Source organism: Wujia sp., assembly GCF_056872695.1.
The window spans coordinates 115,344-173,014 of the sequence record NZ_DBMFCD010000005.1; the positions used below are offsets into that span (position 1 = coordinate 115,344).

General features: G+C 44.3%; 44 protein-coding genes and 1 riboswitch (2 of these 45 cut by a window edge). Of the genes, 6 read left to right on the forward strand and 38 right to left on the reverse strand.

Annotated elements, in window-relative coordinates:
- Positions 1-147, reverse strand: the 5' portion of a protein-coding gene (locus ACZQK9_RS06620) for a helix-turn-helix domain-containing protein (protein ID WP_483270054.1). It extends 579 nt beyond the left edge of the window; the window shows 147 of its 726 coding nt (coding positions 1-147); its start codon is at positions 145-147; its stop codon lies beyond the left edge, outside the window.
- A gap of 261 nt (positions 148-408) precedes the next feature.
- Here ACZQK9_RS06620 and ACZQK9_RS06625 point away from each other — a divergent pair, with 261 nt between their 5' ends.
- Entirely contained in the window at positions 409-2,328 is a 1,920-nt protein-coding gene (locus tag ACZQK9_RS06625; RefSeq protein ID WP_483270055.1) for a DUF885 domain-containing protein, read from the forward strand.
- A 66-nt stretch (positions 2,329-2,394) separates the two neighbouring features.
- On the opposite strand, the gene pckA is transcribed toward ACZQK9_RS06625, so the two are convergent.
- From pckA to hisA, 5 genes are all read right to left on the reverse strand, one after another.
- A complete protein-coding gene (gene pckA / locus ACZQK9_RS06630) occupies positions 2,395-4,011 on the reverse strand; it encodes a phosphoenolpyruvate carboxykinase (ATP) (protein ID WP_178017816.1) in 1,617 nt (538 codons plus the stop codon).
- Positions 4,012-4,146: 135 nt separating this feature from the next.
- Complete coding sequence (locus tag ACZQK9_RS06635; protein ID WP_178017817.1) at positions 4,147-5,913, reverse strand: ATP-binding protein; 1,767 nt, start codon at positions 5,911-5,913, stop codon at positions 4,147-4,149.
- Between the two features lie 32 nt (positions 5,914-5,945).
- Positions 5,946-9,014 (reverse strand): YfhO family protein, encoded by a 3,069-nt coding sequence (locus tag ACZQK9_RS06640; protein WP_483270056.1) that lies wholly within the window; start codon positions 9,012-9,014, stop codon positions 5,946-5,948.
- A 23-nt stretch (positions 9,015-9,037) separates the two neighbouring features.
- The gene (locus ACZQK9_RS06645; protein ID WP_483270057.1) at positions 9,038-11,332 is read right to left on the reverse strand and encodes a glycoside hydrolase family 9 protein; all 2,295 of its coding nucleotides are present in this window, start codon (positions 11,330-11,332) and stop codon (positions 9,038-9,040) included.
- 57 nt (positions 11,333-11,389) lie between these two features.
- Positions 11,390-12,163 carry a phosphoribosylformimino-5-aminoimidazole carboxamide ribotide isomerase gene (gene hisA, locus ACZQK9_RS06650; protein ID WP_483270058.1) on the reverse strand — a complete coding sequence of 258 codons (774 nt, stop codon included), beginning with the start codon at positions 12,161-12,163 and terminating at the stop codon, positions 11,390-11,392.
- 458 nt (positions 12,164-12,621) lie between these two features.
- Between hisA and ACZQK9_RS06655 the strand changes: the two genes are divergently transcribed.
- Positions 12,622-14,088, forward strand: coding sequence for an AAA family ATPase (locus ACZQK9_RS06655; RefSeq protein WP_483270059.1), 1,467 nt, complete (start codon positions 12,622-12,624; stop codon positions 14,086-14,088).
- Here ACZQK9_RS06655 and ACZQK9_RS06660 read toward each other — a convergent pair.
- The 9 genes from ACZQK9_RS06660 to ACZQK9_RS06700 form a co-directional block, all read right to left on the reverse strand.
- The gene (locus ACZQK9_RS06660; protein ID WP_483270060.1) at positions 14,074-16,002 is read right to left on the reverse strand and encodes a glycosyltransferase; all 1,929 of its coding nucleotides are present in this window, start codon (positions 16,000-16,002) and stop codon (positions 14,074-14,076) included. The genes ACZQK9_RS06655 and ACZQK9_RS06660 overlap by 15 nt on opposite strands.
- Before the next feature lie 23 nt (positions 16,003-16,025).
- Complete coding sequence (locus ACZQK9_RS06665; protein ID WP_483270061.1) at positions 16,026-17,816, reverse strand: glycosyltransferase family 2 protein; 1,791 nt, start codon at positions 17,814-17,816, stop codon at positions 16,026-16,028.
- Between the two features lie 334 nt (positions 17,817-18,150).
- Positions 18,151-19,599, reverse strand: a complete 1,449-nt coding sequence (locus tag ACZQK9_RS06670) for a TrkH family potassium uptake protein (protein ID WP_178017824.1) — start codon at positions 19,597-19,599, stop codon at positions 18,151-18,153.
- 31 nt (positions 19,600-19,630) lie between these two features.
- Positions 19,631-21,022, reverse strand: a complete 1,392-nt coding sequence (trkA, locus tag ACZQK9_RS06675; protein ID WP_483270062.1) for a Trk system potassium transporter TrkA — start codon at positions 21,020-21,022, stop codon at positions 19,631-19,633.
- A 64-nt stretch (positions 21,023-21,086) separates the two neighbouring features.
- Positions 21,087-22,358, reverse strand: coding sequence for a sensor histidine kinase (locus ACZQK9_RS06680; RefSeq protein ID WP_483270063.1), 1,272 nt, complete (start codon positions 22,356-22,358; stop codon positions 21,087-21,089).
- Between the two features lie 10 nt (positions 22,359-22,368).
- A complete protein-coding gene (locus tag ACZQK9_RS06685) occupies positions 22,369-23,049 on the reverse strand; it encodes a response regulator transcription factor (protein ID WP_178017827.1) in 681 nt (226 codons plus the stop codon).
- Positions 23,050-23,316: 267 nt separating this feature from the next.
- Complete coding sequence (locus tag ACZQK9_RS06690) at positions 23,317-23,850, reverse strand: DUF4342 domain-containing protein (protein WP_483270064.1); 534 nt, start codon at positions 23,848-23,850, stop codon at positions 23,317-23,319.
- A 115-nt stretch (positions 23,851-23,965) separates the two neighbouring features.
- Positions 23,966-24,370 (reverse strand): hypothetical protein, encoded by a 405-nt coding sequence (locus ACZQK9_RS06695; RefSeq protein WP_178017829.1) that lies wholly within the window; start codon positions 24,368-24,370, stop codon positions 23,966-23,968.
- The gene (locus ACZQK9_RS06700; protein ID WP_216507635.1) at positions 24,367-25,881 is read right to left on the reverse strand and encodes a Y-family DNA polymerase; all 1,515 of its coding nucleotides are present in this window, start codon (positions 25,879-25,881) and stop codon (positions 24,367-24,369) included. Before ACZQK9_RS06700 ends, ACZQK9_RS06695 begins: the two co-directional genes overlap by 4 nt.
- A 273-nt stretch (positions 25,882-26,154) precedes the next feature.
- On the opposite strand from ACZQK9_RS06700, the gene ACZQK9_RS06705 reads away from it, so the two are divergent.
- Entirely contained in the window at positions 26,155-27,564 is a 1,410-nt protein-coding gene (locus tag ACZQK9_RS06705; protein ID WP_216507636.1) for a UDP-N-acetylmuramoyl-L-alanyl-D-glutamate--2,6-diaminopimelate ligase, read from the forward strand.
- A gap of 88 nt (positions 27,565-27,652) precedes the next feature.
- On the opposite strand, the gene ACZQK9_RS06710 is transcribed toward ACZQK9_RS06705, so the two are convergent.
- Entirely contained in the window at positions 27,653-28,087 is a 435-nt protein-coding gene (locus tag ACZQK9_RS06710) for an Hsp20/alpha crystallin family protein (protein ID WP_177981219.1), read from the reverse strand.
- Positions 28,088-28,320: 233 nt separating this feature from the next.
- On the reverse strand, positions 28,321-29,745 hold the full coding sequence (locus tag ACZQK9_RS06715; protein ID WP_483270065.1) for an alanine/glycine:cation symporter family protein: 1,425 nt from the start codon (positions 29,743-29,745) through the stop codon (positions 28,321-28,323).
- A 195-nt stretch (positions 29,746-29,940) separates the two neighbouring features.
- Between ACZQK9_RS06715 and ACZQK9_RS06720 the strand changes: the two genes are divergently transcribed.
- Positions 29,941-30,270 (forward strand): cupin domain-containing protein, encoded by a 330-nt coding sequence (locus ACZQK9_RS06720; RefSeq protein WP_483270066.1) that lies wholly within the window; start codon positions 29,941-29,943, stop codon positions 30,268-30,270.
- Positions 30,271-30,330: 60 nt separating this feature from the next.
- On the opposite strand, the gene ACZQK9_RS06725 is transcribed toward ACZQK9_RS06720, so the two are convergent.
- The 5 genes from ACZQK9_RS06725 to ACZQK9_RS06745 are packed head-to-tail and all read right to left on the reverse strand — an operon-like array spanning position 30,331 to position 33,697.
- Positions 30,331-30,840, reverse strand: coding sequence for a hypothetical protein (locus ACZQK9_RS06725; protein ID WP_178017834.1), 510 nt, complete (start codon positions 30,838-30,840; stop codon positions 30,331-30,333).
- Between the two features lie 12 nt (positions 30,841-30,852).
- The gene (locus ACZQK9_RS06730) at positions 30,853-31,140 is read right to left on the reverse strand and encodes a hypothetical protein (RefSeq protein ID WP_178017835.1); all 288 of its coding nucleotides are present in this window, start codon (positions 31,138-31,140) and stop codon (positions 30,853-30,855) included.
- 18 nt (positions 31,141-31,158) lie between these two features.
- Positions 31,159-31,716 (reverse strand): hypothetical protein, encoded by a 558-nt coding sequence (locus tag ACZQK9_RS06735; RefSeq protein ID WP_483270067.1) that lies wholly within the window; start codon positions 31,714-31,716, stop codon positions 31,159-31,161.
- Positions 31,717-31,728: 12 nt separating this feature from the next.
- Positions 31,729-32,934, reverse strand: a complete 1,206-nt coding sequence (locus tag ACZQK9_RS06740; RefSeq protein ID WP_483270068.1) for a hypothetical protein — start codon at positions 32,932-32,934, stop codon at positions 31,729-31,731.
- A 13-nt stretch (positions 32,935-32,947) separates the two neighbouring features.
- Positions 32,948-33,697 carry a hypothetical protein gene (locus ACZQK9_RS06745; RefSeq protein ID WP_483270069.1) on the reverse strand — a complete coding sequence of 250 codons (750 nt, stop codon included), beginning with the start codon at positions 33,695-33,697 and terminating at the stop codon, positions 32,948-32,950.
- Between the two features lie 105 nt (positions 33,698-33,802).
- Between ACZQK9_RS06745 and ACZQK9_RS06750 the strand changes: the two genes are divergently transcribed.
- Positions 33,803-34,015, forward strand: coding sequence for a helix-turn-helix domain-containing protein (locus tag ACZQK9_RS06750; RefSeq protein ID WP_178017839.1), 213 nt, complete (start codon positions 33,803-33,805; stop codon positions 34,013-34,015).
- Positions 34,016-34,231: 216 nt separating this feature from the next.
- Here the strand turns inward: ACZQK9_RS06750 and ACZQK9_RS06755 are convergent, their stop codons facing one another.
- The 9 genes from ACZQK9_RS06755 to ACZQK9_RS06795 all read right to left on the reverse strand — a co-directional run bounded on the left by ACZQK9_RS06755 (position 34,232) and on the right by ACZQK9_RS06795 (position 47,116).
- Positions 34,232-35,845, reverse strand: a complete 1,614-nt coding sequence (locus tag ACZQK9_RS06755) for a DUF2142 domain-containing protein (RefSeq protein ID WP_483270070.1) — start codon at positions 35,843-35,845, stop codon at positions 34,232-34,234.
- The gene (locus ACZQK9_RS06760; protein ID WP_483270071.1) at positions 35,842-37,980 is read right to left on the reverse strand and encodes a glycosyltransferase family 2 protein; all 2,139 of its coding nucleotides are present in this window, start codon (positions 37,978-37,980) and stop codon (positions 35,842-35,844) included. The genes ACZQK9_RS06755 and ACZQK9_RS06760 overlap by 4 nt, the downstream gene beginning before the upstream one ends.
- A gap of 23 nt (positions 37,981-38,003) precedes the next feature.
- The gene (locus ACZQK9_RS06765) at positions 38,004-39,611 is read right to left on the reverse strand and encodes a DUF2142 domain-containing protein (RefSeq protein WP_483270072.1); all 1,608 of its coding nucleotides are present in this window, start codon (positions 39,609-39,611) and stop codon (positions 38,004-38,006) included.
- Positions 39,612-39,718: 107 nt separating this feature from the next.
- The gene (locus ACZQK9_RS06770; RefSeq protein ID WP_483270073.1) at positions 39,719-41,302 is read right to left on the reverse strand and encodes a glucose-6-phosphate isomerase; all 1,584 of its coding nucleotides are present in this window, start codon (positions 41,300-41,302) and stop codon (positions 39,719-39,721) included.
- Between the two features lie 238 nt (positions 41,303-41,540).
- Positions 41,541-42,035, reverse strand: coding sequence for a hypothetical protein (locus tag ACZQK9_RS06775; RefSeq protein WP_483270074.1), 495 nt, complete (start codon positions 42,033-42,035; stop codon positions 41,541-41,543).
- Positions 42,036-42,247: 212 nt separating this feature from the next.
- Positions 42,248-43,156 (reverse strand): hypothetical protein, encoded by a 909-nt coding sequence (locus tag ACZQK9_RS06780; protein WP_483270075.1) that lies wholly within the window; start codon positions 43,154-43,156, stop codon positions 42,248-42,250.
- Between the two features lie 18 nt (positions 43,157-43,174).
- Entirely contained in the window at positions 43,175-44,410 is a 1,236-nt protein-coding gene (gene rlmD, locus ACZQK9_RS06785; RefSeq protein ID WP_483270076.1) for a 23S rRNA (uracil(1939)-C(5))-methyltransferase RlmD, read from the reverse strand.
- A 3-nt stretch (positions 44,411-44,413) separates the two neighbouring features.
- Positions 44,414-45,190, reverse strand: a complete 777-nt coding sequence (locus ACZQK9_RS06790; RefSeq protein WP_216507643.1) for a carboxymuconolactone decarboxylase family protein — start codon at positions 45,188-45,190, stop codon at positions 44,414-44,416.
- Between the two features lie 180 nt (positions 45,191-45,370).
- Positions 45,371-47,116, reverse strand: coding sequence for a hybrid sensor histidine kinase/response regulator (locus ACZQK9_RS06795; RefSeq protein ID WP_483270077.1), 1,746 nt, complete (start codon positions 47,114-47,116; stop codon positions 45,371-45,373).
- Positions 47,117-47,202: 86 nt separating this feature from the next.
- Positions 47,203-47,278: riboswitch (cyclic di-GMP riboswitch) on the reverse strand.
- 426 nt (positions 47,279-47,704) lie between these two features.
- Between ACZQK9_RS06795 and ACZQK9_RS06800 the strand changes: the two genes are divergently transcribed.
- Positions 47,705-48,505 (forward strand): MerR family transcriptional regulator, encoded by an 801-nt coding sequence (locus tag ACZQK9_RS06800; protein WP_483270078.1) that lies wholly within the window; start codon positions 47,705-47,707, stop codon positions 48,503-48,505.
- A 37-nt stretch (positions 48,506-48,542) separates the two neighbouring features.
- On the opposite strand, the gene ACZQK9_RS06805 is transcribed toward ACZQK9_RS06800, so the two are convergent.
- From ACZQK9_RS06805 to ACZQK9_RS06835, 7 genes are all read right to left on the reverse strand, one after another.
- Positions 48,543-49,082 (reverse strand): cysteine hydrolase family protein, encoded by a 540-nt coding sequence (locus tag ACZQK9_RS06805; protein ID WP_483270079.1) that lies wholly within the window; start codon positions 49,080-49,082, stop codon positions 48,543-48,545.
- A gap of 17 nt (positions 49,083-49,099) precedes the next feature.
- Entirely contained in the window at positions 49,100-50,341 is a 1,242-nt protein-coding gene (locus ACZQK9_RS06810) for a phenylacetate--CoA ligase family protein (protein WP_483270080.1), read from the reverse strand.
- A 60-nt stretch (positions 50,342-50,401) separates the two neighbouring features.
- Positions 50,402-50,992, reverse strand: a complete 591-nt coding sequence (locus tag ACZQK9_RS06815) for an indolepyruvate oxidoreductase subunit beta (RefSeq protein ID WP_216507649.1) — start codon at positions 50,990-50,992, stop codon at positions 50,402-50,404.
- Positions 50,985-52,811: an indolepyruvate ferredoxin oxidoreductase subunit alpha gene (gene iorA, locus ACZQK9_RS06820; RefSeq protein ID WP_483270081.1), complete on the reverse strand. Its 1,827-nt coding sequence runs from the start codon at positions 52,809-52,811 to the stop codon at positions 50,985-50,987. Before iorA ends, ACZQK9_RS06815 begins: the two co-directional genes overlap by 8 nt.
- 205 nt (positions 52,812-53,016) lie before the next feature.
- Positions 53,017-54,609, reverse strand: coding sequence for a sucrose phosphorylase (gene gtfA, locus ACZQK9_RS06825; protein WP_483270116.1), 1,593 nt, complete (start codon positions 54,607-54,609; stop codon positions 53,017-53,019).
- Between the two features lie 69 nt (positions 54,610-54,678).
- The gene (locus tag ACZQK9_RS06830; RefSeq protein ID WP_483270082.1) at positions 54,679-55,509 is read right to left on the reverse strand and encodes a zeta toxin family protein; all 831 of its coding nucleotides are present in this window, start codon (positions 55,507-55,509) and stop codon (positions 54,679-54,681) included.
- Positions 55,510-55,613: 104 nt separating this feature from the next.
- Positions 55,614-57,671 carry the 3' portion of an alpha-galactosidase gene (locus tag ACZQK9_RS06835; protein WP_483270083.1) on the reverse strand. The gene runs 120 nt beyond the window's last position, so only the last 2,058 of its 2,178 coding nucleotides appear in the window; the start codon falls outside the window, past its right edge — the gene reads right to left on this strand; the stop codon is at positions 55,614-55,616.

Here is a 57,671-nt window from a genome sequence, read left to right on the forward strand (position 1 = left end):
CACGCTCTCAAACAACCGGATATCACGGTCTTCATAATATCGATGCCCTTGCGCATTCCGCTTAATGTCGAGTTCTAATTCATCCTCCCAATATCGAAGCACATGTGTCTCCACATGCAGTTTTTTTGCAGCTTCCTTAATTGTCATAATCCCCATCTCTCCTTTATATGTAAACGTTTTTTCCCGTTCTTACCTTACCATAAATATGCTTTTCTGAAACCTCCTTTCGTATCCTTTCTCTCGTGTTTTTTCCTGTCCGTTCGACACACACACTTCCGTGCATTTTATGTGAAATATGCATTGGATGATTGCAGATTTTAATTATTTCGAGTATGATTATTTTGTATGTCTATCTAATTAAAGCAGATACTATACTGTAAGATATTAAAATGGAGGTTCTATATTTATATGTGGAAAAAATTTTACAAGAAAGCGACGGCTTTTGCACTTGTCTGTGCAATGTCCGTCATGCTGACCGCATGTGGTGGTAGCAACAGCAGTAACTGGGACACGGCATCTTTATCCTTGGAAGATTCTGTGGAAAACGTGATTGCCGAAGGGACTGCTGAACCTGAAGCATCTCCGATTGATGCTTCCACTTTGGAGGATTGTGCCTATGCCCTGCCAGATCCAACCGGTGAAGAAGCCGAAGCTGAACAGGCACGGTTTCACACTTACCTTATGGATAACTTTAAGGAGAGTGTCACAAGCGATACTGTAACACTTCACTATACCGTTGCAAATCCTGCCGACTATGATCTGGATGTTCCAACCGCAACCTTTGGCGACGCAGAGATTTCTGACGAGGCCATTGCAAGCGACAAAAAAGAAACCGAAGACGAAATCACCGAACTGCAATCCTTTGATTATGATCTGCTGACCAGTTCCCAGAAATACACTTATGATGTCATCAAGGATTATTTGGACCTGAACCTGGAATCCTATGAATACACATATCTATATGAGCCATTTGCGTATACAAGCGGTTTGCAGACAAACATGCCAATCAATATGTCTGAGTACAAGTTTTATAATGAGGGAGACGTGCAGGATTATCTGGCATTGCTTGGGCAATTGTCCGATTACTATGGAAAATATCTGGACTTTGAGCAGGCAAAGATTGACAAGGGACTCTTCATGAACGAGCATTCCGCTAGCGAAGTTATCCGCCAGTGTGAAGAATTCATCGCGAACCCGGAGGAAAACCTTCTGATTGCTACTTTTGAAGATAAGGTTCACGGTGTTAATGGTTTGAGTGAAGAACAGATTCAGAACTACATTACCCAGAATCACGACACCGTTATCAATTCTGTTATCCCTTGCTACAAAAACGTAATTAACTTCTTTAACGCACACAAAGATGATGGGCAAAACGATCTGGGACTTGCTGGTTTTGAACACGGAAAAGAATATTATGCATATCTGTTAAAGGATAAGGTTGGCACCGATAAAACGCCAGAAGAAGTCTGCGACTGGCTCGACAATGCAATTAGCGATGTCCTGTATGAATATCAGACAGCTGCTCTAGCCAACTATTCCGCCTATGAACAATACTTTAATGATTCAGGAGATGGTTTGTACGATGACAACGATCCATTGGAGACGATCAATTACTTTAAGGATGCATTTGCTGACACATTTCCTGCCATGCCGGATGTCAATTACACCGTGGAAAATGTCCATGAATCTCTGGAGGATATTGTAAGTCCGGCCTTTTACGTTACCACGCCGATTGATGCATACGACAACAACTCCATCTACCTGAACATGGGCAGTGATGGTGCCGGAAACCTGTGGTCAACCCTTGCACACGAAGGGATTCCAGGGCATATGTACCAGTTTACCTACTACTTAAACACACACCCGGAGCCAATCCGTGCCTTGCTTAACTTTAACGGCTATACTGAAGGCTGGGCAACCTATGTCGAGATGATGAGCTATTCCAAATACGAAGATTATCCGGAAGACTGCTACGCGGACTTCGAGCGCATTAATTCGGAATTAAACCTGCTTGTCAGCGCCCGTGTCGAGATCGGTGTCAACTATGAAGGCTGGGATCTCGAAGCCACACAGAAGTACCTCTCCGACAACGGCTTCAATTCCGACGGTGCGGAAAGTATCATGGACTATGTCATTGCCGAACCGGTCAACTACCAGATGTACGTCATGGGCTGGCAGTCTTTCCAGGAGCTTCGCGACTACGCTGAATCCGCATTAGGCGATAAATTCGACGAACAGACATTTCACAAGGTACTGCTTGATGCAGGTCCTTCCCAGTTCTATCTGATTGAGAAGCTGGTCAAACAGTATGTAAAAGATAATTTATAATTTTTTATATAGCAAAAAATAACCCGCGTCATCGACGCGGGTTACCTTTATTTATAAGCGATTCAATTACTCAGCCTTAGGACCAGCAGCAACCAATGCCTTACCAGCATCGTTTGTTGTGTACTTCTGGAAGTTCTTCTCGAATCTTGCAGCAAGATCCTTAGCCTTTGTCTCCCACTCAGTAGGATCAGCATATGTGTCTCTTGGATCAAGGATTGCTGGATCTACACCAGGAAGCTCTGTTGGAACCTCAAAGTCGAACATAGGGATCTTCTTTGTAGGAGCTGTCTTGATATCACCGGAAAGGATTGCATCGATGATTCCACGAGTATCCTTGATTGTGATACGCTTGCCTGTTCCGTTCCATCCTGTATTTACGAGATAAGCCTTAGCTCCGCTCTTCTCCATCTTCTTAACAAGCTCCTCTGCATACTTTGTAGGATGCAGTTCAAGGAATGCCTGTCCAAAGCAAGCTGAGAATGTAGGTGTAGGCTCTGTGATACCACGCTCTGTACCAGCAAGCTTTGCTGTAAATCCTGAAAGGAAGTAGTACTTTGTCTGCTCTGGTGTCAGAATAGATACTGGAGGAAGTACTCCAAATGCATCTGCGGAAAGGAAGATTACGTTCTCTGCAGCAGGACCTGCGGAAACGCCATTTACCTTAGATGCAATCTTCTCAATATGATCAATTGGATAAGATACACGCGTATTCTCTGTTACACTCTTATCATCGAAATCAATCTTACCTGCTGCATCAACTGTCACGTTCTCAAGAAGAGCGTCACGTCTGATTGCGTTGTAGATATCTGGCTCAGACTCCTTGTCAAGTCCGATAACCTTTGCATAACATCCACCCTCGAAGTTGAAGACACCGTTGTCATCCCAACCGTGCTCATCATCACCGATCAGAAGTCTCTTAGGATCTGTAGAAAGTGTTGTCTTACCTGTACCTGAAAGACCGAAGAATACAGCTGTGTGCTTACCTTCCATATCACAGTTAGCAGAACAGTGCATAGAAGCAATACCCTTAAGTGGGAGGTAGTAGTTCATCATAGAGAACATACCCTTCTTCATCTCTCCGCCGTACCATGTATTGATGATAACCTGCTCCTTAGATGTGATGTTGAATGCTACACATGTCTCAGAGTTAAGACCAAGCTCTGCATAGTTCTCAACCTTAGCCTTAGATGCGTTGTAAACAACGAAATCCGGCTCGAAATCCTTAAGCTCTTCCTCGGAAGGCTTGATGAACATATTTGTTACAAAGTGAGCCTGCCAAGCAACCTCAACGATGAAACGAACTGCCATACGTGTATCCTTGTTTGCACCACAGAATGCATCTACAACATAAAGCTTCTTGTTGCAAAGCTCCTTCTTAGCAAGATCCTTAACAACTGCCCATGTCTCTTCTGACATTGGATGGTTGTCGTTCTTGTATGCGTCTGTTGTCCACCATACTGTGTCCTTAGAATTCTCATCCATAACAATGTACTTATCTTTAGGAGAACGTCCTGTAAATACACCTGTCATAACGTTAACTGTATCTAATTCTGTGTTCTGTCCAACCTCATAACCCTCGTTTGAAGCCTTTGTCTCTTCCTCAAACAAAACTTCATATGAAGGATTGTGAACGATTTCTGTTGTTCCGGTAATTCCATACTTAGTTAAATCAATGTTTGCCATCTTAAAATTTCCTTCCTTTGCTTTTTATTAATTAAGGGCAGTTATCCACCCAAAACCATCGAAATTGTATCACTAAAAAGATATCCAGTCAACCAACATATATGAAAAATCGTTTAATTTTTCGTGAATTAAATGTTAATCCTCTTTTTTATCAATATATCGGTTGAGTGTCTCAACTACAGTGTTCAGATTATACGGTTTGGCAATATAGTCATCCAGCTTGTTCTCTAAGATACGTTCCTTATCTCCAAACATGGCTCTGGCTGTAACAGCAATAATTGGGAGTCTCTTTCTGTGCTCCTTCTGCTCAATCTCACGGATCTGCTGTGTTGCTGCGATACCATCCATAACCGGCATCTGTACATCAAAGAGTGCTGCATCATATTCTTTCTGTTTAAACAGTTCAATTGCCTTTTCACCGTTTTCTGCAATATCATAAGAGAAACCTGCCATGCCAAGCAGCTTACCGATAACCTGCTGGTTCACCGGCTCATCCTCTGCAACAAGGATACGTGCCTTGCTATGTGCATTGATGGAGAATACTGCGGCATCTTCTTTTTCTTCCATGTTCTTCGCTGCTTCCACTTCGGCTGCCTTTACAACCTTCAGAGGAATCTCAGCGATAAACGTCGATCCAATGCCTTCCTTACTCTGGACACTGATATTGCCACCCATCAACTCTGCAATCTGCTTGGAGATAACCAAACCTAATCCGGAACCGCCATACTTTCTTGTATCCGAACCATCGACCTGTGAGAAACGGATAAACAGCTTATCCATGTTCTTCTCAGAGATACCGATACCTGTATCTGCAACTGCGATACGCAGGTTAATATTTTCTTTCTCTGCATCAATCGCTGCAATCTTTACTCTTACACTTCCCTCAGATGTAAATTTTAATGCATTGGAAAGCAGACAATTCAAAATCTGCTGAATTCTCTGTCCATCGCCCTTTACAAGCTTTGGAATGTTATTACCAAATGTACAGTCAAGGGCAAGTCCCTTATTTGTTGCTGTTGGTACCTGCGCTGCCACCGTCTCCTCAATGGCCGCGCGTACATCGAAGATTTCTTCCTTCAGGTTATATTTACCAGCTTCCAGCTTACTGATATCCAGAATATCGTTGATCAGTCGAAGCAGGTTATCTGCACAGCCCTTTGCAGTAAGCAGGTTATCACGGTAATCTGCCTGCAGATCATCTGCCATCAGAGTAAGCTGCAACATTCCAAGAATTCCGTTGATCGGTGTACGGATCTCGTGGCTCATATTCGCAAGGAACTCTGCCTGTGTCTTGTAGGCTGCATTTGCATCCTCGATTGCCGCAGACAGCTTGTTCTCCGTCTCTTTCTGATCCGTAATATCGATAACAACCATATTGATGTAATCCGCTTCGGATTTATACATGACTGTGTTAAATACTTTTCCAAGCTTCTCCATCGTAATCTCTACATCCATGAAGTCGCCCTCTTTAGTTCCAGATGTATTATACGCAGTAAACCATGCGTTAATATCCTGTAACACTTCAATCTTGCTCTCGCCAAGAATCTTGTCCTGGTAATCCGATGCATCCAGATTAAAGTAGCTTCCGAACCGTTCGTTTGCTTCCTGAATGCAATACCCGATACTGTTTCCAAGTGAATCTGTGATGATCTTTGCCTGTGCAAATCCAATCGGAAGATTCATAAACAATTTCTTGTACTTGTCACCTTTTGTGCGACCTGCCGTAGCACCGCCACCAAGTGCAAATACAATCACTCCCGTGACAGCCGCTGCCAGCACACCGACAATAATTCCTGCCGGAACCGCCTTAAAAATCGCTCCAAATACGATTCCGAGCACAACATCCAGTGCCGCCGCAATAATGATTAGTTTCTGCCACCCTAATTTTGCTAGTTTTTCCATATGCATAACACCCCCTATTTATCAACATTCTACTATAGATTTTCGAGATTTTCAATATCTGTCTCGACCTCTTCTGTAAGTTTTTCGTCTGCATTTTCGTTCTCTTCGCACGCATTCGATTTCTCGATTCTCCGTACCTCCAGTTTCTTCTCCACCTGCAGTGCAAGCATCAATAAAACCATACAGATGATGGATATAAGAATTCCCGGCAGCATGCCCTGTGGCATATATGAAAATTCAACGGTATGCGTACCGGCATCCATATCCACACCGATAAATGCGCCTGCCACCTTATAGTAATCCACCTTTTTGCCATCAACCTTCACTGTCCATCCCTCATCATAAGGAATGCTTGTGAACAGCGTCTTATCCTCCGGCATTTCAATCGTGCCATAGATATATCCATCTTTCACGGTTTCCACATCCAGCATATGGTTCGTCAGCTCCCGGTACACATTTTCAAATGCCTCCGGATGGAACGTTGCAACATAAAATGGCGCAACTTCTGATCCACTGACATTGCTGTATTCATATTCAATAGAGACATAATCACCTGCTTCGAGCTGTCCCAGATGGAAAATCTGAATCTGATAACGGTCATAAGCGATTTCCTGTCCATTCTTATAAAACCGAATCTTTGTCACATAATTGCCCCGGCAGTTCACATAGTAATCACCGGCATGATCGGCAGTAAAGCTCAACATAAAATACATTGCTCCGGAAGCATTTGGCGTGAAGCTGACCTGATTATTCTCATAGCTTACCTTTGCTGTATCACTGGTCACACTGATCACTGGATACTCATCCTGGAAGAATCCTCCATATCCTGTCATATCATATGCCAGTGTATTCTGTGCAACCATCGCCGTATACCGGCTCTGATCCCATTCCTTCACATTGTTGCTTACCGCAAATCCGATTGAAGTCGGATATGGATTTTCATAGATCGATACGTTATCAACCGTCTCCTTATAATCATAGTCAAAATTATTCAGATCTCCCGGACGCTCAAGCAGATAACGGATATTGAATATTGCATTCGTAAACGGCGTGTAGCCGCGATACAAAAATTCGTTCGCACCCGTATAAAATCCAAGCTTACCCATCGTAGTGACAACCGGTCCCATAACGGTTGAATTAAACGTACTGACACTCGGCATATTATGCCAGCTTGCTTCATCCAACACCTTGTAATTCATCAGTTCGGACCGATAAAAGCCTGCCTGTTCCTCCTCTGCCAGCTCTCGTACCCGCACATTGGCCGCGGTTACCGCCGGACTCGTCTCATAATACTGCATATAATGACAATATCCGTTGTCCATAAATCCATAAGCCGCATTTGCCACAAGTTCCACCAGGCAGACACTTCCAATGACTGAAATATATGTCGCATGTGTGATTTTTTTGGACGTTCGCAGACAACAGGTCACGCCATAGATCACCAGCATCGCAAGGCTGACCGGAACAGCGAATTTCTGAATCGTATCTCCTGCCTGCTGCTTGCATGCAAACACAAACGCCACGGCAAGTAAAACAGATGAAATCACAAAACAAATATCAATCTCTGCAACCTTCTGTACCGCGTCATACGCCATAATCAACAGCACAAATATAAACACGAATGAAAAACGATTGGGAATCCCATACTGGTCATGCATGCCATGCCAGATATAATTTAATGTCTGATGATTAAAGCTGATCACCAACAGCACAAGCAAGACATATTTCCGGAATTTCTTCCATGGATGCTCTTTCACAAACAGATACAGGAACATCGTCAGAATTGCCAGCATACCGCAGTACAGATTCACGCCACCATCATAGATCTGGTTTGTGATTGGCTTTGTAAATACAAGCAGCTGTCGCAGCATCACGAAGATATTTCCATACCAGGTTCCTTGGGGGATTGCCATGTCTCCCGCCGCCGTTGCCATAATTCCATGATATGCAGGAAGCAGGATGAACGCTGCCATGCCTCCCGACAGCAGAGAATACACTGCAAACCGGATACCATTTACAAAAAATCGCTTAACTGTCTTATGCCCGTAGGCAAAGAACCACAATACCATAAACAGACAAATAATGTAGCCAATATAATAATTACAATAGAGCGCATAGAAAAGAGAAAGCACATACAGTTTTGGATCCTGCTCCTCAAGCATACGCTGAAATCCCAGCATAATCAGCGGGAATATCATTATGCAATCCAGCCACATCGTATTCCAGTTATAGCCAATCACATAATTGCTTAATGCATAGGCTACAGAAATCGCTACAATCAGGAAATTCCTTTTCTTTTCGCCATCCTTATAGCTTAAGAAATGTACCATTGCGACCGCTGTGAGTGCAATCTTTAAACACATTAAAAAGCATGTCACCGTCGTAATCTGTTCCTTGCCAAAAAGCAGCAATACCAGATTAAACGGACTCATCAGATAGTACGCGGCAAGTGATACAAAATTCGAACCGAGCGCTACATTCCATGTATAAAGAAGACTTCCTTCATTCAAAAGCTTGTTTCTGAGTTCCGAGAAAAATGGCAGATACTGGTGCACACTGTCCACCAGTGTCAACGAATTTTCACCAAACGGTGTAATCTTCTCCGCAATACATACAACCAGCATAACAACCGCCACAATCGCAAACGACAGGTAATAACACCAGTTATCCTGTATATTTTCCTGAAAACTTTTCTTCTCCTTAAACACGATCAGCTTGCTGAAAACATAATTTAACACAAGCACGATGACCTGCACAAAAAGCTTCGAAAACAGCTCATGCATCCGGAATGTGTCACACAGGATTGCAAACCCAAGAATCTCCACAACCATTGATACGAGACGCGCACCAACGAACTGGATTGCTTCCACAACTGTTGCATAAAATCCTTTTTTCTTGCTCTGAAATACAAAAAACTTATTTGCAAAATAGGCAAAAGCAATAGCCATAGCGATTGCTATGGCATTGCATGTGTTTCTTGAAATTGAAGTTGTCAGCCGCAACAGGAAGAAGGATACCAGATTGACTCCCGTCGTACAGCCTCCGGCAATCAAATATCGCATTTTCTCATTTGCAAGTATCTTCTTTATTAAACGAATCAATTTCCTATCCTAACCTTTTCCTTTTAATTTAATCCTGTGAGCAGGTAAATCAGTGGAGAGTTCCAATAAATCGTAACCTCATTGCATGAATAGCACTGCTCATTATCCACATATGCACGTCCCGGTGCAATACCGTAAAGAACTGCATTTGCATACGGATCATTCAGATTGTTATTGGCACCGCCGACCAACATACCCGGCATCGTTTCTTTCAATACCTGTGATGGTCTGTGGTGTGTTGCATTTGGTGTAAGAGAGCCATACCCGGTTACATAACAGTATCCAGTTGGATTCACACCAAAGATATAGTCACGCATCTTCTGCGCATACTCTATATACTTGGCATCGCCCGTCAGGTTTGCAGCAGCCAAAAGCTCCATACCCTTGTTTGCGATTGTCATATTGCTTCCCCATGGATATGTCACTCCCATGCCGGTGAAAAATCCCTCTGACTCTGCCTTGGATAATGCCCCGTCTGCATCTGCAAGCAATTTCTCCTTTGCTGTCTTTGCCACATCTGCCTCTACAGAATCCGTCTTTGCAAGATCATACAATGCATAACTTCCGATATCAGCCCAGCCAAAGCCTGTCAGATAATTGCTTTCAAGCGCTGCCTTCGTTGCACTTAAATATTTTCCATCCTTTGTTGCAATATACATCTCCGCAGAAGCCCAGAGTGTCTCGTCTGCCAGATGTTTATCATCATATGCACCCGTTACAAGATCTTCCGGATTTTCATATCCCTTCATATCCGGGTTTGCTTTCAGGAATGCATACGCATTCGTTGCCGCATCCAGACAGCTCTTTGCAAAATCTGCATCGTATTCTGCATAGAGTATAGATGCCTTTGCCATAACAGCTGCAAAATCTGCTGTTGCTGCATAGGAAATCGGTGCAAGCACCATATCATCTGTCTCATCAACTGCAAGTACTGTCTCTGGGAATACAAGTGCTGTTACCTTATGATAGACACCACCACTCGCTGCATCCTGCATCTTCAGCATCCAGTCAAGCTCATATTTTGCTTCATCCAGAAGATCTGGTATCTTGTTTCCACTCTCAGGAATTCCCAGATCATCCGCAGTCTGTCCATAATCTTCGTAAGCGAGGAAGAGATCCTGTATCGTCTTAGCGCCAGACACAACATATCGTCCATAGTCTCCTGCATCATGCCAGCCGCCGGATACATCAATCTTTTTTCCGGATGTATCGCCATAAACAGTTGCCTCCTGCATATGGCATGCTTCATGTGCGAAATCTCCGGCGATATCCTTGGACACCTCTGTTCCGCAACGCTGCTTATATAACATCAGAACAACATCCTTATATACATCATCATACAGATCGTCTCCGATCGAGAACTCATACGAAGCACCGGACGGGCTGGAAATAACCTTATATGTACCCGGCGTATTAAATGCCGTGAAATCACCGTGTCTTACATTCGACTCGGCAGACTTATCATACGAAAGCTCTCCGTATGCACCGACGAACATTGTCTCCTCGGTCTTTGCATCTACGATCTTAAATTTCTCATCCTCCTTGGATGTCACGATTACGGTCTTCGTATCGTCCGGCTTATAACCGATCTGATTTACCTTTACCTGAATTGGCTGTGGTGCACCAACGATTTTCTCCGCATTGGAGCTATCCGTTACAAACAGGGAAATGTTATCGAAGTAAATCTTATGTGCTTCCGTAACTTCCGTCTGTCCTTCCTGGGTTCCCATATTGACAACAAATCGTGGAGCCGGATCAGAATTTTCTTCCATCGAAAACTCCTTTGTGATCGTCTGTGTCTCAGGTCCGACTGTGATGAAATCACTCGCATATGCATGATAATCACCACCATTTATCTGTACACGCCACTGGATTACACGCTCAATATCACTTCTGACATCAAAACTCATCGTATAAACACAGCCCTTTGCCATCGTGAATCCATCGTAATAAATCTGACAGCTATGCTCCAGCGGTCCACTCTTTGTAATGTCACAGACCAGCTCACCATTTTCCGCAGACATCGTAAAGTTACCGTTGTTCATGTAGCTCGTGAAACCGTCTGTACCATCATCAAATGTTACTCCGATTGCATCTGCACCCTCCACAGTCGTGAATCGGTCATCCTCCACAACCTCCTGTTCTGTTGTTGTCCAGTTGCCATCATCCTCGATGGTTGACGCTGTTGCATCTGTCACCGTTGCACTGCCGCCTGCCTGCTCAGTCGTTGTCGTGTCTGCCTTGCCGCCACATGCACAAAGCGAAAGCGCAAGGGCAGTCGCTGCAATCGCAGCCGCCGTCTTCTTAAATTTTCTCATAAACCCTCCTGTTTTGTTCCCTCTTTATAGTTTTATCACAATCAGTGTCCCTGACTGCTACGAACAAAATCCCACAACTTCTTCATATGGCAGCACACCACCGAATATATCGAGTGCGCTTCCAACCGTCACATCGATTCGGTCTCTGCCACATTGCTTTAACTGTTCCAGATCCGCAAAGCTTCCAACCCCTCCGGCATAAGTCATCGGTTGTTTTCCCCATGTACCCAGCATCGTTGCAAGCCCTGTCTCAATACCGGCTGCCTTGCCTTCCACATCTACCGCATGGATCAGATATTCGCTGCAATATTCCGCCAGCTTATCCAACGTCTCCGGCGTAACCAGTTCCTCTGTGAACTTCTGCCAGCGGTCTGTCACAATATAGTACTTATCATCTTTCTTCCTACAGGACAAATCCAGCACCAGATGTTCCGCACCGATCAGACCCGACAGCCGTTTCAGATTCTCATAATTGATCCTCCCATCCTTAAATACATAGGATGTCACAATCACCTGCCGTGCGCCCATATCCAGAAACTGCTCTGCATTGTCCGCGTTGATGCCTCCGCCAATCTGCAACCCCTGTGGATATGCTGCAAGCGCAAGCTTCGCCTGTTCCAGATCTTCCTCATAATAGGTGCTGCCAGCCGGATTCAGCAGAATGATATGTCCACCAACCAGTCCGCTTCGCCGATACAGATCCGCATAGAAATCCGCCTTCAGCTCCGAAACAAAGTTATCCATAGCAAAATCCGCTTCATCCTTAAGGCTGCCACCAACAATCTGCTTGACTGCGCCGTTATGTATGTCAATGCATGGTCGAAACCGCATACTACGCTCCTTCTACATCGACAAATTTGAAGTGGGGAAACATCTCCTCCGCAATCATACATGGAACACACGCTACCCAACCACTTCAAATTGCCGATTGTCTTCCTTTTCCTTAATATCTCCTCAGACTACATTTGGTTTCTATCGTACCATATTTCCCTACCTTGTTCAATATATTTTACTTTACGGGCAAGGGTTTTTGCGGTATCATTTACCCAAGGTAAATTGAACGAACACCTGTAAAACTCTTATGAATGTAGATGGAATTACACATAATCACAAATTCATAAGCAGACCGTTGAAACACGTCAGCACTTAACGAACAGTGCCATGAAATGGTGCTGTGAGTTTAGTGTCTGCTACGTGTTGAACCGAGCGGGAGCGCGTCTGCGAGGAATTGTGTATTATGTGTAATTCCAAGGTCAATACCTAAATCTTTACAAGAGCAAGGAGAAATTATGTTAAACGATTTAAAGAAGGAAATCACGGATTGTTACATGTATGGTGAAATCATCTGCCAACAGGGCTTTGGTCCAAAGACGGATATCTCCATGCACGACATGATCCGTTTCGATCTGTTGCAGTTTCTGGTGTATCTAACAGACAGTTCCGATGGCAGTCTGTACCCGGAGACACGCTTTTTACATGAATATCTTGGTCAGTATTTCACATTGGAATCTCTCATGCGTTTCAAGCAGGACCGCACGGCAGCACCGGAATTTGCCACAACGATTCCCCGTTCCCTGACATATTTTGTGGAAGCAGACCAGTCGGGACTTTCCGCCTGCACAACAAAGGGGTTCTCAAAGTCAAGAAATCTGTATAACCTATATGTTGAGCTTGGACAGGCATATATTTCGTGCAACAACCACGCAACCGACGCAGAGGTATCTGCACTGACAGCCTACACCGGTATGCTGGAGGAATATCTGCGCAAGCTGAAGCTGTTTGAGCCGGGGGAGAATCCGGCACTGAAGAATCCTCCAAAACCTTCCACACCGAGCAAGGCTGCCCCTGCCTCAAACGCATCTGCTAAAAATGCTTCGACCTCCCAGGCTGCTATGGTGGCTATGAAAGGCACTGTCAACAAACAGGAAGTTCCGGAGGAAGATATCAAATTAGACGATTTGTTAAACGAATTAAACGAACTGACCGGTCTCTCCGAAGTGAAGAAGGATATCCGGGCATTAATCAACCTGTTGAAAGTGAAGAAGCTGCGTGAAGAACGTGGCATGAAACAGCCGGAAATGTCATTACACATGGTATTCTCCGGAAATCCGGGAACTGGTAAGACAACGGTTGCCCGTCTGCTTGCCAAAATCTACAAATGTCTTGGCATTCTGCCGGGCGGTCAGCTGGTCGAGGTCGACCGGTCCAACTTAGTCGAAGGCTACGTCGGTCAGACTGCAATCAAGACGAAGGAAGTGGTAGAAAGTGCTTTAGGCGGCGTTCTCTTCATTGACGAAGCTTATACTTTAACCGCCGGAAAAGATGGAAAAGATTTCGGTCAGGAAGCCGTGGATACCCTGCTTAAAATGATGGAGGATAACCGTGATAATCTGATCGTGATCGTTGCCGGTTACACGGAACTGATGCAGGAGTTTGTGGACTCCAATCCGGGGCTTCGTTCGAGATTTAACAAATATATCCATTTCGAGGATTACAGTGGAGATGAGCTTTATGAAATCTTCTTATCCATGTGCAGGAAACAGGAATACGAACCAAACGCACAGGGAAAAGCATATGTGAAAGATTTGCTGAATATCTGGGCGAAATCCCACGATGAAAATTTTGCAAACGCCAGAGAAGTCCGAAATTATCTGGAGCGTTCCATCGCCAGACAGGCAAGCCGTATCGTCGAGCTTGACTCTGTCAGCGACAAACAATTAAAAACATTAACCAAAGGGGATTTAACGGAGGGATAATACCTGTGACCACAGGATTTCAAACAGATCCCTTTCCTTTTGTTCCTCCTGTGCATCTACCATGGCAGCTTCGCGCGCCTGTCTGACAGAATCGGGCAGGTTGTGAATCTGCCATTTTGCTTTTGCAGCATTTACGATCCGATATCCATGTTCGCGCACACGCAGGCTGAAATCAAGGGCTGAAAGCTCTGTATGGAATTTATCAGAAAATCCCCCCAACAATACAAACACGTTCTTCATTACAAGCATACACTGCGCCGGTGCAATCATGTACTCCCGGTTCATACCATAGTAACGCATTGCGCCTGTCTCATCATGCCGGATCTTCCGCCACTCTTTCCACGCATCAAATTGCAGCAGCCCCCGGTATGGGTACCGATACAATGCCTTTATTTCCGTGAGATCAATAGCCCGTTCAGTTTCTGCCTGCCACTTCTGAACCGGAGACTCATACGGTCCCGCAAATTCCAGTCCCGCACAATACAATCGCTCCTGGTCGTCATAGACGGTCCCTATTACCATGCCAACATCATCCCTCATAGCAATACCAAGCATCTCCCCCAGCGCTGTTGTATCACCAATCTCCATATTGGCATCCAGAAACAACAAGAAACTACCGTTTGCATGCATGGCACCAAGATTCCGGCACTCTGTGCTGCTTTTTCCTGCTTCCGCTGCCACCACAGCAATATTGCGCCTGCGGCTTTGCGTCTGCTGATAATATTTCTGCAGCTCTTCATCCGCCCGGTCTTCATCTACAATAATAATCTCAAAATTACTGTACCGTGTTTTCTCATAAAACGGCTCCAGCATCTGCTCCATCAACACACGATTCGTATGCCCTGTTATGATCATCGACACAAGCGGATTGCCCGGCGTGTCATATTTCAGTTCATAGACGCTTCGCTGATCGGTCGTCATGACTCTTGCCAATAAATGTTCACGCACCACATGTGCTTCCAGCGCCTCTTTTCCTGCCTGATTTTCCAGTGCGTGTTTTGCATCCCTCTCCAAAGAAGTTCCGTCGTGGATTCGTTTGTGATACAACACACGTGGAATATGACAGATTTCCCGTTTTCCTTCACAACAGCGCAGGATCATATCATAGTCCTGTGCACCATCATACTGACTATGAAAACCTCCATCCGCCATCATAAGCTCTCTACGTGCAACAAACAGATGGGAAATATAATTGTAAGCACGCAGCAGATCCACATCAAACTCCGGCTTAAACCGCGGTTCCAGATAATGACTTCCATTCTCTGCCATCCGGTCTTCATCGGAATAAAGCACATCATACCGTTCGCTCTGCAGAACATCAGCCACCCAGTACAAAGCATCCTCCGTCAATACATCATCATGCGCCAGAATCGCAATATATTCTCCCTTTACCATCTGCAACGCCCGGTTACTGTTCCCGGAAATTCCGAGATTTTCCTCCATTTTTATATACCGGATTCGCGGCTCGTTCTCCATATACTGCCGGATAATGCGTTCCGTCTCCAGACTGTATACTTTCTCTAATACTGAAATTTCTCCATCTTCTGACACATGCGCATCCAATACCGGTAGTTCCCCCTTCGCCTGACTGCCATCGACCAAACACAGCTCCCAGTTTGCATATGTCTGATTCAGCACAGATTCCAGCATCGCACGCAAAGAAAGCTCCGGCGTCATGTACACCGGAACTATAATACTGATACAAGGGCAGTATGAAAACACCCGCTCCCTCTGCTTTGCAAGTGCTTCCTCATCCGCCTCTAAAGATTCTTTAAAAAACCGGTCATATGCCAGATCCAGTCCGGTCACCATCGAACGTGCTTTGGAAAGTGCTTCCGGAATCGCAGTGGAACGAATATGCTCGAACCCTTTTTTAATTGTATCCGCATTCAGATCAGAAAATCGAAACTTCATCGTCACTGCCTCCCCTCGTTCTCCTATTTCCGCACAGAAAAATCAAACACATCCAATGCCAGATTTTTGTTGTAATATGGATCTCCGGATGTCAGAATATCTGCCCATCGTGACTGGAACAGCTGCATCTCGCTATGAAACCGATTCTGTTTTTGGAGTGTATCTTCTTTCCCTCTGGATTTTGATTCATAATGATGCAGTTTTGCCTGCGGAACATACACAACCAGTTTTCCAAGCTTTCTTACTTTCAAGCAGAAATCCACATCATTAAATGCAACCTGAAACTCCGGCTCCAATCCTCCCACTGCATCAAAGGTCTCTCTGGAAATCATCAGACACGCAGCTGTAACTGCACTGTAATCACAGGCAACAGAAGTCCGGAGCTGATAGATTCCAGCCTTCTCATCCATTGCAGAAAATGCATGTCCGGCAATTCCGCCAATCCCAACGATCACACCCGCATGCTGGATCGTATCATCCTCAAAATACAACCTGGCTCCGACAATCCCAACATCCTTTCGTTGACAATAACCAAGCATCTGTGTAATAAAATCCGGAGAAATTAGTTCCGTGTCATTATTCAACAGTAAAATATACTCGCCCTTTGTATGCGAAACACCAAAGTTATTGATTCCGGAATAGTTAAATTCCTCCTGCCAGTACAACACCTGAATGTGCGGATTTTCCGCGAGTGATTTATAGTATGCAAACGTTTCTTGTTCCACACTGTTATTTTCCACTATAACAATCTCATAATTCCGATAGGTAGATCGCTGTTCCAATGCCTCAATACATTTTTTCAGGTCACTCACATGATCCTTGTTTGGAATCACGATTGACACAAGCGGTTCTCCCTGAACCAGATAGCTTACCTGATAATACCCTGGAGCAGCCCCATCTACAACCTCTGCAGCAAGTCCCTGTCGTAACAAATGTGCTTCTATGGCACGTTTTCCAGCTTCAAACGCATATCGTTTGGTCTCCGGATCTTCCGCCGTCGATGCTGCATGTGCCCGCCAATGATACAAAATCTTCGGAATATGGAAAATCCCATCCGCCTGCTCAATGCAGCGGAATATGAAATCATAATCCTGCGCACCATCATACGCCGGATCCAACATGCCAACCTGTTCTGCCAGAGTTCTCTCTGCTACAAACATATGGCAGATATAATTATTACAACGGAGCAGATCAATATTAAAATCCGGTTTAAAATTCGGAGCAAAGAAATAATCTCCGGTTTCATCCACTTTATCTTCATCAGTATAAATTACCTGTACCCTCTTCGTGTTTAATGCTTCAACACATGCATAGAGTGCATCTGCCTCAAAAAGATCATCGTGATCCCCAAATACAATATAATCTCCAGTCGCGAGTGTATACGCCTGATTTGTATTTTCGGCAATTCCAAGTGTTCCTTCTTGCAGTGCCGTATAACGGATCCGCGTATCCTTTTCCATATATGGCTGTAAGAAATCCTGTAAACGTTTCTCTTTTCTTCCTCCATCGGAAAAGCACAGCTCCCAGTTTTCGTAGGTTTGTGCCTGCACCGATGCAATCAGTGCACGCAAAAAATCAGGATTACTCTCGTATAGCGGCACTAAAATACTGAATTTAGGCTGATATGCAAACTTGTGTTCACGTTGTTGCTGCCTCTCTTTGTCTGTCAGGCGATGCTGATGCATCCATTTATTATAATCCACATGACGTGAACCAAGGTGTAGATATTTTTTTAATTTTGTACAGGTGTTACGCAATCCAAATGTTTTTGTGTTTTTTATTACCCGCACCACATCGATATATAAACGACCCATCTTCAGCTTCTCCTGCTAATTTCTATTATTTTTCAACAAATCATTATGTCACCACGCGTCAGCGTGGCTTCATTATATCATGTGTCACCACGCGCTAGCGTGATGACCTGCGCACGCATCAGTGTGCTTCATTATATCATACCCCACCGGAAAATCACACGAAAAAGCAAGAATTAGTTGTATTTTCCAGTTTATTTCATGTATAATAAACTCGTTATAAGGTTTACCATTACGAATACCATTCTTATATTAATCTTTCAGTAATTAACCATATACCTTATAACGCACGAAGAGGAACCGGCCCATCCAGTTCCTCTTTTTTATAGTTTCCAAATTATGCTCTTCTTCGTTTCCAGACAGCCGGGCAGAACAACAGCATCATCGGGAAAATCTCCAGTCTGCCTGCCAGCATATCGAACATCAGAATATATTTCGTAAAATCCGTAAAATGTCCGAAATTCGCCATCGGTCCAACCAGAGAAAGCCCCGGACCGATATTGTTAAACGTCGCTGCTACTGCCGCGAAGTTCGTGACCAGATCTTTGTTCTCAATCGACACAAGCAGTACGGATACCGCGAAAATAACCATATATGTCATAAAATAGACATTTGTCGCCCGCAGCGTCTCATGCTCGAGTGGTTTTCCCTCGATTTTGATCTTCTTCACGGAACGCGGATGCAGATAAGAAATAATTTCTTTTATAAATGACTTGCATGCAATAATAAACCGTGAGACTTTGATACCGCCGCCCGTACTTCCGGCGCAGGCACCGATAAACATCAAAAGCACAAGGATTGTCCTCGAAGTCTCCGGCCATAGATTGAAATCCGCACTTGCAAATCCCGTTGTCGTGATAATACTTGCTACCTGGAAGAACGCTTGCCGGATGCCTTCCGCCGGCGCATACAATGCAAAATGCCGCAGATTAATAAAGATAAACACTGCCGCTGCAATCACGATGATAAAATAAATCCGCACCTCTTCAAACTTCAGCGCATCCCGCAGCTTTCCTGTGAGAATCAGGAAATAAAATCCGAAATTCACACCGAACAGCAGCATGAAAATCGTAACGACCCACTGATTATACGGGCTGACACTGACGAATCCGTCATTCCAGATTGCAAAACCTCCGGTTCCGGCTGTTCCAAACGACGTTGTCAGAGCTTCAAACAGATTCATTCCTCCAAAGAGTAGAAAAATCACCTCTATCATGGTCAGGGTAAAATAAATAATATACAGATATTTGGCTGTCTGGCGCACCTTCGGCACAAGCTTTCCAACCGAAGGTCCCGGGCTTTCCGCCTTCATCAGGTTCATGTGGCTGCCTCCCGCCATCGGCACGATTGCAAGCAGAAATACAAGAACGCCCATGCCTCCGATCCAGTGGCTGAAGCTTCGCCAGAATAAGCTGCCCTTCGTCAGTCCTTCCACATCCGATACAACTGTCGCACCCGTTGTTGTAAATCCCGATATCATCTCGAACAGCGCATCTGCAAAATGCGGAATATCACCATTGATCACAAATGGCAGACATCCGATCACAGACATCAAAATCCATGAAAGTGCGACTGTCACGAAGCCTTCCCGCAGATAAAACCGCATATTCTTCGGTTTCCGCAGGATGATTATCGAACCTACAACTGCACTTCCGAGTGCCACCCACAAAAAAGCAAATCCACCTTTCTCTCCATAGATTGCAGACACAATCCCCGGGAGAGTCAGAAATGCTGCCTCGATTTCCATGATCCAGCCTAATATATAAATAACTACAGAGTAATTCATAATTTATCTCCCACCAAATATATGCCTACTGTCATTTCAAAATATCACTGACATCGGTAAATCCTGTGTGTGTTGTAACAACTACCACATAATCACCCTCACAGATAACATCCTGACCACGTGGAATAATAACCTTTCCATTCCGGTTCAGACAGGCAAGCAGAAGGTTATCCTTCAACTTCAACTCCATGATCGGTTTTCCGATTACCGGAGAATCCTTCTCAACCTTAAACTCCAGTGCCTCCGCCCGGTTATCAAAGATATGATACAACGTCTCGATATTACTCCCGACCGAATTCTGCATCGCGCGGATATACGCCAGAATCTTCTCTGCTGTAATATAACGTGGATATACAATACTTCCGATGTCCAGACTATCGAGCACATCGCTGAAAGTGCTCCGGTTGATCTTCGTGATCACCTTCGTGTCAGAGCATTTTCTGGCAAATAACGTAAGCAGGATATTCTCCTCGTCGAGTCCTGTCAGTGGCACAAAGGATTCCGTACTCTCGATGCCCTCCTCGCGGAGCAGGTCTTCATCTGAACCATCACCATGTAAGATCAGCGCTTTCGGAAGTAAAACACTCAGCTCCTCACACCGCTTCTCATCCATCTCCAGGATTTTGACCTCCACACCGGTCGATATCAGCTGTTTCCCAAGATAATAGGAAGTCTTTCCTCCGCCGATGATCATACAATTCTTCACCTTATGTGTATCCACACCGATCTTCTTAAAGAAATCCATACTGTTTGTCGGTGTCGCAAGAAATGTTACAGCATCCCCACCGCGCATGATGAAAGAACCATCCGGGATAATCAGGTTCCCATCCCGCTCGACACCACAGACAAGCATATCACAGTTTAACTCATGCATCGCTGAAATCGGCTTATCATGAAGCAGATTTTCCTTCGGGATCTTGAACTTCACAAGCTCCGCATGCCCGCGCGCGAAGGAGTTGATCTCGAGAGCCGACGGCAGACGCAGCAGACGTGCGATCTCGCGTGCAGTCTCTAACTCCGGATTAATGATCAGCGAAAGTCCAAGCTGATTCCGAAGATATGAAAGCTCCATACTGTAATCCGGGTTCCTGACACGTGCGATGGTCGCACAATCACCGACCTTTTTCGCGATCGTACAGCTGAGCAGATTTAACTCATCGCTTTCCGTTACAGCAATCAGAACATCCGCATCCTGAATACCCGCCTCGATCTGGATGCTGTAGCTCGCACCATTTCCGGTAAAGCCCATAACATCGTAGTCTTCCGTAATCCGCTGAATCACCTCATTCTTCTGATCGATGACGGTAATATCATGGGATTCCTTGCTTAACTTCTCCACCAGCGTGCTTCCAACTTTTCCGCATCCGACGATAATAATATTTAAACCCTGTTCTTTTTTCTGCGTTTTCCTTGAAGATTTCATATTCTTTATTTTACACTCCCCTGCATGTTTTCCATGCCATTATCGTTCCATAAAATCTGAAATTTCATTGTAACATACTTGCGCCGGTACTACAAGGGAATGTCACGCGGAACCGCGTTCCAAAATCCGGTCTGGTCAACACGTCAATCTGTCCATCATGTGCATCCACAATCCATTTTGCAATGGATAGTCCAAGACCTGATCCGCCCGTCTCACTGTTGCGTGCCTCATCCGAACGATAGAACCGTTCAAAGATATGCACGACCTCGGATGTCTGCATGCCGATGCCCTCATCCTGCACCTGATAATAGACGCCCTGCTCTGACCGCCCAACTGTAAAATGAATCGGATCGCCCCTATCCGAATACTTTGCCGCATTCTGTACGAAAATACGAATAGACTGTTTCAGCATGGCAACATCGCCACGCACCATACAGCCTGGGCAGGCGGAAAATTCATACGGATGCGTCTCATCAATCATCATCGATTCCTCGTACACCTCCTGCACAAGGTCATTTAAGTCCACTTCGACCGGCTTCAATGTATTCCGCCCACTGTCGCCGCGCGCTAAGAACAGAAGCTGTTCAATCAGGTCCTTCATGTGGTCAGATTCATTCTTGAGCGCTTCAATCGACTCATTTAGCACTGCTTCATCTTCTTTGCCCCAGCGGTCAAGCATATTCACATAACCCTGAATCACAGAGATTGGCGTCCGCAGCTCATGCGATGCATCCGACACGAACCGCGCCTGCTGCCGCTTACTCTCCTGCATCCGCGCGAGCAGATTATTCAGTGCCACCTCAATGCTCTGCAAATCCTTATCCCCGGTCGATATCCGTATATCATTTGCATCGACAGAGATATTCGAGATTGCCTGTTCCAGATGCTCCAGATTTATCTCGTCACTGCTCATATTTGAGAGTGCTTCTGCACGCACAGCGAGATCATTCAGCGGACGCAGCTTCCGTCTGATATCCCGTATACCAAAGCACGCAGAAATGAGCATCATAAGTTCCACCGCGCCAACCACAATGAGCGGTATAGCTGCATAATCCAGAACCTCATGCACCAGAAAATTGTCCGTGTTCTTACCGACCTGTGTGGTCATCGCCCATGTGGCATACGAATCACCCGACCATGTAATATGCACCGGCTTCGCCCCGGACATCCAGTCTGCATCTGTCGTATCAAGCCGCCATACCAGCACCGCCACGAACAACATTCCGAGTATCACAATATCGAGTCCCAGCAACGCGAAAAAGCGCCGGAACCAGTATCCGACATGAATCTTCCGGGCAATAGAGGTTGTCTTCCGATTTGTCCGTTCTTCTCTCATCCAATCACTCCTATGACTCCTTGATGCAATATCCGACTCCGCGAACTGTCTGGATCAGCTTAATTCCAAAATGATCGTCAATCTTCGTCCGCAGATACCGCACATACACATCAATGATATTCGTCTCGCCGACATAATCATACCCACAGACCTCATTTAGAAGCTTCTCCCGGGTAAGTACAATATTCTTGTTCCGCATCAACGTGTGCAGCAACTCGAACTCTCGATTCGTAAGCTCCACATTTTCTCCCTGCACCGTTACCTCATGCCGATCTTCATCCAGGCAGACCCCCAGCACTTCCAGCTTATGCGTTGGTGCATCCTCTGTGCGCGTATGCTTCTTTAATGCGACACGGATACGCGCCAGCAGTTCCTCGATGGCAAATGGCTTCGTGATATAATCATCCGCGCCGGCGTCCAGTCCCGATACTTTGTCCATCACAGCATCACGTGCCGTGAGCATGATGACCGGCGTATCTTTCTCCTGCCGAAGTCTCCGCAGCACTTCCATGCCATTTAATCCCGGCAACATCACATCAAGCAAGATCAAGTCAAACGAACCGGAGAGGGCTTTATCCAAACCCTCTCTGCCATCTGCCGCCTTCTCAACTTCATTTCCTTCATGTTTTAATTCCAGTTCGACAAAACGGGCGATGCCCGCTTCATCTTCAATAATCAAAATCTTGCTCATATCGTCTCCTATAAACAGGAAAACGATTACGTCATAATGCTTATACCAGATATGTATAGTATCCAATTACATGCAGACGCGCTCCCGCTCACTTCCACATGTAGCGGTACTAAACTCATTGCACCAGTAAACTGGCACAATTCGTTAAGTACCGACATGTTCCAATGGTCTGCATTAAAATTGGTACTATACATATCTGAAATATATTTTTTCATACGTAATCGTTTTCCCTATCTTATAATTTTCCTTTCTCTATGTTTCAGATTTTTATTTCTTGATGTCTTCTTTCACTCCCGCACAGGCATCGGATGCCTTGTCGCAGGCGTTGTTGATATCCTGTACTGCTTTCGCGTCACCTTCAAAATGGTAACGGCAGTCGCAGAAAAGTCCTATGATTAAAAGTGGTACCGAGATCCAGAACGCAAAGATCAAAAGCAGTATGAATACGATGATCGGCATCCGCATAAACCGTTCACCTTTACGTTCAATGATAAAATTCTTCTCGCAGCCTTTCTTGATGATGTCGCCGACCCACGCGAAAAACTCGTCCATATGTTCACCAAAGGTTTTCTTCTTGCAGGACTGCTCATAGGCTGCCTGTGCCTGTGCCAGCTCGTTCGATGTCTCCTGTGGAGTCGTTGTATAGGTTCCAACCTCCGGAGCCTTAATCTTTCCTAGCTTCTCTAAATACACGATTGCATCGAGCAGATCATAATTACACGCTTCCAGTGCTCCCTTGGCATCCTCATAGCTGACACCTGTTTTCTCTCTGATTTTTTCTACCTTTTCTAACTGATCCATCTCTGATATCCTCCATTTTCCAAAACAGCTGTTTTATGATTTGTTCTTTGCTGTTCTTGATTGTGTCCTTATCTTACGGCGCCAAAATTAATCTATAAGGTAGGAAAGATTAAAATCAGATTAAAATTTCTATTATTTTCCATATATCTATCTGCACTTCTTCCTGTCCACATACTAACACAAGTGTATGCGTATGTTCATCTATTTTCTTCAGAATCCCGGTGTCCTTCACATAGGCACCGCCCTCTTTTTTCGCATCCTTTACAAAATGTACGACCGATACTTCCGTATCCTTATGCTCCGCTAACCATTGCAGTTTCCGGTTTAATTCCGCAACTTCATACTCATCGAGCTCGATCTCCTCCTCTGTCAGCCGTGCCGTCTCCCGCACTGCTTCATCATGTCCCGTAAGTGCTGCAAATGGGGCAAACTGCGCCGCGCGCATCATGCAGTCCATCGGCGGATGCTTCTTCGACACCGGACGTTCCCGGTCGATGATATCGCTGTAATCCCGTCTCATGCCTTATGCCCTCCGATCTGATTATTCCGCTCCCTTGCTGTCGCACCCTCCCGGAAATTCATGCCCCGGAGGACTGCATTCTTCCCATATTTATTCTTGATCGTAAGCAGTGCCCGCTGGATCTGTTCCTCCTTCGCTTCCTTCTCCTTCTCTGCTTCCTTCTCTTTTTCTAACGCTGCATAGTCCGTGAATAAATCAAGCTGTTCAAAGCCGTTTGAATCTTCTTTCACATCCCCCTTGCGGATCACACGGTTCGCCACAACATTCATCCGCCGCACAAGCAGATGCTCGTCCACAATCCGGTCATATAAGCGAAGCACCGCCGCCTCAATCCTACTTGTCGATGATGTATATCCATCCAGATTCTCCGTTCCGTGTGCATGCTTCGGTACCTTCCGCCCATAACGGTCACGCGTCACTTCGCCCTTATATTCCGCTGCCCCCGGTGCCAGACTTTCGATATCATAGCCGACCGTCACAACCATCTGATTCGTGACAAGCCCTTTCTCCACAAGATCAAATACAAGTGCCTCCGTCATCTCCCGGATCACGACGCGTGCCTTCTCGAATGTATACGGGGACTGCAGCACCTGCCCGGAACTGATGCTGTTGCTCTCCGGGCGGTACGCCTTGATCTGATCGATCGTACATGGTTCGTACCCCCATGCATGATCGATCAGAAGCTCTGCATTCACCCCGAAAAGCTTATACAGCAGCTCCTCGTTATAGTAATCATCTTCTCCGCCCAGCGAACACCGGGCAACATCTCCCATCGTATACAGATCCTGCGCTTGCAACTTCTTCTGGTAGCCCGCTCCTACACGCCAGAAATCCGTCAGCGGTTCATGGTTCCACAACAGTCTGCGGTAACTCATCTCATCAAGCTCTGCAATCCGCGCCCCCCGTTCATCCGGTTGCATATGCTTCGCTTCGATATCCATCGCAATCTTCGCTAAGTATAGGTTCGTCCCGATACCCGCCGTCGCCGTGATTCCTGTCGTCTCATACACGTCGCGTATCATCGTCTCCGCAAGCTGTCTGGCTGTCATCTGATAGGTACGCAGGTATGCCGTCGCGTCAATGAATACCTCGTCCACCGAATAGACGTGCATATCCTCCGGTGCCACGTATTTCAGGTAGATATCGTAAATGCGCGTGCTGTATTCCATGTAATGTGCCATCCGCGGCTTCGCCGCAATATAATCAAGCGCAAGCTTCGGGTCTGCCTTTACCTTCGAATTCTCATACGATGCCCCGGCAAATTCGCGTCCGGGTGCAGCCGCCAGCCGCTGGCGGTTGATCTCTTTTACCCGTTGCACGACCTCGAAGAGTCTTGCCCGTCCGGGTATCCCATACGATTTCAGTGATGGCGAAACAGCCAGACAGATTGTCTTCTCTGTCCGGCTCTCATCTGCTACGACCAAGTTCGTTGTGAGCGGGTTCAATCCCCGCTCCACGCACTCCACCGATGCATAAAATGATTTCAGATCAATTGCTATATACTGCCGCATACCATCACTCCACATAGATAAATCCGTGTTTTATTTCATATACTGTCTTTATTTTAATATAGAACATATGTTTTGTAAATGATAAATATTGGGAGGAACACCTGTTTTCAACATTTCCCGATATGAATGTAGAAATTTATACAAATTATAAATATTTATTTTGCAACTTCGTTACACTTTTGATGCAACTTTGATGCAATTATTTGCTATATTATGTTAACAAGGGCATATGGGATGTTCTAACAGATAACTTCAGGAAAGACAGGGAGATACATGGATATTAAAATAGACTCAAGAAAAATAAAAAAAGGGGATACTTTTGTAGCACTGCGTGGCATCGACCACGATGGACATGACTACATCCAGCAGGCTATCGAAAATGGCGCAGCAAAAATCATCTGCGAGGAAGGTAGCTACGAGGTGGAAACTTGCATCGTAGAAGATACCAGAGCTTATCTGGTCAACTATCTGAAAGATACTTACTATGACAAGATCAGCAAGCTCAAGTTGATCGGCATTACCGGTACAAACGGAAAAACCACATCGGCATTTCTGCTTCACCAGATGTTAAATAAGCTTGGCAGAAAATGCGGTTACATCGGCACGATCGGATTCTATATCGGAGAGAAGATACGAAGCCTCGCGAACACTACCCCCGATATCTATGACCTGTATACGATTCTACTGCAATGTCTGTCTCTCGGCTGTGAATATGTCGTGATGGAAGTAAGCAGCCAGGGGATCGCCAACCACCGGATTGATACGTTACGATTTGACTATGCCGTATTTACCAATCTGACACAGGATCATCTGGATTTCCACAAGACAATGGAAAACTATGCACTTGCAAAACAGCAGCTCTTCCGCATGCTGAAGCCTGGAGGAAAAGCAATTGTCAACTACGACGATTCCTACAAACAATATTTTCTGCTGGATGGAAATGATACTGTCACCTTCGGTTTTACCGGCGGAGATTTCAAAATGACAATGGACGCCACTGATAAATGCCACACAGATTTTACGGTCCGCTGCCCGGATTATACCCGGCACTTCACAACCAATCTGATTGGCCGGTATAACATCTACAACCTGATGACATCTGTAATTGTACTGACGTTAGAGGGCGTAGCCCCTTCCGACATTGCAGAATGCGCCACTGCTCTTGCACTTCCAAAAGGCCGGACAGAAACGGTTTTCTATGGAAATAATCTGATTGTAGTGGACTACGCACATACACCGGATGCAATGGAAAAGGTATTTTCCGCCGCAAGGGAGCTTACCAGCGGTGCCATCTATGCAGTCTTTGGATGTACCGGAGACCGAGATCGGGACAAGCGTCCGAAGATGACACAGATTGCCTGCGCCAATGCAGCACATGTGATTCTGACACATGACGATCCACACAACGAGGATCAGTCGCAGATCTATCACGACATGATCAAAGGACTGCCGGATAATAATTATGAAATTATCAAAAGCCGGGATGAGGCTATCAAAAAGGGCATTTCGCTCTTGAAGGGGAACGATATCCTTCTGATTCTTGGGAAAGGGCATGAAGAATTTATCCTTTGCAAAGATAAACGGATTCCGTTTAATGATATGAACGTCGTAAAAAAATGTCTGTCCTCCCCCTGCCGGCAAGGTATAGTTCCCTCCGCTATGCCTTTTAACCGGTACGCCTAACGGCTGTTACATAAAAAGGGCGACCACCATATTGGTGGCCGCCCAGTAAGAGAGGGGAAACGAAAAATCGTCTGGCTAGCTATTTAAATTATCCTTCGATGGCAATGAACTTCTTCTCTTCCACCTGTGGCTTTGCTTCTTTCTTTGGAACTGTAATCTTCAAGACACCATCCTCGAATTTTGCCTTGATATCATCCTGTGTAATCGCATCACCCACATAGAAGGATCTGTTGCAGGAACCTTCATAACGTTCCTTGCGGATGTATTTGCCCTTGGCATCCTTCTCATCCTTAGAGTTCTTTGTCGAAGCCTTGATGATCAGGTAACCATCCTTTACTTCTCCGGTTACATCTTCCTTCTTGAATCCCGGAAGGTTCATATCAATCTCGTAACCGTCTTCCTTCTCGAACACATCGGTACTCATCAGATTCTGAGCCGGTGCATCGTACTTGTAAACACCAAAACTTGGTGTATCAAAGAAATCATCCATAAAACTATTTGTAAATAAACTTGGCATCAACATAAGCCATACCTCCTTTTATACTTCACAATGGTCTGTATTTGTTTTTATTTCCTTCCCACTCGGGTTCCCTTCTCTAGGTCTTCCCTCATGTTCTAGGTGTACTATAACACACTTATTAGCACTCGTCAATAGCGAGTGCTAATAAAAATTGTGAAAAAAGTGTGAAATCTTAATTATGCAAAAAAACAGGCATGCCGCAACAATACAGCACACCTGTTTCAAAATCATGTTATTTACTTAAACTGATTCTGCTCTGCATGGCGTTTGAAGAAGTCCTTTGTCTCCTTCACAACCACACCACTCAAAGCGAAGATTGCGATCATGTTTGGAATCGCCATCAATCCGTTGAAGATATCGGCAATCGTCCATACTGCCTTTACTGTCATGTATGGTCCGATGAATACTGCCAAGATATACAACCAGCGATATACAAGGATTGCCTTCTTGTGCTTGCCTGACAGGTATTCCAGGCAACGCTCCGAATAGTAATCCCATCCAAGAATCGTTGTAAATGCGAAGAATACCAGACAAAGCATCAACAGGAATGCGGCTACCTGCTCGGAAATCGGAAGCCCCTTCTGGAATGCGTAGGTCGTTACCTGTACACCCTCTAAGCCTTCCTGCTGCCAAGCACCTGTCAATACGATAGAAAGTCCTGTCATCGTACAGATGATGATTGTATCAATAAATGTACCCGTCATAGAAACCAAGCCCTGACGTACCGGCTCCTTTGTCTTTGCAGCGGCTGCTGCGATTGGTGCAGAACCAAGACCGGATTCATTTGAGAAGATACCTCTTGCAACACCCTTCTGCATTGCAACGATCATCGTACCAACCACACCACCGGTCACTGCCTTTGGATTGAACGCGCCCTTTACGATTGTCACGAACGCATCCGGAATCTCTTTGATATTGCAGATAAGAAGCACCAGACAAAGCAGAACATAAAGCACTGCCATAAATGGAACGACGATCTGGGATACATTTGCAATACGCTTGATACCACCGATCAGCACAAGTGCCACACAGACACTCAGGATCAAAGATGCGATTACAACCGTCCACGAATATGTACCGATTCCGGGAATCTCTACGCTCCATGATTCACTCGGATCAAAGAATCCCTCAACAGCCGATGCAATACCATTCACCTGTGAGAATGTTCCGATACCGAACAATCCTACACAGATACCGAAGAATGCAAAGATCTTCGCAAGCCATTTCCACTTTGTACCCATACCTTTTTCGATATAGTAAAACGGTCCACCAAGGGCATGATTGTCTTCATCTACCACACGATACTTAACTGCAAGGAGTCCCTCAGCATACTTGGTTGCCATTCCGAAGAATGCAGCAAGCACCATCCAGAACAGAGCACCCGGACCACCGGCTCCAATCGCTGTTGCGACGCCGACGATATTTCCGGTTCCGATCGTCGCTGAAAGCGCCGTACAGAGTGCACCGAAAGAAGTTACCTCTCCTTCGCCCTCTTCCTCATTTTTCACCATCCATTTCAGGGCAAGCGGCAGTTTACGGATCTGCAACACACCCATGCGGATGGTAAGAAGGATTCCTCCTGCAATGATTAAAATCATAAGCGGCGGTCCCCAGACGAAATCATCTACTTTTGTCAAAAAGCTATTAATTGCTTCCCACATGTTTCCTTCTCTCCTTTATTTTATTTTAACAACATGTTCTCTATATTACACAGTTTTCCAGCTTTTGACAACATTTTTCCCTCAATTTATAAAGTTTTTTACTGTTTTCATATTAAATATACGGGGTATAATAGAGTTTATGATATACTTTATATGCCCAAACATGGATTTTAAAAAAGAAAGGAATACATTTTTATGAATCTTATTAAGAATATTTCCAAATCAGAAGTACATGTATTGAAGGATCAGGTTACTTATCAGGAGGGACAAGTTGCCAGCAAGACACTCGCCCAGAATGACGCCGTATCTATCACATTATTTGCCTTTGACAAGGACGAGGAGATCAGCACACACGAGTCTGGCGGCGATGCATTTGTTACCTGCTTAGATGGCGTCGGCAGAATCACAATCGATGGTGTCGAATACATCCTGCACGAGGGCGAATCCATCGTGATGCCAGCCAAGCACCCACACGCTGTCTATGGGGCAGAACAGTTCAAGATGCTGCTAGTTGTTGTATTTTAAATAACAGAAACCATAAATTTTAATCTAGGAATCTCCTATTTTAAAATTTATGGTTTCTTTTTACTTACCGTAGATATAATTGAGTCCTGCACTCAAAATACCCAACTCCATCGCCTGTTTTATAATAATAGCTATTACTGTATATAGTTTATAACGAGCAAAACGATCATTTATAATATCATATACTTTTTCAAATAATGTCTGCATCACAACCGCGATTAAAAGTCCTATACCAAACACAATAAGCTTCATTACAAACGAACTCAACGAAATATTTTCTATAACTAAAAGCATAATAGAACTTGATCCAAGTATAATCAAATTGATATTTAATAGAAATTTTAATAAACCACTATAGGCTCTGCTTTCCTCAAATGTATCTATTTTATCTATTATTTTTTTATATACAGAATAAACCACTGCCAACCATATATAGAGTCCTACAAAATAAGGTATCACATGCAATATCCAGGAAACTGTTTCTATAAACGATTTTCCAATGACAATCGCCACGATTATCATTCCGAAGATAAAGACTGGTGATATTCTGAAAAATACAATCCATATCATAATTTTTACCTCTTAAATGGAATCTGAAATGTGTGCTCCCAATTTTTTTCCTATCTCGAAAGGTGCAACAAAAAATCCAATCAATGCAGATAAAATAAATTTAACAAAGAAGTATACAATCCAGCCTGCAAATGACATCCATAAAAACATACTTGGCTGTATCTTATTCAATGCCCTCCACCCAAAAAAGGCACACACGAAATATGCAACTCCTGCAAGTCCTGAATCACTCATCCACAATGCATATGTAATACCCCATATTACAACACATGAAATTATCGTTATTATTGTTCTTTTCATCTTTTATCCTCCTAAAATTTACATTAATTGTGATCTTAGAGACATTAAATACGCCATATCTTCTTTCGAATATCCAGAGCACTCCTGCATTTCTAAAATTATGTTATTAATTATAAACCTCACTAAACTGTTATAATTTTGTTCCTGTAACTTTTTCGCCATATTTAAAGATATACTGATTATCAGACCAGGTTTTTTCATTTTTCTGGAAAACCATGGCAGCCCTTTTGATATCTCGTCATCATATAATGGGGAATTACCCATCCATGCTTTCATAAGGACATAACGATCAACCGCAAGACCAGCCCCTGGTCCAACCATAACATGTTTAATGCGATCCCAAAGTCTGTTAAATAATTCGTCTCGTTCTTCCTTATGATAGTTTGGATCACAAAGTGAAACATACAGCAAACATTCAAATTCGATCCAATCCCTCAAAAACATATTTTCAGAAGTAATTATACTGGACGAATCATCTGGACTTAAAATACTTTCGGCCAGTCCATCTGCTATCATATCTAATGTCTTATTTCTTTCCTTTTCATAATTCGCTATTCTCAATTGTAAATTTGTCAATTTCTCACCCCCTTACATCTGTCTATGTTTGCCTGATACGTTATCTAAATTTTGCCTGATCACCTCCATCAATTCAGGATCTCTGTCCTGTATTATTTCCAATGCTTCTGTCAAAAGTTTCTTTGCTTTTTCTGTTTTCCCGTTTTCCGGGTATTCCTTATCGAGCTTAAGAATAAAACGTTGAAACTGAAAACCCGTACAATCATTCGTAAATATATCAATCTGTGCTACCCGTTTTTTGATAGATATTAGATGCTTATCCAAATTCATATCTTCAGGTGCATCAGATGGAATACCATCCCCAACTATGTATAATACAGCCATATTGTTCTTTACACTTGCAAATGCCTCACCATAATAATCCGGTTTTTTCATATATAAATTCTCAACCATTTTATATACATTTAAAATGTAATAATACGAATCTACATAATAGCCTCTCTTAAATGTCTGGAAATGACACTCAAAATCGTTTTGCATCCGCATTTCCAGTTTTTTCGATGAATTACAATGTAACACCATCCCAGCAGGCTCAGACAATTTTATGTTTCTAAGTTTAATTTCCTCTTCTACGTCCATCCGCAACTCTTGTTTTTCATTAAATCCTCTGAAAATAAAGTGTAGTGTTAAACAATGATTTTCTTCCTCGCATTCAACCATACTTCTATTTTCCTCATCAAAAATCAGAGATTCATAATCTCCCTCCAGATTTTCATATAAAGTCTCTAAAATTCGAAATATTTGTTTTCCTGCCTCCTGTACAGATAAGCCATATCTGTACAGATCTCCTATTTTTACATCCATTTGCAAACTATCATCTACAATATAGGACTCACCTGTAACCAGGTCCTTTTTATACAATAACCTGTGCAGATATGACTGCCCTCTGTTTATCAAATTAAGCCGGTTGACCAGAATATCCGGTAATAAGTAATAATTCGTTTCGACTTCTATTTCCACCACATCGCCTTTCGAGATTGAAAAATCTCTCAGCAAACCATCTCGAACCAAAAAATGCAGCAAATTCAAAATATGATTATCCGACAACTGATTCTTATGAACGACCGGAAGTCTATAGACTTGAGATACTATACTATTAGACAGACGATGTATATGCACTGTGTTATATTTTGTATCTTCCAAAAACATGTTCCACAGCAAAATAAGCTGCTGTTCTGTCATGTCTCCGACCATTTTTCTTATCTGGCTCTTATACATTCTCTCAACCTCCCTATCTTTCAGTCGCTTTATCAAACAGATTTATCATCTCTATTTCACCTGATTCATGAATATCTGCCAGGCGCAATACATTTTCCTCTTTTTCATTGAATCCAATTAAAAAATACAATCCATTTCCAAAATGTATGATTTCTCTATACTTTGCCGGAATTACTTCAGTTATGTTATTTCCATCACATATCAATATTCCTTTTTTATTTTCATCCATGATTTCTGCTTCCAGATAAGCGTCTTCAATCTGTCGATTTTTATCCTTAAAGATATAGCATATGTTAAATTTGGCAATTTCATCATATTCTTGATCAAACACGCCTTGCATGGTAACAATCCCCATCTTTGCGGTCTTTTTATTGAAGATCTTTACCATATTTTCCTGATAGGCAATGACTTCACAATTATCTGAAATAACAAATGAAAACCTCTGTGTGACCGTTTCTTCATTCCATACAATCACACTCACTTCTTTACCTTTTTTGACGGCGGCTGTCCCGCTTATCGTATCCAATGGATATATATAATCAACCGGTCCAAATATTTCTTCATATTTCCGGTCTATCAAATACCACGCCTCATCTTTTATGGCACGTGCGCATCTCCCTTGTCCTTCGTCAAAAGAATATATTTGGTCGTAAATTGCGGAATCATTGAGAGACTGTGCTTTTGTTTTAATGACGTCATTCATTTGCCAGCAACTCAGACTTATTATTATAAACATTAGAATTACTTTTGAATTTTTTCTCAATTCATTCCTCCCTATTTCATATTTGAAAAACATTCTAACCTGTTTCAGGTTAATAGTCAATACTCTGTTTCAGGTTAGGGTATGATAATCAAAAGGAGGTTCCTCATGAATAATCGATTACGTGAATTAAGAGAAGACGCGGATTTATCGCAAACCAAACTTGCAAAGATTATTGGAATGTCTCAAACTGGATATTCGAAATATGAAACAGGAGAAAATGATATTCCCACACAGATTTTAATTAAATTATCTAAGTATTACAATACAAGTATTGACTATCTATTATGTCAGACAAACGTCAAAAAGCCATATCGCTAAAAAGCCGCCGAGCCGGGAATCCAAGTCCCAGTCCGACGACTTTTTTCTTTCTTCTATCTTATATATCGGCAGATTTTCACTACTGCTTTACATTAACTGCCTTCATACCCGAATATACAGTGCTTGCTCCAAGCTCAATTCCCTATGCCAGTCTCTCTGTATTTGTTACGAACCGATCATCACCAACAGATGTTGCAAGTACATAATCAAGTTATTCTATATAAACCCACGAAAGACTGCCGTTACCACAAACACCTGTAACAGCGCCGTCCACATAGCTGCATACGATTCTGCATGATCCGACACACATGTACGACGTGTGCGAAGGGCAACCAGCGCAAGCGGCAATACCGGAAGGAAATATCTTCCCTGAACTCCTTCGATTGTCCGATACGATATTGGAGTCCAATAAAAAAGCATAGCTGCCATAGACAGGACACAAACGCCTGCAACTACCATCCACATCCAGGTCCGTTCACCGACCTGGATCAACTGCGGCTCCTTCTCTTTGCGCAATGCAGCATAAACCATCACCACAAGGAAACCAAGCACGATCACATACGGGATCTGTATGGTAAACCAGCCAAGAGATCCTCCCAGCATCTGGCTCAGATATACATCAAACTTATACATCATTGTATTTAATAAAAGCTCTACAATGTATATTGGATTCTTTAGCAGATATCCCATGGTATATCCATTTTCCTCAGACCAGTCCAGGTGTCGGTTATTTATATTCTCCGGAAGCAGCCATCCATGTACCACACGCACTGCGGCATAGCAGATTCCCAGAGCAGCAACCGCACATACAGCTATCAACAGAACCTTCATCCATGGTTTCCACTTCTTCCGCCATGCTGCAAACACATCCCTGTTTGCCCGGATAAAACGCGGGATCAACATACATGGGAGTGCTACTAACGGAATCAGCGAATACCCTTTACAAGGCAACAGCAATAACATACTGCACCCAAGCACAGTGTAATCCCAGATCCGTCCTTTACGTTCTTCCTCCTGCGCGTATGCTATTTTGAGGGTTTTCGCAATTACCAGAATACTGAGTGCCAGCAATCCCGCATCATAGGAAAATGATGCTGCCTGCTGCATGGTAATCGGCAAACATGCCCACACGAGTACCGCACCCTTAGCAAACGGAATCCATTTTATGGCATAGTACGCCGCCACAAGGAACAAAATCAGATTCAACAATCTGCCCAGCATATACGTAAGCGTTGTACTAAGATGGAGTAAACGGCCGATCGTAAGCCCAAGAGCCGAGCATATATACAGGTAACGAGGCTTCTGATTTGCAACGATTCCCGTATCTACCAACTCCCGGTTCTGAGCAGTCGTAAATGCATCCTTGTACTGATACGCATAATCTCCACGCACCAGAATCTGTTCATTGTACGCATGTCCGACATCGTCCGCACGCATCCAGACCGTTTTCTCCCGGATTCCCATCATCCGGTTCGACAACTCATATGCATTATACAGATGTGTCCGCTCATCGGGTGCTGCCATCAAAGGAATGGTCAGATAATACACCAAACCAATCGTAATACCCAAAAGCAGAAACAGTTTGTGCGTTGGCATCTCCTCTTTGTTGTAAAACAGACAGCTCCACGCGAAAATGCCGGTCAACAAAATCAAAAGCACATAAACAATGTTTAATATAACAAAATACGCATCCGCACCTGTCTGCTTATCATGATATGTGAGATACGCCATGTACGCATACAGAATCAAAACAACCAAAAGCATCCCCACATACAACACATATTTAATTCTCTTTTTCGCCTGAGCCTGTTCTCTCTTTTCTTCCATCATTCTACTGTAATCGTTCCTATATCCTCTCCTGCATTCTGACACACCAAAGCAACGCTATATGTTCCTTTTGGAAGAGACTGTTTCAAAAATACGACCTCAAACCCTGCAAATGCCAGACGTTTTCTCCGATATGCATCCCGGATATCCGGTCTGTACGCATGCCCTGCTGCCACCTTGTAACAGATTCCGTTCGTATCCTTTACTACCACATGTACATCCTTGAAATCCTTCGTCTCCTCATCAAATGCCCAGCCTACAATCTTAACCGGTTCCTCATCCAGAAAATCCTCCACTTTGTAGCGAAGCCGTTTGTCCGCACTCCACGTCTCAGTTGTAGGCTCCGGTGCTGCAATGTCTTTGGCATGCAGGACATTCAATGTGAAATCATCACGGTTTCGAACAAGATTCGGATTATAACAAGGATCATATCCTCTATACTGTGGATGTCTGTCATATAACTTCTCCATTTCCCGTTGCTGTCTTGCAACTTTCTCCGGAGAAACCGCATCGTATCCCCGGCTGATTGATTCATAATGATACAGACGTACATCCGTGCGCACAACATTATAGTATCCTTTTTCCAGCAACTGAAAGCACAGATCCACATCATTGTATGCAACTGGCAAATCCTCACAGAATCCACCAACTTCCTCAAACTTCGACCGTGCTATCATAAGGCATGCACCTGTAACCGCGCTGTAATTATATTCCAGTTTATTCCGTCCCCAATAACAGTTCCGGTCATCATCAAAACGAAGAAATGCATGTCCCGGGCCAACCGCAAAGCTTACAACGCCTACATGCTGAATCTGGTTTGTCCCCGGATAGATCAATTTACTACCAACAGCGCCAGTATGTGGCTGTTGGACATGTCCCAGCATACGTTCCAGCCACTCTTCGCCCTCTACCTTAATATCGTCATTCAAAAACAGATAATATTCACCCTCCGCAACCCGTGCACCAATATTACACATCTGCGAGAAATTGAACTCCATCGGTTCATAATGATATTTACAATCCATATCCGCACAAAGCTTCGCATATCGGGCATGGTTTTCTTCGTTACTGCCATTGTCCACGATCACAATCTCATAATTCTGATATCTTGTTACCTCCCGGATTGACGTCACGCACTGCCGTAAGATGTCATAGTTATCCTTCGACGGAATAATAATGCTGACCTTCGGATTCCCCGTAACCTCATAGACTACACGGAACATTGCAATATCCGGCAGATATTCCAGATGTCCTTTTGCCCCTCTTCGCTCCAGCGCATCGAGCTTTGCTTTCCTGGTTGCCTCTATGATATATGGCTTGGCCGAGATTGCATTCGCCGTTGACTCCTCACGTTCCCGCCAATGGTACAATATCTTCGGAATATGTCCAATGCGCTTCGTCTTTTCCATCACACGCAAAACCAGATCGTAATCCTGAGATCCTTCCAATCCGACACGTAATCCGCCTAACTCCTCCAACAGTGTCTTTCTGTACACGGACAAATGACATGTATACATAAGTGACATAAACGTATCAGGTGACCAATCCGGCTTGAAAAACGGATTCCGCCGCTTCGTTCCATCTTCCGACAATTTATCCTCATCACTGTAAATAAAATCATAGTCTGCATTTTCATTCAGCAGTTTCACAACCTCATATAAGGCATCCGCCGAATACACATCATCACAGTCCAGAAGAGCTATGAATTCTCCATCCGCCATTGCAATTCCATCGTTGGTTGCTCTGGATATATGTCCGTTCTCTTCGCGATAGCGGATCTTTATCTTTTCCTGATTTTCATATGACCGCAAGGTTTCCCGCACAGCTTCATCGGTTGAACAATCATCCACCAGACACAGTTTCCAGTTGTCATAGATCTGGTTTTTAACAGAATCAATGCACGCCCGGAGCATTCCTGTATCCACGTTGTATACAGGAACAACAACCGATATCAACGGACGATATACAAGCTTTGACGGATCCTGCGGTTCTTTCTCATTTTGTGCAAGCCACAGATCATACTCATTTGTCCGTGCCAGCTTTTGATGCAGTTTATAAAAAAATACATTCCAGCCTTCCCGGCCAAGACATCTGACCATTTTTGCCGGCAGGGAAAGTAATCGGTTTTTCTGTCCCATACATCCAATTCTCCATTTCTGTTTTATGGTATATTTCGATAAATTGCTGTCACCACCAGGATCTGTAAAAATACTACCCAGATTGCCGCATATTCATCTGCATTTTTGGAAACACAATTTTTCTTCGTCCGAATGGCAAGAAGCCCCGGCACCAGTGCGGGCAGGAAATATCGCCCCTGCACACCTTCCACAACCTCAACGGAATTCGGCGTCCAATACAACAGCATCGCCATGACTGCCAACAGACTTGTTCCAAAGTAGACAAGAATCATCCAGATCCGTTGTCCATTTCGTATGTCCTGCACTTCGTTCTCTTTCCGAAACGCTGTGTAAATCATCAATAATAAAAATCCAAGCGAAAATACAAACGGAATTTCAATATCCAGCCAGCCAAGCATACCACCCAACATCTGCTTCATGTAAATGTCCGATTTATACCAGATCGTGTTCAGCATAATTTTTATAAATGCAACTGGATGGCGGATAAAATACCCGATCGTATACCCTTGTTCATCTGCCCAGGCAATATATACCTGATTGATGTGTTCCGGCTGTATCCAATCCTGCACAAGCCGGGCAATACAGATAACACCGATGATTACAATTACACATGCCAGCCCACATGCCAGCCCTTTCATCCATGGTTTTATCTTCTGTTTCCACGCGTCAATCTGTGCCTGATGCGTCCGCCATATGTGTGGAATTCCCATGAGTGGGAACACAGCCAGTGGCAGCAGGGAAAAGCCTTTACATGGAAGCAGCAGAATACAGCTTGCCAGCATAACCACCAGATTCACGATCCTTGTCTTTTTCTCTTTTTCCTGTCCATACACTGCCGACATCGTTGTGCCGACAACTAAAATGCACAAGGAAAACAGCGGTGCATCATAGGAAAAGGACGCCACCTGCTGTAATGTGATCGGCAATAATGCCCATACCATAACGATTCCCTTTCCAAACGGCATCCGTTTCATCGCATAATAGGCAGCGGAAAGAAACAAAATCAGGTTGCATAGTCTGCCAAGCATATACGTCAGAGTTGTCCCAAGGCCAAGCAGCCTTCCAATTGTGATTCCAATGGCTGGAATAATATAAAGATACCACGGTGTTTGTGATGCTGTAATTCCTGTGTCAACCATCTGCGAACGACCAGCATGTGCAAATGCTTCCGCATACTGCTGATTGTAATCATTTCTTGTCAGGTCTCCACCATTATATGCATGCTGCACATCAATTTCCCGCATCATAACCGTATCCGCATGTGTCCCCATAATCTCATCCGATATGTCATAGGCTGTATATAAGTGCAGATACTCATCCGGAACTGCCATAAGCGGAATCGCTAGCATATAGACAAAACCCAGTACCACTGCCATGATCAGGAACATTTTTTCATAACTGAATTTATTTTTACGCAGAAAAAATACATATACGCAAACGCCGATCATCAACAGAAAAAGCATACTGTATGTAATATTCTGAATCGTTAAAAACGCGTCCCCGCCGGTGCTTTCACTGCGCTGTCTCGAGCCAAATGTTGCATATATATACAAGATTGCCGTACACAACAGCAAACCTGCCATCATTAGGATTTTTATTATTCTATTTATGTCCTTCTGCTGCCCTTCCATGCATCCTCTTTCCCATCTGTTTCCATGTCATTCAAGTATAACAGAAGAGACTTCTACCGCACGCCAAACGTACAGTAAAAGTCTCTTTGCATCTTCATAAAATTTGATTAGATATTAAGCAGATCACTGAATACCTTCAAAGCGCCGTCTGTCTCATGTGCAAGTACCTTCTTTGCAAGTACCTTACCAAGCTGAACACCTTCCTGATCAAAGCTGTTGATGTTCCACAGGAATCCCTGGAACATAACCTTGTTCTCGAAGTGTGCAAGCAATGCGCCAAGTGTCTCCGGATCAAGCTGCTCACCAATGATGATGCTGGATGGACGTCCGCCCTTGAAGTTCTTGTTGCTGTTTGCATCCTTCTTACCACATGCAAATGCTACGATCTGTGCAGCAACATTTGCGCAGAGCTTCTTCTGGCTTGTGCTTCCCTGAATCTCTACATCCGTACCGATCTGGCTGTTCTTGAATGCGATAAACTGCAATGGAACAATGTCCGTTCCCTGATGCAATAACTGATAGAAGGAATGCTGTCCGTTTGTTCCCGGCTCACCGAAGATTACCGGACCTGTTGGGTAATCAACCGGCTCACCAAAACGGTTTACAGACTTACCATTGGACTCCATATCAAGCTGCTGTAAGTGTGCAGGGAAACGGCTCAGTGCCTGTGAGTATGGAAGAACGGTTGTTGCAGGGTAACCAAGTACGTTACGCTCGTAAACACCGATCAACGCATCCAGCATAGCCGGGTTCTTCCTGATATCTGTATTCTTTGCTGTCTCATCTTCTGCGGCTGCACCATTTAAGAAACGTGCAAATACATCCGGGCCAAATGCCAGTGAAAGTACGGCACCACCAACGGCTGATGTAGAAGAATAACGACCGCCGATATAATCATCCATAAAGAATGCTGCAAGGTAATCATCGCTCTTTGCAAGTGGAGATGTCTCACTTGTAACGGCGATCATATGCTTAGAAGCATCCAAACCTGCCTTTGCAAGTGCATCCTTTACGAAGGACTCATTTGTAAGTGTCTCCAAGGTTGTACCAGACTTTGACACAAGCACGAAGATTGCATGTGCTACATCGGTAGATGCAAGAACTGCTGCCGCATCATCCGGATCAACGTTACTGATGAACTTTGCATCCATCTTGAATGTGCCGTTCTTCTTTGCCCAGTTCTCCAGTGCAAGATACATTGCACGAGGACCAAGGTCACTACCACCGATACCGATCTGTACAACGGTTGTGAACTTCTCGCCGGCTGCATTTGTGATCTCGCCATTGTGTACCTTATTTGCAAACTCTGCAATGCGGTTCTGCTGCTCTACATAAAATGTTCTCTTGTCTACACCGTCTGCCTTGACTGGCTCGCCAAGCTGACCACGTGTCATCTGATGAAGAACCAGACGGTTCTCTCCTGTATTGATAACGGCACCATTATAAAGCTCCTGGAACTTGTCAACGAGCTCTGCTTCCTTGGCAAGGGCTGCAAGCTTCTCCAAAACTGTGTCATCCACTTCCTTTGCAGCGAAGTTGTAAGTAAGCTTCTCTGCCATCGGTACGCTGTAATTCTTCGCACGGTCTGCACCGCTCTCACCAGCCATAACAGTTGTGAGGTCTACACTGCCCTTACAAGCTTTGAGTGCCTTGTAAGAATCCAAGGTATCAAGATTTTTCCAATTTGTCATTTTTCTTTCCTCCGTAATCTATTTGGCGTAGGACGCCAGCTCGTTTTATTATAACCTGTTCGGGGGGATTTGTCACTTGTTTTATTCTTCGTCTGTACAAGAATTCTTTACGATTTTCTTCTCTGGTCTCGGTGTGCCACAGGTACAGGTTGTAACGTATCTCTCATTTTCAGAGGGACTCTTCTTCATGACAAAAGCTACGTCACCACAATATTCTTTATTTAACAAAATAATATCTTTATTTACGAAAATCATAATTAAGATATTTGTTTAGTATTGATAACCCACTTTGAAAAATCTCCAAACATTTATTTTTTTCATCAACATTAAAACTAGGATGATATTCTTCATTTTTTAGAAGTTTCAAATTACTTCCATAGAATAACTTATTATAAATATCAACAATTTCTTCATCATTATAATCTCCTACAAATTCTTCATTTAGTGATTTTGATAAATCACTAAATAAATGCCATGTATCTATTAAACTTTGACAATTTTGCGATATTTCTATATTATCTATTAACTCGGTAATTTTAGATAGATAAAAGACTGTTATTCCTTTTTCAAAAATAATATGTTCCTTATCCGCAAATATATTTGCTTCTTCGACACTAGAAAAAACTAACAGCCGTTGATTAAAAAGCAAGAAACCATCTTCATCGTTGCTATACCATATAAAAAAATAAGTTAATCCATTATAAATAATTTTTGTCAAATAATATTTCGTCATAACTTTGTTCCTAATTATTCCAAATCTTCTTTTGTTGGCAGTCTGCGGATTTCTCTTCCATCTGTGCATTTGCGCGGAACATCCGATATTCCGGCGGACAAGTTTTCAAATACTCGGATTGACAAATCATCTAATTCTGTTATAAAATGTATCCAAGAAATGAGTTTTACAACCGTACAGTTTTTACTCAAGTGGCTCACTCGTTTCTTTTTTTATTCATTTTCTTTATGCTCGTTTACAGAAAGATTTCCTATCAAATCTTCACCAATTTTGCAAGTGGATAACTTATCAATTGCCATTTGAACCTGAAATTCATTTAGTTCGATCTCAACATCGTAAATGTTTCCGCTTCTTGGCAGTCTGACATGAATAACTGCAAAATGCTGATACTCCTCCGTATTATAAATTCCATCCTCATACTTCTTAAGACGTACTATTTTTCTTGATATTCCTTCCACCAACCGATAATCTATTGCATATATTTTTTTCTCTGTAAATCCATGTAAATGTGTAGTTCCAAATGCTAATGCATTTGTTTTATAGAAAAGCATTTGACTTTTTAAATACGACGCTTCAAGCTCCTCATAATCAATATCGCCCTTCAACCACTTCCGTACCGGCATTCCTATATACAATGAAAACTCTAGCCAAAACAAGAATCCGAACAGGCAAAGTCCAATGATAGCCATATAATAACGTCCTAAAGGAATAAGACACAAGGTGCAAAATATTAGGAACAATGGTAATATCATTTTGACAAGATATTCCCGTCTTTGAAATCTTTTTAATAAATCCCGTTTCATGTTTTGATATTTAGGTTTCTCAAAAGGGTGCTCATTAAGATAGGCTACATATTTCTCATGCCATTCAGGGCTTTCAAAATAGCCGCCATTCATATATTGCGCCTTCGTCTCATGCGCTTTCATATCTGCTTTGCTTTCTTTACAATACGCATAGATTAAATATACAACGAGCATCGGACAAACAATACATGCCGCACACTTTCCAACCACATCTCCTCTGCCAAAAAACAGAAATAATCCCATAAGTACTGTAAAAACGATATATACAACCAACGATTTCTTAGTCATAGCAAATGGAAATTTGTGATTTGTTCTCATGTAATTCTATTCCCCCAACTACGAACTTCTTTCTCTACTTATCAGGCACACTGCCTCACAATGTTCCGTCCACGGAAACAAATCCACAAGCGCGATCTTCTCCACCCGATACATCCGCTTGCTCTTCAGGTATTTCAGATCCCGCGCCAGACTTTCCGGTCCGCAGGAGATATACACGACCCGCTTCGGTGCCAGCTTACAGACGGAATCAAAGAACTCCGGTGTGCTGCCACTGCGCGGCGGATCCAAGAATACAACATCCACATCGGTTCCGGCTTCTGCCATACCAACCATGAACTTGCCCGCGTCGCCATCATAGATCCGGACATTCTTACAATCGTTACGCTTCACGTTCGTGATGGCATCCTTCGCGGCTGCCTTGTTCAGTTCGACACCGATCACCTGTTTCGCATGGTCACTTGCCACGATTCCGATCGTACCGGTTCCACAGTACGCGTCCACGGCCACCTCTTCGCCGGTAAGGTTTGCATATTCCATCGCCTTGTTATACAGGAACTCAGTCTGCACCGGATTCACCTGATAGAAGCTCGTCGGCGAGATCTTGAAAGTCTTCCCGCACAGCTTGTCTTCGATAAATCCTCTGCCGTACAACACTTGATTTCGCTCGCCAAGCACCATACTTGTATCCTTGTCATTGATATTCTGCACGATCGTCGTGATCTGCGGATGCGCTTTGACAAGTGCCTTCGCAAAATTCTTCTTCGATGGGAAGATCGGTGACGCCGTCACAAGCACAACCATAACTTCTCCGGTCGCATGTCCGGTCCGGATCATCACATGGCGCAGCAATCCATACCCACTATCTTCATTATAGACAGTAATCTTAAAGGAAGGTAGCAACCCTCGGATTGTCTCCACAATCTCCTGTGCCAGACGATTCTCGATCTTACAATCATCCACCGACAGCACCCGGTGCGTTCCTTCTTCATATACACCCGCCAGAATCTCGCCATTTCGCTTATGGTGAAATGCCGCATTGACCTTGTTCCTGTAATGATATGGTTCTTTCATGCCGATAATTTCATCCACGGAACCATATGGAGCAAGTAGCTTCTTCACCTGATCGGTCTTGATCTTTAATTGCTCCGCATAAGACTTGTCAATATACTGGCACCCACCGCATTTCTTCGAGATCGGGCAGACGGATTTATTTCCTGTATGTCCGTTCTCACTTACATGTACATGCTTCTTAGATTGTTCACCACTCTGCTTGTATCTTCCCTGCTTTGTCATCACTTACTCCTGCTTCATCTGTCGTTCGGCTTCATTGACACAATTCACTGCATTTAAACATCTCGGATATCCAATGTATGGCAGGCTCTGTGAGATCACACGCATCAACAATTCCTTGTCATTTCCGATTTTCATATTGCCCTTTGCATGTGCAACCACCTGCATATCACAGCCACCCTGTGCAAACAAGAAACAGAACGTTACCAGTTCCCGTTTTGCAAGCGGCAGACGGCTTCCCGGATAATCATCCCCGAAATAATTCTCCTTCAGCCATTTGTTGATATGGCTGTCCTTCCAGACTTCCTTCATATGCTCCTCAAAGATTCCCGTCTGCTCCGCAAACTTCTCCTCCTCGGCAGCTTCCGCACCTGCACCGGCAGCCTCCGGCTCATCCGAAGCAGCCTTCTCCAACCGCTCCTGTTTCGTCATGCCCAGGCGACCCTGCTTGGCTCTTGTCGAATCCAGAAGCGGAAGTTCAATTCCCTTTGCTTCCATAACGACATTTGTAGCAACCAGAAATGGCCAGACTCTGCCCATACCAAGATAATCTACAGACTGATACACAATCTCCTTAATTACCATCGGTGACAGACCACTGTCCAACGCCTTCGCCACAATCACCTTATACGCATCTACGCCCTGGCATCCAATCAGGGATGCCAGAATTGACATATACCTGGTCTCGTCATCCAGCTTGATTCCATTCTCATTTACGATCTCCGTAAACGCAAAACGTTCAAAGCGCTCCATAAATTCTGCATCTGTCTCATATAAATTCATAGTAACAACTCCTTCCCAAAAAACCTGTCTCTCATTATTCCATGTTGCATGCAGCTCCATGAAGTTCTCGTATCATGTCTGCATGCACAGACACATCCAACTATAATGATTATATCACATTTCACACGTAAAAAAAGTATTGCTTTCTCAAACGAAAAAGCAATACTCTGTTCTTTTTATTCAGCACCTGCGATACCGCGCAATCGTCCGCAGCATCTTCTCTGTATTTAACGGCTTTGTAAGCTGCTCACTCATTCCCGCAGCTCTGGTTCGTTGCGCGTCTTCTGCAAATACATTTACACTAAGTGCCACAATCCCTATCGTGCGCGCATCTGCACGTTTCTGCCCACGGATAATCCGCGTAGCTTCCAATCCATCAATATTCGGCATCATGACATCCATCAGGATCACATCATAGGTATTCTCCGGTGCGCCAAGATATGCCTCCACTGCCTGATACCCATCTGAAACTGCATGCACCTTCGCTCCTGCATCTTCCAAAATGAATTTCACAACATCCCGGTTTATGTCATTATCTTCCGCAAGAAGAATCCGCATATTTGTTACATTCGACTGCACTGTTTCTCTCTGCATATTTCCTTCAAACTCATCACGTGTGACCTTCTCAAAAGGAATCGTGACAGTAAATGTGCTTCCGACATTTTTTCTGCTTTCCACGCGGATATTCCCATCCATAAGGTCAAGAATACTCTTCGTTATCGCCATGCCAAGTCCGGTTCCCTGATAACTGCTACGCACATCCATTGCTTCCTGCACAAACGGTTCAAAGATATGGTCAATAAACTCGGGCTCCATCCCAACTCCATTATCTTCAATTGTGAATTCATACACAACACGAGCCACATTCTGCATCGCGATGCGGACTTTGAACTTTACCATACCCTCATAACGGTTATACTGAATCGCATTTGTAAGTATTTTTTCCAGCATTTGCCGCACATGTATCGGGCTTCCATACACGCGGGAATATCTGATATTTTCTGCAATATCCGCCACAATCGTTATTTTCTTTCCTTCTCCCCGCGCCTGTGCAAATGCTATCATCTCTGCAATGACATCTGCCATATAAAATTCTTCCTGCACCAGCACAGCTGAGCCGTCCTGCAGCTTACACATCTCCAGTGCATCTCCAAGCAGCTTCATCAGATAATTCGTTTCCGTCGTTGTCTTCACACGGTTTGCTCTCATGAGCTCTACATCTTCATAACTCCGCTCGCCTATATCCATCATCCCTATGATATCATTTAACGGCATACGGATATCATGCGACATACGGGATAAAAACTCCGATTTCGCAACATGCGCTTTGTGTGCCTCCTCAAACGCCTGTGCCAAAAGCTTCATCTGTCCGTGCTCTTTCTGCGTGGTTCTATGATGTTCGCGAATATAACTAATATGCGTTCCTGCATCGCGTAACAGCATAGTTGTAAGTTGCCCGAATTCTGTTTCCGGATTATCCAGTCCCAGAAAACCATTCAAACGATTCTGCGACATAATCGGTACTGCAATCGCTGTATGAACACCTCTCATCTGCAGAAATTCATACTCAAACGGCATCTCATTCTGCACATCATCTATGCTGGCAATCAGTACACCGTCTCCCTGTTCAAACCGTTTTTGCCAGCATGGTATCATCTGCACAGAGAGCTTCTGCAGCCGTTTCTGCAAGGAATGTACTCCCTCTTTGCACCACTCAAACGTGTTTCGATAGCCCCTATGATCCAGAGATGCCCAATCGAAAATATACACACGATCTGACTGCGTATATTCTCCAATCTCCTCAAGTAACTGCGGAATCTGCATATCTAACTGCTGCTCTGACATCGAATGATCCAGCGTCAACACCTTTGCAAGCACCGCCTCCATATTCATTATTGTCTGCTTGTACTCATCTCTTTTGTCCATGTACATCCTACCCTTATCAAAAAAAAGCATTATACCTACCCTATATGGCAATACAATGCTTCTGAAATAAACGTTACGTTATACGTCCGTGCAACTGGCTGCCATCTTACAGGCCCTATAGCTTTGCGTCGCAATCTTTCGATTGTTTTGCCACATATTTGCTTATACTATCGAAATAGTAACACATACTATTATTAATTACAATTGTACAATATTACTAGATTCTTACACCAAATTTTATGAATCTTTAAATATCCGGTAATAATCCATGTGCAATTGCATTTTATATTTCTTACATCCGGCAGGCCCACAGACCACCGATCTGCAGCCCTGCCATCCAAACTAGGAATTATTCTTTTTCTGAGAGTTTTCCTCCTCTTGTAAACTTATGAACATTCTGCTATGATGATTTTAAATCGTACCCTAAGGGACAAGTCAATGGGAAATTTGATTTTTCCAGACAGAAATCGCGAATAATTCGCGTTATCTGCAGAAAAGACTTGATTGTATGGGATTGATTATTCGGATTATATTTAGACAGAGATTCGCATCATCAAAAAAAATACCGATTTTATCAGGAGAATTTCTATGAGAAAACAAAGTGAGGATTTATTTAAAATCGGCGAGATCGCCAAGATTCTGGGAGTGACACGAAAGGCCATCCTTGTCTATGAAGAGATGGGGTTGCTGACACCTGCGGTAAAAGATGAAGCAAGCGGCTACCGCTATTATACTGCGGATAATATGACACAGATTCGCGCCATCCGCTCGTTGCAGACACTGGGACTTTCGCTGGCGGAAATCAGAGAATATTACTATGATACAGAAAACCTTGACCGCTATCTTGACCGCCTCATGGATCTGCGGGCAACCTTGGACCGCAACATCCATCTGCTTCAATTGCGCGCGGCAAAACCGGGAGACTTAAGCGTGCACCGCGTCCGCCTGCCCAGGCAGGTGTGTTTCTGCCGCAGATACCAGTGTACAGATGCGAAGGACGCCGCCATCAAATTGCGGGATACCTATATTGCCGCTGCCAGGACAGGAAAAATGTCCCTGAAAAGCCGCATGTTTACTATACGTATAGGTTCCTCCTGCAAGGAACTCGATCTGCTATGCTGCATCCCTGTCTCGGAAGATTTTGTGGGAGAAGAGCGGATGGAGTTTGCGGAAACGTCTGCCTTGTGCATCTACTATCGTGGTGCTTACGAAGGAATCAATACCGCGATCGACGCCCTGCTGGCATATGTACAGGAAAATAAAATTCAGGCAACCGGCGGATTCCACTGTATCTATCTCGAAGGGCCTCCAAACCGCAAAGACCATACAGAAGACTACATCACGCAGGTTGCCCTGCCCTTCTCAGAGAATAGTGGGGGATGTTTGTAAATAATTACATTTCTCCCCACTATCCATCTCTTGTTCCTTATTTATCGATTATGTCCACCTGACAGGAACGCATCGTCACAAGTGCTGCCGCATGTGCTTCCGGTGTCACACCTGCACAACAGCCTGCATCCACGCGCACCGTGGCTTCCGGATACATGGCTTTCAGTATAAGGGCGTTCGACACGACACAGATGTCCGTGCAGACTCCAATCATTTCAATATCCAGATCCGAACCATCCGCAGTCTCACTCGCAAGGACATCCTTCCAACCTAAAAACCCGAATGTCGGCTTGTCAACGGCCTTATATTCCGAAGTGATTCCATCGGTAAGCTCCGCACAGATCTGCCATCCATCCGTCCCTTTGATACAATGTGGAACCGGCAGATGCTTTCCCTCGTTCGTCTGCATATAATCTTCTCCATGTGTATCCCGCGTGAAAATGATCTCCTTACCAGCACGATCATACTCTCTTATTTTCGCCTTCACCTCCGGCAGAATCGCCTGTGCTTCCACTGACGCAAGTGCACCTGTTACAAAGTCTTTCTGCATATCTACTACAATTAAAATGTTTCGCATCTGTGGACCTCCTTTTCCTACACCTCACGGTGATCGATCACACGCTTCGCCTTCTTCTCTGTTCGCGGTAATGTTCCAACCGGCACAACATTGATCTTCGGTGTAACACTCATCTTCGACTTGAACAGATTTTTAATCGTCTGACCTGTCTGCTCGAAGTCCACACGGCCTTCCGCCTCAACAGTCACCATGATGATGTCTCGGTTGTGTGCCTCATCATGCGCGATGTTAATGTTGTACTCGCTCGATACACCATCGACCATGCCGAGAATCTCCTCCACCTGACTTGGGAACATATTGACACCATGTACCTTGAACATATCATCACTACGTCCCTTAATTATATCAAGACGCGGATATTTGTTACCACATGCACATTCGCCCGGAATAATTCTGGAGATATCATGTGTCCGGAATCGCAGAAGCGGTGCGCCTTCCTTGACAAGTGTTGTTATAACAATCTCTCCTTCTTCTCCGTCCGGTACCGGCTGAAGTGTCTTCGGATCAACAATCTCAATATATACGTAATCATCCCAGTAATGCATACCCGCATCTTCATCACAGCTGATTCCGATGCCCGGTCCATAAATCTCCGTCAGACCATAGATATCATAAAGAGAAACTCCAAGCTCCCTTTTAATGTATTCCCGCATCTTCTCACTCCAACGCTCGGAACCAAAAATACCTTTCTTCAGATACAGTTGATCGCGGATTCCTCTTTTATTGATTTCCTCCGCCAGAAGCAATGCATACGAAGATGTCGCAGTAAGGACGGTCGATTTCAGATCCATCATCATCTGAATCTGCTTATCTGTATTACCCGGTCCCATCGGAATTGCCATTGCGCCAAGCTTCTCACAGCCTGCCTGAAATCCGATTCCCGCCGTCCACAGACCATAACCGGCTGTAATCTGAATATGATCTTTGTTTGTGATGCCTGCGGTTTCATAGCATCGTGCAAACATAATCGCCCAGTCATCCACATCCTTTGCTGTATAAGGAATGATGACCGGCTTACCTGTCGTTCCGGACGAAGAATGGATTCGTACCACCTCCTCATCCGGTACCGCCTGAATTCCAAGCGGATAAGCATTTCGAAGGTCCGCCTTGCTGGAGAACGGAAGCTGCTCGAACTCCTCCTGGCTTGAAACACCTGTGATTCCTGCTTCTTTGTAAATCTTTCCGTAATAGCTGTCGGTCTGGATCAGACGCTTAATCTGTGCGTCTACCTGCGACAACTGTAACTCTGTTAATTTCATAGTTGGTTCCTCCTCCAAATACGATTTATAATATCGACTTATTATACGTAATTTTCTCTATCACAACGTTTTTCCGCTTCCCACTTCCACGCCTGCGTAAAATGCCGCTTTGTTTGTCTCTACATATTTTGACGGCACGCGTCTTTCAAGCTCTGCAAGCACGGTTTCCTTGCTGATTCCAAGCCGTCCGCTTCCAACTGCCACGCCCAGAATAGCAATATTGAAATATCGTGACGAGCCAAACGGTGCACAGATTTTCTCTGCATCGATTACGATACAACTGCATTTCTTCTGCAGATATGCAATCATCTCAATGCCGTCGTACCCGGTATCCTGCAAAGATTCTGTCACCGGTTTTACCGGTACACGATTCACGATCACGATTCCATCCTTTTTCAGATACCCTAAGTTCCGCACAGCCTCCGCCGGCTCAAATGCGAGAATCATATCTGCTGCCCCCTGTGGGATCAGCGGTGCATATGCCTCCCCGATACGCACATGGCTCGTCACCGAACCGCCTCGCTGTGCCATACCGATTGTCTCTGCCGAATGAACTGCCGAACCTTCATCCATCGCCGATGCCGCAATAATTTTGGATGCCAGCACGGTTCCCTGTCCACCGACACCACAGATCAATATATCCTTATTCATGGCTGGCACCTCCTTTTTCTGATGATACCTGTTCCCCACCATCAATGGCGTGAACCGGACAGATCTGACTGCACAAACCGCAGCCGGTACATAAGTTTTCATCAATCGTCACATTTCCATCCACGGTAATGAGTGCCGGACAGCCAATCTCACGGATGCATTTCTTACAGTTGATGCATTTCTCTGAGATATGACATTTGCCATCTGGCTTGGAGATTGCAATACACGGTGACTTGAAGATGATTGCTTTCACGCCCGGAAGCTTATCGCATTCTTGCACGGCAGCCACCGACGCAGCAAGATCCAACGGATCGACGGTTATAATCTTATGCACGCCGATTCCCTCTAACACCTTCGCGATGTCTACCTTATCCACAAACTGCCCCATCATATTCCGTCCGATTCCCGGATGCGGTTGATGACCGGTCATCGCCGTTGTCGAATTATCCAGCACACAGAGAATCATATCTGCGTTGTTGTACACCGCATTTACGACACCCGTCATACCCGATGCGAAAAATGTCGAATCGCCCACGAATCCGAAGCACGTGCCTTCCCCATCAATCCAGTGGAAGCCCTGCGCCATCGTGATTCCGGCACCCATGCAGAGACATGTGTCAACCATATCAAGCGGCATCGCATTTCCAAGCGTATAACATCCGATATCGCCACAGAAATACGCTTTCTTTCCTTTCATCGCCTGCTTCACTGCATAGAACGATGCGCGATGCGGACATCCTGCGCACAATACCGGCGGACGCATCGGAAGCACTGGTGCATCGCTGCCATCATACCCACGCGCGAGCTTCTCCGTGCCAAGAAACTCGCTCAGAATATCTGCAACCAGATTCGAACTGTTCTCGCCACTTGCCGGCACCTTTCCGTCTAATTTTCCTGACACCTTGATAGAGAGCGCATGCTTCCCGACAAGCTTCAGAATCTGTTCTTCAATATATGGGCTAAGCTCCTCCACACAGAGCAAGTCCTCCACGCCCTCGAGTGCCTGAAGCAGGAAATCCTCCGGCAGAGGGTACGCGGTCGCAAGCTTGATGAGCTTGATATCGGTGTGGTCTTTCAGATATTCCTTCGCATAAGCATAGCTGATTCCCGATGTAATCACTGCCTTCTTGGAATTTCCGCCTTCCACACGATTCCATCTATATGTAGAAAAATCCTTACCAATCTCCACATTCCGCTGCTCGATCATCGCATGATTCATGTAAGATAACCGTGGGAAGATGACCCATTTCTTGGAATCCTTCACGAAGCCATCATATGCTTTTGGTCCATTGTTAACCGGATTCTCAATCGACGCATACGCATGGCAGACACGTGTCGTCGGACGGAACAAAACCGGTGTCTTATATTTCTCCGAATATGAAAATGCATCCTGTATCATCTCATATGCTTCTTCCGGGGAAGATGGATCAAAAACCGGAATCCGTGCGAAGTCCGCAAACCGCCTTGTATCCTGCTCGGTCTGGGAGGAAATCGGACCCGGATCGTCCGCCGATACAACAACCATGCCGCCCTTTACACCCACATACGCAAGCGACATCAGCGGATCGGCTGCCACATTTAAGCCCACCTGCTTCATCGTCACCATCGTCCGTGCGCCACCATATGCCGCACTCGCAGCAACCTCCATCGCTGCTTTCTCATTCACTGACCATTCCAAATGCACCCCATCGTGCGGGTACTTGGATATTGTTTCCACAATTTCGGAAGATGGAGTTCCCGGATATCCGGACACAAGATTGACACCTGCTGCCAATGCACCGAGCGCAATCGCTCCATTTCCCATTACATATTCCTGCATGTAACTTCTCCCTTCCTCTTTCAAGTATGTTCTATTATAACAAATTCTGCGTGATACGACTACTTTTGTTTACTTATTGACACAACAAAAAGACACATTTTATCAATGAATTCATACCAGTCAGCATTTATATGAAAAAAAGGCTGTCGCTTCAATGAATTTCAATCATTAAAGCAACAGCCTTAACTCTACTAATACCCAGACATCAGAACATCTGCCAGATCAGGTTGCCGGATGGATCAAGGGCTTGAATCCGATAGGTATGGGCTTTTAGGTCTGCAGACAGCCGGGCAAGATACCCGTCCTTTTTCCAGGTGATATAAATGCGGTTATACATCTGATCATCCGGTATTTTTGCAAAATGCAAAGCATTTTCTGCCTGAGCAGAGATCTGGGCTGCAGGCTTTGTACGGATTTCCATTTCCGCATCAAATCCAAATGCCGGAAATTCTTTCCGGAATTTCAACATTTCAAGCTGCTTTTTTACGACCTCCTTTTTAAGGCCTGACTCTATATCTTTTTGTGTAAAATTCGTCCGGTTGATCTCTTTATGTCCACCTGCACCTGCACGCTTCACTGCCTCATAATCATTAGATCCGGCAAACAGATCCAGATACCAGACCTGAGGTTTTCCGGGCATAAAAATCTGTAATGCTCTGGCTAATAACAGTGCCTGCTCATTTTCGCCAAGTGCATTATAATATGTCGTATTTACCTGATAATACATCTTTTTATTACCATGAAGATCCTTTACAAAACCACCACGATCCACAAGCAGCCGGATCAAATCTTCAATCCTGTCGTCCGGCAACAATCCTGCAAGATCCAGTACCGGTATTCCATCATGGCAGCCAAGCATATTCACAGTATGAATATTCTCTTTTATCTGTTCCTTTGCCCATTGCTCCAGATAAGTGCCATCGCCCCTGTAAAGAGCATCCAGAATCAATCCCGGAAGGAAAAAGTCATACGTCAGATATCCCTTTTGTGCTATCAGCTCATACTTTTTCTCTTTATATCCGGCATGAATCTCCGGAAGAAGTCGGATTCCATATGGTTTTGCGAGCTCATGGATCTGTTCAAGAAATTCCCATGTCTCCGGTTCATTTAAGAAATTGGCACGCCCCGGTGCTTTTGGGGCATATGCAAATGCATCCAGACGGATTATCTTTGCTCCGTAACCTGCCAGTTTTTTAATAGTTTCACGATAAAAATCCCAAACCTTTTCTGATTTTATATTGAGATCCATTTGTCCTAAATATCTGGTATGATAATCATCCGTATCCCGAATCTCCTGATAAAACGTATTCCAGTATGGAATCCGGCTGCCATCTGCCATTTCAACCATCAACAGAGGTAATCCCGGTTTGCGGAAGAACATCGGATCCAGATACTTCTGTGCCGGTTGTATATAGCCGTCTTCTGTCATTTCTCCACAGTTTTCCCAGAATGCATTCCAGTCAATAAAAAAGTCACGATATTCCGATCGACTGCCATTCTCCAACAGATCCTGAAACTGTGGCGACTGTACAGACGCATGGTTTAAAACAAAATCCAGCTTCAGATCAATATTCTGTCTGCCCAACCGTAATAGTGCCTTTTCAGAGTGAAATGTTTCCTCAAGATCATAGTCGATTACAGAAAAACCACGATCCAGATCAGAATGGTAAATACTCGGTAGTATATATATTGAGGAAAATGCATCTGCAAATCCATCTCTTTCAAATAAATCCGCAACTACTTCCAGATCACCGCCAAGACTGTCCGGATACAGATTCAGCATTGGGCCATTTTCCATTTTATTTATATCAGTCATATTTTTTTCTTCTATTTCTGTTTTCCTCATATTCCACAGCCTCCTGTTCACTTACCATTCCTTATAAATCCTGCCATGCATATCCTGAATGATATCTGCCCGGTCCAGTCCATCATTAATCTTTTTCTGCTCAATTCTTAATACTCTGGCTACAAAAGGACTGTCAATGGCAGTGTCACGATTCCTCTTTTTTCGGTTTTCAAGTGTTTCTTCCGGCGTGCTGATCAATACAACAGATACATCCACCCCCTGCAGGTATGTACTGTTTCCATGTGTCCATTCAAGAATCAGAATATCTGTATCTGATACATCCCGGCGATCATACCAGATATCATCCGGGGTTCTTCCCATATGACGTAGCAACAGTTGTGAGGTTCCTCCATGAAACTGCATGAGAAGATTCGACACAGCTTCATAATCCAGCTCCTGATCCGTACCCAGATAGTCTGTAAGAGCCTTGTCTCCATACTTCTGATATATGGATAACCACTGCATGTCCTCCTGTTCTTCTGCATCCCTTCCGGCTTTTTGAAGCTCTAATAGTTTTCCTTTTACTTCGTCTGTATATAGCCTTTCCGTTATAAGTCCATTTAATCCGGACATACGAAATCTCGCAATTCGTTCTGCATCATTATACATGGGAATCCGATGTGGATAATTGTCCCCGCTTATAATAAGTGATTTCTTTCCCTGTTTTTCAAACATATTTTGAAGCAAAAAAGCCATTCCGGTCTTACCAACACCAGAACCTCCGGATACCGATATGATTGTTTTTTTCTCTTTTCTTTCTTCTGTTTTTTCCAAAATCAGCGGAAATAATCGTTCTGCGTTTCTGATCTGTTCCCGTGCCAGATCTGATACTGTAATTTCTTTCGTATCCATCTGTCCGTCACCTCATTTCTGATCATCTTATATCTCTTTTACTCTATTGTTTTTACCAAACTCCCCGATCTCTGCAAACAGAAACCGGGGAGTCCTATTTATTCTTATTCTACTGCATCAAGCAGGATCTGATAGCTTGGATAATTACCGGACACTATTGTAAACGGCATACCAAGCTCCATCAAAGCAGCTCCTGAATATACAACACCTGTTTTCCTATCCCGATAGGAACGTTCCGGCGCAAGCCCTCTCAAGCGAATATAAAATACAGGACGGTTACCATGTGTATTTAATAAAACGGCACCTACAACTGCATGTTTTTTCCCTTCATCGACAGACATCCACGCTCCATATTCCGCCTCAAACGGATTACTTAATCTGTAATAATCCCCTTTTAAAATAACCGGCGCTGCTTCATGATAGGTTTTAATCTGTTCACGGACTGCCGTCTTATCTTCCTCCGATAACTTTCCGAGATCCAGTTCATATCCGAATGCGCCTGTCATGGCAACCACACCTCTGGTATTCATATCCGTCACCCTGCCGGTCTGATGATTCGGCACCGCAGATACATGGGCTCCCATCGTGGATAAAGGATAAGCAAACGACGTACCGTACTGGATACGGATACGATCAACTGCATCTGTATTATCACTGCACCATATCTGTGGTGTATAATACAGCATACCCATATCAAACCTTCCGCCACCGCCGGAGCAGCCTTCCCATAACATATCCGGAAATGCCTGCGTCAGTCGTTCCAACAGGTCATATACACCAAGCACATAGTCATACATTACATTTCCCTGCCATACCATACTGCCGGAATATATATCACATAAGCTCCGGTTCATATCCCATTTCACATAATTGATATCGCCCTGCCTAAGGACAGCTGCAATCTGTTCATAGATGTGATCCACCACCGCTGGATTTGCAAAATCAAGTACAAGCTGATTTCTGCCATGTACCGGATGTTTACCGGGAACCTGAATTGCCCACTCCGGATGTTTTCTGTAAAGATCACTGTTTTCCGAAACCATCTCCGGCTCTATCCAGATACCAAACTGAACACCTTTGTCATGAACACGTTTTGTCAGCTCCGTAAGAGAACAGCCCAGCTTATCTTCATTTACAATCCAGTCACCAAGGGATGAATTATCATCATCTCTTGTGCCAAACCAGCCATCATCCATGACCAGAAGCTCCACGCCGAGTGCTGCAGCCTGCTCCGCAAGATTAACGATTGCTTCACCATTAAAATCAAAATAACAGGCTTCCCAGCTATTTACAAGAACCGGACGAATCTGATCTTTATATTTTCCGCGACAGATATGCTCTCTCACCAAATGATGCATCTGATTGGATAGCTGTTCCATTCCATACGCGGAATATGACAGAACTGCTTCCGGAGCATAAAATGTCTGCGCCGGCTTTAATTGATAGGAAAAGAAATCCTCCTGAAGACCCATAATCAGACGGATCTGGTCAAACTGATCTAATTCTACACTTCCCTCAAAGCTTCCACTGTACACCAGTGATACACCATAACAGGCTCCGGCGGTCTCTGTTGTGCCATGTTCCGCAAGAATCATATATGGATTATACTGATGGCCGGACGTACCGCGATTACTTCCGATTACCTGTCTGCCATGCGTTACCGGTGTTCGCTGCATATTCCGTTCCATTGCATGCCGTCCATAAAATGTCAATACATCATAATCTCCATACAAAAGATCAAGACATGCGCTGGAAAGCTTCTCCAGATAGATTTCATTCCTTCCGGCATTTGTAACTTTTACACTTCTGGTTATTACATCGCAGTCAGGTAACACGCCATATAATAATGTCACTTCTACGCCGACTCTTTCATCCTTCAGATATATGCACAGAGTCTGTGCAGCTTCCGCATGTGTTGCCGGAAGTCCCGGGAGATCATACTTACCGTCCTGAATCTGATAGCCTGTATAGCGGAGATCAAGTGCCATACAGCCATTTGCTTCACGAATCTTTCCTGCCGTTGTTCTGTAATCACCGGTTCCAAGAACAGGGAATTCCTGAGGAAGTGCATCCAGGGAATACGTACGGTCATTTCCAAGATCATATGGATTTCCCGAAAAACCGCGATCGTAGTAAGTCAGTATATAATCCATTTCCGAATC

Excerpts from the sequence above, each read along its gene's own strand:
- hisA (WP_483270058.1), bottom strand. The coding sequence starts at position 12,163 with ATGCGGTTTCGACCATGCATTGACATACATAACGGCGCAGTCAAGCAG.
- trkA (WP_483270062.1), bottom strand. The coding sequence starts at position 21,022 with ATGAAATCTTCAAGGAAAACGCAGAAAAAAGAACAGGGTTTAAATATT.
- iorA (WP_483270081.1), bottom strand. The coding sequence starts at position 52,811 with ATGCAGGAATATGTAATGGGAAATGGAGCGATTGCGCTCGGTGCATTG.
- ACZQK9_RS06700 (WP_216507635.1), bottom strand. The coding sequence starts at position 25,881 with ATGCGGCAGTATATAGCAATTGATCTGAAATCATTTTATGCATCGGTG.
- ACZQK9_RS06760 (WP_483270071.1), bottom strand. The coding sequence starts at position 37,980 with ATGGGACAGAAAAACCGATTACTTTCCCTGCCGGCAAAAATGGTCAGA.
- ACZQK9_RS06635 (WP_178017817.1), bottom strand. The coding sequence starts at position 5,913 with ATGGAAAAACTAGCAAAATTAGGGTGGCAGAAACTAATCATTATTGCG.
- ACZQK9_RS06710 (WP_177981219.1), bottom strand. The coding sequence starts at position 28,087 with ATGTTGATGCCAAGTTTATTTACAAATAGTTTTATGGATGATTTCTTT.
- ACZQK9_RS06815 (WP_216507649.1), bottom strand. The coding sequence starts at position 50,992 with ATGAATAAGGATATATTGATCTGTGGTGTCGGTGGACAGGGAACCGTG.
- rlmD (WP_483270076.1), bottom strand. The coding sequence starts at position 44,410 with ATGACAAAGCAGGGAAGATACAAGCAGAGTGGTGAACAATCTAAGAAG.
- ACZQK9_RS06625 (WP_483270055.1), top strand. The coding sequence starts at position 409 with ATGTGGAAAAAATTTTACAAGAAAGCGACGGCTTTTGCACTTGTCTGT.
- ACZQK9_RS06725 (WP_178017834.1), bottom strand. The coding sequence starts at position 30,840 with ATGATATGGATTGTATTTTTCAGAATATCACCAGTCTTTATCTTCGGA.
- ACZQK9_RS06645 (WP_483270057.1), bottom strand. The coding sequence starts at position 11,332 with ATGAGAAAATTTAAGAAGACGGCGGCTGCGATTGCAGCGACTGCCCTT.
- ACZQK9_RS06830 (WP_483270082.1), bottom strand. The coding sequence starts at position 55,509 with ATGGATACGAAAGAAATTACAGTATCAGATCTGGCACGGGAACAGATC.
- ACZQK9_RS06780 (WP_483270075.1), bottom strand. The coding sequence starts at position 43,156 with ATGAGAACAAATCACAAATTTCCATTTGCTATGACTAAGAAATCGTTG.
- ACZQK9_RS06755 (WP_483270070.1), bottom strand. The coding sequence starts at position 35,845 with ATGATGGAAGAAAAGAGAGAACAGGCTCAGGCGAAAAAGAGAATTAAA.
- ACZQK9_RS06665 (WP_483270061.1), bottom strand. The coding sequence starts at position 17,816 with ATGGGTCGTTTATATATCGATGTGGTGCGGGTAATAAAAAACACAAAA.
- pckA (WP_178017816.1), bottom strand. The coding sequence starts at position 4,011 with ATGGCAAACATTGATTTAACTAAGTATGGAATTACCGGAACAACAGAA.
- ACZQK9_RS06715 (WP_483270065.1), bottom strand. The coding sequence starts at position 29,745 with ATGTGGGAAGCAATTAATAGCTTTTTGACAAAAGTAGATGATTTCGTC.
- ACZQK9_RS06740 (WP_483270068.1), bottom strand. The coding sequence starts at position 32,934 with ATGTATAAGAGCCAGATAAGAAAAATGGTCGGAGACATGACAGAACAG.
- ACZQK9_RS06770 (WP_483270073.1), bottom strand. The coding sequence starts at position 41,302 with ATGACAAATTGGAAAAATCTTGATACCTTGGATTCTTACAAGGCACTC.
- ACZQK9_RS06805 (WP_483270079.1), bottom strand. The coding sequence starts at position 49,082 with ATGCGAAACATTTTAATTGTAGTAGATATGCAGAAAGACTTTGTAACA.
- ACZQK9_RS06775 (WP_483270074.1), bottom strand. The coding sequence starts at position 42,035 with ATGACGAAATATTATTTGACAAAAATTATTTATAATGGATTAACTTAT.
- ACZQK9_RS06750 (WP_178017839.1), top strand. The coding sequence starts at position 33,803 with ATGAATAATCGATTACGTGAATTAAGAGAAGACGCGGATTTATCGCAA.
- ACZQK9_RS06685 (WP_178017827.1), bottom strand. The coding sequence starts at position 23,049 with ATGAGCAAGATTTTGATTATTGAAGATGAAGCGGGCATCGCCCGTTTT.
- ACZQK9_RS06655 (WP_483270059.1), top strand. The coding sequence starts at position 12,622 with ATGTTAAACGATTTAAAGAAGGAAATCACGGATTGTTACATGTATGGT.
- ACZQK9_RS06810 (WP_483270080.1), bottom strand. The coding sequence starts at position 50,341 with ATGAAATTAACAGAGTTACAGTTGTCGCAGGTAGACGCACAGATTAAG.
- ACZQK9_RS06705 (WP_216507636.1), top strand. The coding sequence starts at position 26,155 with ATGGATATTAAAATAGACTCAAGAAAAATAAAAAAAGGGGATACTTTT.
- ACZQK9_RS06800 (WP_483270078.1), top strand. The coding sequence starts at position 47,705 with ATGAGAAAACAAAGTGAGGATTTATTTAAAATCGGCGAGATCGCCAAG.
- ACZQK9_RS06670 (WP_178017824.1), bottom strand. The coding sequence starts at position 19,599 with ATGAATTACTCTGTAGTTATTTATATATTAGGCTGGATCATGGAAATC.
- ACZQK9_RS06720 (WP_483270066.1), top strand. The coding sequence starts at position 29,941 with ATGAATCTTATTAAGAATATTTCCAAATCAGAAGTACATGTATTGAAG.
- ACZQK9_RS06690 (WP_483270064.1), bottom strand. The coding sequence starts at position 23,850 with ATGGATCAGTTAGAAAAGGTAGAAAAAATCAGAGAGAAAACAGGTGTC.
- ACZQK9_RS06765 (WP_483270072.1), bottom strand. The coding sequence starts at position 39,611 with ATGGAAGGGCAGCAGAAGGACATAAATAGAATAATAAAAATCCTAATG.
- ACZQK9_RS06795 (WP_483270077.1), bottom strand. The coding sequence starts at position 47,116 with ATGGACAAAAGAGATGAGTACAAGCAGACAATAATGAATATGGAGGCG.
- ACZQK9_RS06790 (WP_216507643.1), bottom strand. The coding sequence starts at position 45,190 with ATGAATTTATATGAGACAGATGCAGAATTTATGGAGCGCTTTGAACGT.
- ACZQK9_RS06680 (WP_483270063.1), bottom strand. The coding sequence starts at position 22,358 with ATGAGAGAAGAACGGACAAATCGGAAGACAACCTCTATTGCCCGGAAG.
- ACZQK9_RS06660 (WP_483270060.1), bottom strand. The coding sequence starts at position 16,002 with ATGAAGTTTCGATTTTCTGATCTGAATGCGGATACAATTAAAAAAGGG.
- ACZQK9_RS06695 (WP_178017829.1), bottom strand. The coding sequence starts at position 24,370 with ATGAGACGGGATTACAGCGATATCATCGACCGGGAACGTCCGGTGTCG.
- ACZQK9_RS06730 (WP_178017835.1), bottom strand. The coding sequence starts at position 31,140 with ATGAAAAGAACAATAATAACGATAATTTCATGTGTTGTAATATGGGGT.
- gtfA (WP_483270116.1), bottom strand. The coding sequence starts at position 54,609 with ATGGAAAATGGCCCAATGCTGAATCTGTATCCGGACAGTCTTGGCGGT.